The following is a 57,671-nucleotide window of genomic DNA, read 5'->3' as shown; positions in this document are numbered from 1 at the left end:
TATAAATGCGTAAAAGGTGTTTGATTATTAGTAATTTTTAAATTTTCGTTTCTACTAATAAATAAATGTGAGTCATTATGAAGTAATGCGCCTGGTAACAATCCAATCTCAGTTAAAATTTGAAACCCATTACATACTCCTAAAACAGGCTTACCTTCTTTCGCAAATCGCTTAACTTCTTTAATAATCGGAGCAACACTTGCCATAGCTCCTGATCTCAAATAATCACCAAATGAAAAACCACCAGGTATTAAAACACCATCAAAACCATCTAAAGTCGTTTCACGATAATCGACATATGCTGCATCAACACCTGATTTAATAGCTGCATTATACATGTCTCTATCGCAGTTTGAACCAGGGAACACAAGAACTGCAAATTTCATATTATGCTTGCTCCTTTTCATCAATAACTTTATAGCTATATTCTTCAATGACTGTATTGGCAAATAACTTTTCACTTAGTGTCGTAATAATATTATCAACAGCTTCGTCAGTTGGTTCATTAACTGTCATATACAAAACTTTACCTACTCGAATGTCATTCACTTGTTCATAACCAAGATCGTGAACTGCTCGGTTTAAAGCTTGTCCTTGTGTATCTAAAACCTGTGGTTGTAAAGTGATATGTAGTTCAATCGTTTTCATTATTTAAGATCCTCCAATTTATTTAAAAATGTTTGATAAGTTTCAATAAGCGAGCCAGTGTTGTTTCTATATACATCTTTATCAAAGTTAGTATCCGTATTTTTATCCCATATTCTGCAAGTGTCGGGAGAGATTTCATCTGCAAGTAAAATTTTTCCACTATTGGTTTTACCAAATTCAACCTTAAAATCTACAAGTCTCAAACTCATTTCATTCATCAATTGAATCAGTACTTGGTTAATGTCTTTAGCCATTTGTTTAAGTTGTGTTATTTCTTCATCGTTCGCTATGCCGAGTAATTTTACATGGTCATCAGTAATAAGCGGATCATTAAGTTCATCTTTTTTGTAGAAGAATTCTACTAAAGGTTCTTCAAATTTATGCCCTTTTTTAAAACCAAGACGCTTTGTTATCGAACCAGTGGCAATGTTTCTAACAACTACTTCTAAAGGTATAATATCAACTTGTTGGACGAGTTGTTCTGTTTGTGATAGTTGTTTAATAAAGTGATTGTCAATATGATTATGAGTTAAATAATCAAATATAATAGAAGTAATTTGATTATTTAACTTACCCTTGCCAATCATAGTATCTTTTTTTGCACCGTTTCCTGCTGTTACTTCATCTTTATATTCAACTCGTAATTGACCATCAATATTTGTCGTGAATACTCTTTTAGCTTTACCTTCATATAACAATGACACTTACTTGTCTCTCCCTTCAAATTTCATTAACATATATTGTTCTGTTTGATTGACATCATCCGTCAGTAAAGTCATATGTCCCATTTTTCTATCAGGTTTTCTTTCTTTCTTACCGTAAATGTGAATATGCCAATCTGGGTGTCTGCTAAATTCATTTTCAAGCAAATCCAAATCCCGACCTAATAAATTCATCATTACTGTTGGCTTTAATAATTCAATAGCTTGCGGAAGTTTTTGACCAGTTATGGCTAGAATATGTGTATCAAACTGTGAGTAATCACAAGCTTCTATAGAATAGTGTCCAGAATTATGTGGTCTAGGTGCAATTTCATTTACATATAAGTTATCTTCTTTATCAATAAAGAATTCTACTGTAAAGGTTCCAACAAAATGTATTGCGCGAGTGATTTTCTCAACTTCCTTACGTGCTTCATATTCTTTATCAGTTCTTGCCGGAACGACTGTTTTAAATAATATTTGATTTTGATGCTCATTTTCTTGAAGAGGAAAGTATGTTGTTTGTTGTTCATTTCCAATTGTTACTGTAAGAGATACTTCCTTTTTAATATCAAGATATTGTTCAGCAACACATTCTTGCTTCTCAACTAACTGATATGCTTCGTCTAATTCCGAATCATCTCTTACCAAAATTTGTCCTTTACCATCATATCCACCAAAACGTGTTTTCACTATGAACGGAAAGCCTAATTTGTCTATGGCTTTTAATAAGTCTTGATTAGTTTGAATTTGTATAAAGGGAACAATTTGAGTATTTGCTTCTAGTAATGTTTGCTTCTCGGTTAGCCTATCTTGTAATAGTTCAATAGCTTGGTAACCTTGAGGAATATGATATAACTGAGTGAGTTTTTTTAATTGTTCAGACGAAATATTTTCAAACTCGTAAGTAACAACATCAGAATTTTCACCTAACTGATTTAAGGCTTGCTCATCATCATAATTTGCATGAATAAACTGATGTGCGACATAGCGACATGGGCAACTTTCATTAGGATCTAAGACAATCACCTTATAACCCATTTTTTGAGCCGACTGAGCCATCATTTTTCCTAACTGCCCTCCGCCAATGATTCCTATTGTCGCGCCAAATTTAAGTTTACTGAAGTTCATTTTGCATTTCCTCCACTTTTGCGACTAAAGATTTTTCATAATTTTCCAAATTATTTTGAACTGATTCATTTGTTATTCCTAACATTCTTGCCGCTAATATCCCAGCATTTTTAGCACCTGATTTTCCAATTGCTGTGGTTGCAACTGGTATACCACCAGGCATTTGGACGATAGATAGTAATGAATCTAAACCTTTTAGACTTTTAGATTCGATTGGTACACCAATCACAGGCAATGTTGTCATGGAAGCTACCATTCCAGGTAAGTGTGCTGCTCCCCCTGCACCGGCAATGATGATATCAAAACCATTTTGACGTGCTTGACGAGCGAAATTGAACATCATTTGAGGCGTACGATGAGCTGAAACGACTTTCTTTTCGTACGGTATTTCAAATTCTTCAAGCATCGAACAACTTTCTTTCATAATTTTCCAATCTGAGGAACTGCCCATAATGACTGCTACTTTCACTTTGTACACCCTTTCGAAACTTTTGGATTGTTATTAGGAATAGTTGTATATTACACATATAGCATAACAATCCATTCGGTATTTTTCAATCAAAAATCGAACTTTAACACTTATTTAAATATTAATTTACGTATTTTGACTATCATTTTCTTTTTGATTAATGTTAAAGTTAAGATATTAATTAACAATTAGGAGGAATTTAAGGTGGTTGCTAAAATTTTAGATGGTAAGCAAATAGCAAAAGAATATAGACAGAGACTTAAAAATCAAGTCAATGAATTAAAAGAACATGGTTTTACTCCAAAATTATCAGTCATACTAGTTGGTAATGATGGTGCAAGCCAAAGTTATGTAAAATCAAAGAAAAAAGCAGCAGAAAAAATTGGAATGATATCTGAAATTGTTCACTTAGACGAATCCACGTCAGAAGAAGAAGTTTTAAGCGAACTTAATCGATTAAACAATGACGATACTGTTAGTGGTATTTTAGTTCAAGTGCCATTACCTAAACAGGTAAGCGAACAAAAAGTACTTGAAACTATCAATCCGAACAAAGATGTAGATGGTTTCCATCCAATAAATATTGGAAAATTGTATATTGATGAGCAAACCTTTGTACCATGTACACCCCTAGGTATTATGGAAATTTTAAAACACGCAGATATTAATTTAGAAGGGAAAAATGCAGTTGTTATTGGTCGTAGTCATATTGTTGGCCAACCTGTTTCAAAGTTATTGTTGCAAGCTAACGCAACTGTTACGATTTTACATTCACGTACAAAAAATATGAATGCACACTTAAAACAAGCAGATGTGATTGTTAGCGCAGTAGGACAACCTGGTTTAGTTACTAAAGAAAATGTTAAAGAAGGCGCAGTAATTATAGATGTTGGTAATACACCTGATGAAAATGGTAAATTAAAAGGAGATGTAGCATATGATGAAGTAAAAGAAATAGCTAGTGCAATTACTCCGGTACCAGGTGGTGTTGGTCCTTTAACTATTACAATGGTACTTAATAACACCCTTCTTGCAGAGAAATTAAGACGTGGCTTAACAAAATAATATCAGTGAAAAAGCCCGTGACATGAATACGTAGTCATGGACTTTTTCTGTATTACTTCCAAACCATAAATGAGTTGAACATAAGTTTATGAGTTGATTTTATTCTATTTTTTCTTTATCAATCATTTAAATATAACAACGAATTTTCGTCTAATTCACAATACTTATTAATTGAGCACTAAACTTCGAATTCAATTTCAGTAAATGTTTTCAAACAATTCACAATTTACATAATCTTTATCAAATTTTCATAAAAAGGATTTAATTTTTATGTTGATTAAGTTATATTAAGACCATAGTATGATGTCGGCAAAATAAAAATAGGGTATATTAAACTTAAATTATAGATGATTCAATAGACGGAGGTTAAGTTATGAACAAATTACTACAGTCATTATCAGCACTTGGAGTTTCAGCTACATTAGTGACACCCAATTTAAATGCAGAAGCCACTACTAATACTGAACCTCAATTAAAAGGTGTTAACGATATCGTTATTGAAAAAGGACAAGAATATAATTTACTTAAAGGCATAAGTGCTTACGATAAAGAAGACGGCGATCTTACTCATAAAATCAAAATTGATGGTCAAGTTGATACATCCAAAGCAGGTAAGTATAAAGTGAAATACCAAGTTACCGATTCTGATGGTGCTGAAAAAACTTCTATAAGAAATATTGAAGTAAAATGAACCTCTCCTCTTAATCACACATAATCTTTGTTTAATTTCTACCTATTATACATTTTAATGAAATATAAATTACGAGAACGTTTATACAAAAATGAATTGTATAAGCGTTTATTTTTGTAATTAGAAATTATTTCATATGGCTATGCATCAGTTAAGAGAACATTCAATCAATAAACTAAAACGATATATCCAACTATTAGCCTGCCTAAAATCAGACACATCTTATAGACATATTCTTCTACTTAATTCTTTCTATATAAGATTATATTTTTCTATAAGTAATATTCCTTTTTTGTATCTAATTGATAAGATTTATCAATAATGTGTTGTATTACATGTAATTTTGCTAAATTTGTCTATTTTCACAAAATGTACACATAATTTTAACAAATCTTACAAACCCCGTCATATCTAGGACTAACAGACCTCAATTATATTAATAAATAATTTTTTTTGAACATACTCTTGTAAATATTGTGTAATAAACTAAAATTATTGGTAAGCCCTACATTTGTAGTATTAGGAGGTCAAAAAAAGTGTCAAAATTTAAGTCTTTGCTTCTATTATTTGGCACACTAATTTTACTTAGTGGTTGTTCAAATATAGAAGTTTTTAATGCAAAAGGGCCAGTAGCAAGCAGTCAGAAATTCTTGATTATCTATTCAATAATCTTCATGCTTGTTATTGTTGCTGTAGTGCTTTCCATGTTCGCTATTTTTATTTTTAAATATAGCTACAAAAAGAATAGCGAATCTGGTAAGATGCACCACAATTCTTTAATTGAAACAATTTGGTTTGTGGTACCTATTTTAATCGTAATTGCTTTAGCTATTCCTACAGTTAAAACTTTATACGATTATGAAAAACCACCAGAAAAAGACAAAGATCCACTTGTCGTTTATGCAGTAAGTGCTGGCTATAAATGGTTCTTTGCCTACCCTGATCAACATATTGAAACTGTTAACACATTAACAATTCCTAAAGATCGACCAGTTGTATTCAAGCTTCAATCTATGGATACAATGACAAGCTTCTGGATTCCACAATTAGGTGGTCAGAAATATGCCATGACTGGTATGACTATGAATTGGACTTTAACAGCTGATCAATTAGGTACTTTCAGAGGTCGTAACTCAAACTTCAATGGTGAGGGATTCTCTCGTCAAACATTTAAAGTTCACTCTGTAAGTCAAAATGATTTTGATAAGTGGGTAAAAGAAGCTAAAGGTAAGAAAACTTTAAGTCAAGATACTTTTGATAAGCAACTCTTACCAAGCACTTCTAACAAAGAATTAACATTCAGTGGTACTCATATGGCGTTTGTTGACCCTGCGGCTGATCCAGAGTATATCTTCTACGCTTACAAACGTTACAACTTTGAACAAAAAGATCCTAACTTCACAGCTGAAGAGGATTTATACAAAGATGTAAAAGATAAACCAATCAAACCTGCTCGTAAGGTTCATATAACAAACCCTAACTATGAACGTCATGGTATGAAACCTATGATCCTCGGCAACAATGAAAAATACGATAATGAGTTCAAAAAAGAAGAGGATCATAACTCTAAAGAAATGGAAAAAATTTCTAAGGGAGCAAAAGACGAAAATGCGTCTAAACTTCACAAAAAAGAACACGATGATCATGGAGGTGGACATTAATGAATTTTCCATGGGATCAACTACTAGTTAAAGGAAATTGGATGATTATCTCAGCACAAATTGCTGCGCCATTCTTAGTCATCGGCCTTATAGCAGTTATATCTTATTTCAAATTATGGAAATATCTATATAAAGAATGGTTCACATCCGTAGACCATAAAAAAATCGGTATCATGTATTTAATTTCTGCCGTATTAATGTTCGTTCGTGGTGGTATCGATGCGTTAATGTTACGTACTCAATTAACAATTCCAGATAACAAATTCTTGGAAGCAAACCACTATAATGAAGTATTTACTACGCACGGCGTAATTATGATTATATTTATGGCTATGCCATTTATCTTTGGTTTATGGAATGTTGTTATTCCATTACAACTTGGTGCACGCGATGTTGCCTTCCCTGTAATGAATAACGTTAGTTTCTGGCTATTCTTCGCTGGTATGATTTTATTCAACCTATCATTTATTGTAGGTGGATCACCAGCTGCTGGTTGGACTAACTACGCACCACTTGCTGGTGAATTCAGTCCAGGTCCAGGTGTTAACTATTATTTAATTGCAATTCAAATATCTGGTATCGGATCGTTAATGACTGGTATCAACTTCTTTGTTACGATTCTAAGATGTAAAACGCCAACAATGAAGTTTATGCAAATGCCAATGTTCAGTGTAACAACATTCATTACAACATTAATCGTTATATTAGCATTCCCAGTGTTCACTGTAGCACTTGCTTTAATGACTGCTGATAGAATTTTTGGAACTCAGTTCTTCACTGTAGCAAATGGCGGTATGCCAATGCTTTGGGCAAACTTCTTCTGGGTATGGGGGCACCCTGAAGTTTATATCGTTATTTTGCCAGCATTCGGTATGTACTCAGAAATCATCCCTACTTTTGCCCGTAAACGTTTATTCGGTCATCAAAGTATGATTTGGGCAACTGCAGGTATCGCATTCTTAAGTTTCTTAGTTTGGGTTCACCATTTCTTCACTATGGGTAATGGTGCGTTAATTAACTCATTCTTCTCTATCTCAACAATGTTAATCGGTGTTCCAACCGGAGTTAAACTATTTAACTGGTTGCTCACATTATATAAAGGTAGAATTACATTTGAGTCACCAATGCTATTCTCATTAGCATTCATCCCTAACTTCTTATTAGGTGGGGTTACTGGTGTAATGCTTGCAATGGCATCAGCTGACTATCAATATCACAATACTTATTTCTTAGTAGCTCACTTCCACTATACATTGGTTACTGGTGTAGTATTTGCCTGCTTAGCTGGTTTAATCTTCTGGTATCCAAAAATGATGGGCTACAAGTTAAATGAAACATTAAACAAATGGTGCTTCTGGTTCTTCATGATCGGATTTAACGTTTGTTTCTTACCACAATTCATTCTAGGTTTAGATGGTATGCCACGTCGTCTATACACTTACATGCCTTCTGATGGTTGGTGGTTACTAAACTTCATCTCAACTATCGGTGCAGTATTGATGGCAATTGGATTCTTATTCCTAGTTGCAAGTATCGTTTATAGTCATATCAAAGCTCCACGTGAAGCTACTGGAGATAACTGGGATGGACTTGGTCGTACTTTAGAGTGGTCTACAGCATCAGCTATTCCACCTAAATACAACTTTGCTATCACTCCTGATTGGAATGACTACGATACATTCGTTGATATGAAGGAACATGGTCGTCATTATTTAGACAACCATAACTACAAAGATATTCATATGCCAAACAATACTCCAGTAGGATTCTGGATGGGTATATTTATGACTATTGGTGGTTTCTTCTTAATCTTCGAATCTATTGTTCCAGCACTTATCTGTTTAGCAGGTATCTTCATTACTATGATTTGGAGAAGTTTCCAAATTGATCATGGTTACCACATCCCTGCTTCAGAAGTTGCAGAAACTGAAGCTCGTTTAAGAGAAGCTCGAATTAAAGAAAGGGAGGCTGTAAGTCATGAGTCATGATGCAAATACTATTGATTCTCGTACACACGAAGGCGAATTAAATAAACTTGGCTTTTGGATTTTCCTTACAGCTGAATTTGCGTTATTCGGTACCCTATTTGCAACGTTATTAACGTTACAACATGGTGGCGGATATGGTGGTAAATTAACTACCGATTTATTCGAATTACATTTGATTTTAATAATGACTTTTGCATTATTAATTAGTTCTTATACTTGTGGTATTGCAATTTACTACATGCGACAAGAAAAGCAAAACTTAATGATGTTTTGGATGATTATCACAGTTATCCTAGGTCTTGTATTCGTAGGTTTTGAAATTTACGAATTCGCACACTATGCTTCTGAAGGTGTTAACCCAACTATTGGCTCCTTCTGGTCTAGTTTCTTTATATTACTAGGTACGCACGGTGCACACGTATCATTAGGTATTGTTTGGGTTATTTGTTTGTTAATTCAAATCGGAACTCGTGGTTTGGATTCATACAATGCTCCTAAATTATTTATAGTAAGTTTATACTGGCACTTCCTAGATGTTGTTTGGGTCTTCATCTTTACTGCCGTATATATGATAGGGATGGTGTATAGCGGATGAATACAATCGTAAAACATACAGTAGGTTTTATTGCTTCTATCGTACTAACGCTTTTAGCAGTTTTTGTAACTCTATACACTAATATGACATTCCATGCTAAGGTAACTATCATCTTTGGTTTTGCTTTCATTCAAGCTGCCCTTCAATTATTAATGTTCATGCATTTAACTGAAGGTAAAGATGGACGTTTACAATCGTTCAAAGTTATCTTTGCAATTATCATTACTTTAGTAACTGTTATCGGAACATACTGGGTAATGCAAGGTGGACACTCTTCTCACTTATAAAGATGAGTTTTCCAAGGTTGATTTCAATAAAGAATGAATTTGAATATATTTGTTCTTTATTGATTCATTTCCACCTTATATGTAAAGAGCCTGAGACTTAAAAGTCTCAGGCTCTTTTTATATCGTAACAATCCCATACCATGTTATGCTTTAATTATTACGATATACGGAGATGATGATATGTCTATTCCCATTATAATTGATACAGATCCTGGTATAGATGATGCTACAGCAATTAGTATCGCACTGTCACACCCTCAATTTGACGTTAAAATGATATCAACTGTGAATGGTAATGTAGGTATTGAGAAAACGACAGCAAATGCACTAAAGCTTAAAAAGTTTTTTAATAGTTCTGTTCCTGTACATAGAGGCGCATCCCAACCATTGATTAATGACATTTTTGGAGCTACATCAATTCATGGTGAGTCTGGTATGGATGGTTACAATTTTCCACAAATAAATCAAGATGATTTAACATCGATTCATGCAGTTGAAGCAATGAAAAATCTATTAGTAAATACTCAAGAACCTTTAACCTTGATTGCCATAGGTCCACTTACAAATATTGCTATTCTATTAACTAGTTATCCTGAAGTTCAACCATTTATTAAGGAAATTGTTTTAATGGGTGGTAGTACCGGTAGAGGCAATGTAACGCCTTTAGCTGAATTTAATATATATTGTGATCCAGAAGCTGCTCAAATTGTATTTAACTCTGGATTACCTTTGACTATGATTGGTCTTGATTTGGCTCGTGAAGCATTGTTTACTCACCATTTTGTAAAAGACTTCAAAGATACAAATGCAACTTCAAGCATGTTATATAATTTATTTCAGCACTATAAGAGTGAAGATTTTGATATAGGATTCAAATTATACGATGTATTCACTATATTATATTTGTTGGATCCAGAAGCCTTTAATGTCAAGGAGGCGTATACTCAAATAGAATTAAGTGGCAACTTTACAAGAGGAGCCACAGTGGTAGATTTTAATACGGAGTATCCCAATTGTACAGTTGTTTTAAGTCCTGTTGAAAGACAGTATGAGGATTTATTCTTAAACGCCTTTTCTTATTGTAAATAATTAAATTGCAATTTGAATGTTATTTTATTAATCATATAACAAATGCCCGGTTACACTTCACATTGAAGTCCCGGGCATTCGTTATATATAATTTATTGAAGACTAACCTTGTAAATAAAAAATAACGAGTCTAATCCATTATTAACAAAATTACAATTACTCAACTTTAACACCTGCTGTATTATAAGGCTTTTTCTGGTCAAGAATATTATAGAAAATATGTCTCATTTTGTTTTCATTACTTACTAATCCAGGTGTATTACTTACATTCGTCCCTAAAATGACAATATAACGATCATTAAAGTAAACAGTAAATATTTGACCAAAGAATACCCCGTTGACTCTATTTAAATACGGAGTTATGTAAAAACCATATCTATATTCTTCTGGATATTCTTGAGTCCCAAATTCATGTAAAATAGGTCGAGTTTGACGCGCATTAAAGATTTTATTTTGTTGCAATGTATAAATTAATTTGCCCATATCATGTGGCGTCATATATAAATTACCAGCTCCATAATATTGATCTAATATATTAGGTTTAAGGAATGAAAAAGTATTATTTTTAAACTTATAACCTTTTGCCATCTCACTTTGAAGAGGTTTTTCGTCATAAAAAGCAGTATGTTTGAGATTATATTTATTACCTAATCGTTCATAATAATTTTTAACATATGGTTTTCCAGTAACATTTTCAATAACTTTAGCTAAAACTAAATAATTAGCATCATTATACTGATGCTTATGATAAACTGTATCATCAATACCTCGAGCTTGAATTGCTCTAACAGCTTGTTCTAAATTTTTGATATTAGTTGAAGCTTCATATTTATATAGTCCACTTTTATGTAACATTAAATCTTTAATTGTAATTTCTTTATTTGTTTTAAACCAAGGAATATATTTAGTGACTGAATCTTGCAAATTCACTTTATTTTCGACTTCAAGTTGTTTTAGCATTAAACCTGTTGTAAATTTTTGCGCTGATCCTATTAAATACATTGTATTTGCAGTGTTCTTTTTACCTTTCTCTATATCTTGATAACCGTATCCTTTATTCATTTTCACTTTTCCATTATCAAATACAGCTACAGTTCCATTAAATTGAGTTTTTTCTAAATATTTGTTTATCGATTTAGAAATGGGATCTTTTTTATCATATTTAGTTTTTAGTTTTTTAGGCTTCTCAACAGTCTTATCTCTCTTTTCAATATAATTCGTATTTCCACTTTCTTGACTTAACGTTTGTTTTTTTAATTCTAGGTGTCTTGTCCATTCAACACCTAATATACCTATTGACACGACTAAAGTTAATAATACGATAATAAAAAATACGATTTTAAATTTATTTAATTTCATCTTTATTGTTTGCCTCACACTTTAATGTCTTAAAATTTTTTGACTATTCACATCATATGTCAATATATTATTCGTTATCATTTTTAAGGTTAAACCCCAAAATACTTGAATAAATAATTACCTGATGAGATATCTAAAATAAATGCTTATATATTTTGCTAGCTAAAATGGTAATGACTTTTTTATTTAATCACACGACTACACTTAACCGATTAGAAAGTTTTAAATATTTTAACTGTAAATTCATAATACTCTGGTTATCTTTGACATATCCAGTTACTTTTAATAATTTCAATGCAACTAATATTATGATATTCATAACGTCAATGAATACACATACTTGTTCAAGAACGTTATAATATATCTAACTACTATGTTAATTAATAAATACTTTTTTGATTATCAGATTTAAGATTCGTAATTAAAGAATATTACTTACATATATATTTTATGAACAACTAATCCGTCTGCGCTTTGTTATAACAATGTTTATAGCTATTAAGCTAAAGTTTATTATAACTTAAAGCCATAAACAAATCACTTTAATTAGATAATACACTTATTTAAAAATAAATCTATAGTACTTTGGTACTATATGAAAATTAAGTTAAGCAATAAGTTGTTTAACTCAATGTTATAATCATTCATCAATAATATTTTGTAATAATAAAATGTTGATGAGAGTTGTAATTTGATTAATAAAGTAATACAATTTAAGGCTATAGTGTACTTAATAAATCATAACTTTTTATGTATCAATCATTTGTGAAATATTTAAAATTTAACTAGGAGTACTAACAATGAACAAATTTTTAAAATATTTTTTAATATTATTATCTTTTGGTCTCCTCGTTGTTCCAATTATTTTTGCTACTCAATTATATCAAAGTTCAGAATCTGCATTTGAGTCATCTCAAAACACTAAAGATTCTCAACGAAAGTCTACTTTAAGAGATACAAAAGTTGATCCTGAAAAACAACCTATATCAATTTTATTCTTAGGTATAGACGATAATGAAGGTAGAGAAAAAAACGGGCAAAGTGTAGAACATTCTAGGTCAGATGCTATGATATTATCTACTTTTAATCAGAAAAATCATCAAATAAGAATGCTAAGCATACCTAGAGATACAATCAGTTATATACCTAAAGTTGGCTATTACGATAAAATAACACATGCGCATGCATATGGTGGACCTCTTGCTGCTATGGATTCAGTTGAAGCAACAATGAATGTACCGGTAGATTATTATGTGCGTATTAATATGAAAGCCTTTGTTGAAGCAGTTGATGAATTAGGTGGTATATATTATGACGTACCGTATAATCTAAATGAACCTAACAGTGATGATACTGGTAGAATTAAAATCAAAAAAGGATACCAAAAGCTAAACGGCGACCAAGCATTAGCTGTAGCTCGAACTCGACATCATGATTCAGACCTTAAACGTGGTCAAAGACAAATGGAACTTATTAAAATATTGTTCCAAAAAGCTCAAAATTTAAATTCTATAGATAAACTTGACAATGTTATTAGTATTGTAGGGAAAAATGCTAAACATAATTTAACTCAGAAAGAAATTAAGTCTCTAGCAAAAATGTATCTTGGTGGTAACACTGAAATTAAAACATCACAACTTAAAGGTAAGGATGACTACTTAAATGATATATACTATTACCACCCAAGCGTAAAAAGTATTATGGAATATTCAAATCTTTTACGTAATGATTTAGGTTTATCTAAAATAACAAACAAAAACGATTTCTTAGATCAAAGAGTCATTAAACGATATGGTTCACTCGTACCCCTAACAGAATTAGATGAAGACTTATTACGTAAGAACCAAAAGGAATCGACTGATAGTCAGAAAGAGTCTTCTTCATCATCACAAAATAATGATGAAGAAGATCAAACTAACGAACAAACAGACCAAAATACTTTAAACGGGAACGAGCAGTATCCAAATCAACAATACAACAATCAGAACAATGGTGAAAATGGTATGATAAATAATGACAATTATCCTTACGCACAATAAAAGCTATATAAACTTATGTGGTAAATATACTTAAAAGGAGCGCAAATATGAGTCGTAAAACATATGAAAAAATTGCTAGTATAAATGGTATGTTCAACGTACTTGAACAACAAATCATTCATAGTAAAGATATGGCATTATTTAGGAATGAATTTTTCTATGTAAACCATGAACACAGAGAAAATTATGAAGCGCTTTTGATCTACTACAAGGATAGTTTAGATAATCCCGTTGTAGATGGCGCATGCTACATTCTTGCTTTACCTGAAATATTTAATAAGGTTGATGTGTTTGAGTCTGATTTACCTTTTACCTGGGTTTATGATGAAAATGGGCTCACTGATACCATGAAGAGTATCAGTGTCCCCCTTCAATATCTTATTGCAGCCGCTTTGGAAGTGACTGATGTAAATATATTTAAGCCTTCAGGTTTTACTATGGGCATGAACAATTGGAATATTGCCCAATTACGTATTTTTTGGCAATACTGCGCTATCGTTAGAAAAGAGGCTTTATAATACTATCAATTAGTAATAAACTTATCGTTTTTTAATTCTTTGGTTTATAAATTATATATTTTTCTAATTATCAGAGTGAGGTTAGGACATAATTCCTAACAAAAGAGCCAGTAAATGAGTTTTTTTAAATTCATTTGCTGGCTCTTTATTTATAATACTTCGTATTGTTGGCTCTCTTTCTTAGGGGACAGCTTCAGTCTGTAGTCTTCAACTTGTCTTGTTCCCTTATGAGTCTCGCCAAAATATTTTGCCTTTACCATGTAATTTAACATTGAAATACTTAAAAAATAAGGCTCTTTCGTATAATTTGATAAATACCACTAAACAAAATTAACGAGATACCTAATGTATAAAGACTATAATATGACTCAACTTAATTTACAAAGGAAACTTCAGTACTTATTCCCGCAAATGATATTTCACGACATGACCGGACTCATTCTTTTTTTGTGATGAACTAATTATGAATTTATAATGAACCTGCTTTATTTCATTTTCAATATGGTTAAAATAATTTTTAAAGGGAAAACCAGTGAAAATGGAGGTGATACTGTGTTTCAAATAGCAAAAAACGAAAGGATGCTAGAGGATTGCTTTGAAATAAGAAAATGTGTTTTCGTCAAAGAACAAGGCGTACCACTCGAAAATGAATTTGATCAATATGAAGATTACTCATTCCATATAGTGGGATATATAAATGGAGTTCCTATGGCAACTGCTAGAATTAGATCTTTGAATACTCATGTTTGCAAAATTGAACGCGTAGCAATCATCAAGTGGTATCGCGGTCTTGGCTACGGTAAAAAATTAATACATGCTATTGAAACAATTGCAAAAAAACACCAATATAATAAACTCACTATGAATGCTCAATTACAAGCTCGAGACTTTTACTTAAAACTAGGTTACTCACCTTTTGGCAAAGTATTCTTAGAAGAAAATATAAAACATATTAGTATGAATAAGTTTTTATAAATCGATTTACATTCTATATACAAACTTAGCAATTTTAAAAATTGTAATAATCTTTATGTAGCTTACAAGCTTATAATAAACGTAAATAGTGATTTGACAATGTTCACAGCATAAAAAACAATATTTCTGTTTGAGGCACAGGTTAAAATTACATTACAAATATGTTAAAAGCCATACAGTGTTAAGCCTTAAAGATTATAATTGAAACAAATCATATTAATGCGAGGAGTAAGAAATAAATGGCGAAGAAATTCAATTACAAATTACCGTCTATGGTTGCTTTAACGTTATTTGGCACAGCTTTTACTGCACATCAAGCAAATGCTGCTGAACAACCACAGGATCAGTCTAATCATAAAAATGTATTAGATGATCAAACTGCCCTCAAACAAGCAGAAAAAGCTAAAAGCGAAGTTACACAATCAACTACAAATGTATCTGGTACACAAACATATCAAGACCCTACCCAAGTTCAACCTGAACAAGATACACAAAGTACTACATATGATGCATCATTAGATGAAATGAGCACTTATAATGAAGTTTCATCAAATCAAAAGCAACAATCTTCATCAATAAATGATGAGAATCAAAATCAAACGAATTCTTCTACAAAAAATCAACAAGAAGAAACAAATCATTTGATAAAAGAAGATAAAACATCCACTGATACAAATCAATTACAGGAGACACAATCTGTAGCAGATGAAAATGAGAAAGATTTAGGAGCTAACGCGGGTACTGAACAACAAGACAAGAAGATGACAGCAAGTCAACCTTCCGAAAATCAAGCAATTGAAACTCAAACTTCTTCTTATGATAATGAAAGCCAACAAAAAAGTCAGCAAGTAACTTCTGAACAAAATGAAACTGTTACACCTAAAGTATCAAATACAAACGCATCTGGTTATAATTTTGATTACGATGATGAAGACGATGATAGCTCAACAGACAATTTAGAGCCTATCTCATTAAACAATGTGAATGCTACATCTAAACAAACTACTTCATATAAATATAAAGAGCCAGCTCAACGTGTAACAACTAATACTGCAACAAAAGAAACGGCATCTAATCAAGCGACTGTAGATACAAAGCAATTCACCCCATTTAGTGCAACTGCTCAACCGAGAACAGTTTATTCTGTATCTAGTCAAAAAACATCATCATTACCGAAATACACACCAAAGGTTAATTCTTCAATAAATAACTATATTCGTAAAAAGAATATGAAAGCACCAAGAATTGAAGAAGATTATACGTCATATTTCCCTAAATATGGCTATAGAAACGGCGTAGGACGTCCTGAAGGTATCGTTGTTCATGATACTGCAAATGATAACTCAACAATCGATGGCGAGATTGCCTTCATGAAACGTAATTACAACAGTGCATTCGTACACGCATTTGTTGATGGCAATAGAATTATAGAAACAGCTCCGACAGACTATTTATCTTGGGGTGCAGGTCCTTACGGAAATCAACGTTTTATCAATGTTGAAATCGTCCATACACATGATTATGATTCATTTGCACGTTCAATGAACAACTACGCTGATTATGCTGCAACACAATTGCAATATTATAATTTAAAACCTGATAGCGCTGAAAACGATGGAAGAGGAACAGTTTGGACACATGCTGCTATCTCAAACTTCTTAGGAGGTACTGACCACGCTGACCCTCACCAATATTTAAGAAGCCACAATTATAGCTATGCAGAATTATATGACTTAATTTATGAAAAATATTTAATTAAAACGGGTCAAGTAGCACCTTGGGGAACAACATCTACAAAACCGTCACAACCTTCTAAACCATCAGGAGGAACTAATAATAAGTTAACTGTATCTGCTAATCGTGGTGTTGCTCAAATTAAACCAACAAATAATGGCTTATATACAACTGTTTATGACAGTAAAGGTCATAAGACTGATCAAGTACAAAAAACTCTATCCGTTACTAAAACTGCAACATTAGGAAATAACAAATTCTATTTAGTTGAAGACTACAATAGCGGTAAAAAATACGGTTGGGTTAAACAAGGTGATGTTGTTTATAACACTGCTAAGGCACCAGTAAAAGTGAATCAAACATATAATGTTAAAGCAGGGTCAACACTTTACACAGTTCCTTGGGGTACACCAAAACAAGTTGCTAGCAAAGTATCTGGTACTGGAAATCAAACTTTTAAAGCAACTAAACAGCAACAAATTGATAAAGCGACGTATCTTTATGGTACAGTGAATGGTAAATCTGGTTGGATTAGTAAATACTACTTAACTTCAGCATCTAAACCTAGCAATCCAACTAAACCTTCAACAAATAACCAATTAACAGTGACTAACAATAGTGGTGTTGCTCAAATCAATGCAAAAAATAGTGGCTTATACACTACAGTTTATGACACTAAAGGAAAGACAACAGATCAAATCCAACGTACATTGTCAGTGACAAAAGCTGCCACACTTGGTGATAAAAAATTCTATCTAGTTGGTGATTATAATACTGGTACAAATTATGGTTGGGTAAAACAAGATGAGGTCATTTACAATACAGCTAAATCACCTGTAAAAATCAATCAAACATACAACGTCAAACCTGGTGTTAAATTCCACACAGTACCTTGGGGCACATATAATCAAGTGGCTGGAACAGTTTCAGGTAAGGGCGATCAAACTTTTAAAGCAACTAAACAACAACAAATTGATAAAGCAACATATCTTTATGGTACAGTGAACGGTAAATCTGGTTGGATTAGTAAATACTATTTAACTACACCATCAAAAGTTCAAACTTTGTCTACTCAATCAACACCAGCACCTAAACAAGTACAATCATCTACACAAACTGTAAATCAAATTGCTCAAGTGAAAGCTAATAATTCTGGAATAAGAGCATCCGTATATGATAAAACAGCCAAAAGTGGTACGAAATACGCAAACCGTACATTCCTTATCAATAAACAACGTACTGAAGGTAATAACACGTATGTACTACTGCAAGATGGAACAAGTAATACGCCATTAGGATGGGTAAACATTAATGATGTGACAACTCAAAATATTGGAAAACAAACTCAGTCTATAGGTAAATATTCAGTAAAACCTACAAATAATGGTCTATATTCTATTGCTTGGGGTACTAAAAACCAACAATTACTAGCACCTAATACGCTAGCCAATCAAGCATTTAATGCTTCCAAAGCTGTTTACGTTGGCAAAGATTTATATCTTTACGGAACAGTCAATAACAGAACAGGATGGATTGCTGCTAAGGATTTAATCCAAAACAGTACTGACGCTCAGGCAACACCATATAACTATACTTTTGTTATCAATAATAGTAAAAGTTATTTCTATATGGATCCAACAAAAGCAAACCGATATTCTTTAAAACCATATTATGAACAAACTTTCACAGTCATTAAGCAAAAAAATATTAATGGCGTAAAATGGTACTATGGACAACTTTTAGACGGTAAATATGTTTGGATAAAATCAACTGACTTAGTTAAAGAAAAAATTAAATATGCATATACTGGAATGACTTTAAATAACGCGATAAATATCCAATCTCGTCTTAAATATAAACCACAAGTACAAAATGAGGCTTGGAAATGGTCAAATGCCAATTATAGTCAAATTAAAAATGCTATGGATACAAAGCGTTTAGCTAATGATTCATCCTTAAAATATCAATTCTTACGTTTAGATCAACCACAATACTTGTCAGCACAAGCTCTCAATAAATTATTAAAAGGCAAAGGTGTACTTGAAAACCAAGGTGCTGCATTTAGCCAAGCAGCACGTAAGTATGGTCTAAATGAAATTTATCTTATCTCACATGCTTTAGTAGAAACAGGTAATGGAACTTCACAACTTGCTAAAGGCGGAGATGTTTCAAAAGGTAAATTCACAACTAAAACAGATCACAAATACCATAATGTCTTTGGAATTGGTGCATTCGACAATAATGCACTTGTAGATGGTATTAAATACGCTAAAAATGCTGGATGGACTTCTGTCTCTAAAGCAATCATTGGTGGCGCTAAATTCATTGGAAATTCATACGTGAAAGCAGGACAAAATACGCTATATAAAATGCGTTGGAATCCTGCAAGCCCCGGTACGCATCAATATGCAACTGATATTAATTGGGCAAATGTCAACGCACAAGTATTAAAACAATTTTATGATAAAATTGGTGAAGTCGGTAAGTACTTCGAAATTCCAACATACAAATAAATATGAAGTAAGGCAGCTCTCATAGTTAATGAAAGTAGAGTTGCCTATTTTTTTGATGATTATTTATCATGTCACTACTTCGAATATGACAGATGCTAAATATTAAACTTTTTCAAATAAAAAAAGCTAAGCACACTTATATGTAATTTAATATTACAATTCAGTTGCTTAGCTTTATATGTTTATATATAATTGAATGTATTTTACACTTAACATCATAATTAAAAACTGGTATATATCAGATGAAAATATGTCTACTATTAAGTTTGTTTAATAATTGATTTAAACTTGCAATTTCGTCTGAAGATAAACATTGACATCTCGCTTCAATTAACTCGCATCTCGCCGTGTTAATTTGCTGAATTAAAGCCCTTGCTTCTTCAGTTAATATTAGTTCTTTACATCGTAAATCTTCATGAGATTGTTGACTCATGATATAACCTTTTTGGACTAACTTTTTAATCCATCTTGATACAATTGATTGTTCCCTACTAATCTTCATAGTTAAATCGTATTGAGATAAACGATCATAATTATATAAAATACGTAGTAACTCTAATTGTTCAGAAGTAATGTCAGTTCGTTGACCAAAGCGTCTATTAACTAAATTCAAATCATTATTTGTCAGTGTGATAAGTTTTTCAAGTTGTTTATACATGTTGTTCTACTCCACTATATTAAGTTAATAATATTATATGCCTTATTTATAAATTATACAATACAAATATACACATTGTACAAATTCGTTGCATCATTACCTATTTTTATACTACATTAGAGTATGTCTAAATTGTAAAAAAGGAGAGCGTTTATGACAGCCATCAAAGATAGGGATTATTTTTTCGATAATGCTCGAGCAATATTGATATTTCTAGTCGTATTAGGACATTTATTACAGCCTTATACATCTGAAGATAAATTTTTACAAGCTTTATATTTATTAATATATAGCTTTCATATGCCTACTTTTCTATTTATCTCAGGCTACTTTGCTAAGAATTTAGATAAACCTAACTATTTAGAAAAAATTGCAAAAAAATTACTTCTTCCTTATGTAATATTTTTTGCGTTTTTCTCACTTTATTACTATTTCACTGGTAAAGAAGATGCAATTCAATTAGATCCATTTAATCCAGTTTTTGCATTATGGTTTTTACTCACTCTTTTTTTCTTTCACGTTGTTTTAGTTATAGTGAGAAGGTATAATCCGTATATTGTACTATTCATATCCGTACTTGTTTCTGTATTAGCTGGTTTCTCTGGCAATATCGACAGTTATATGAGTATATCAAGAACCATTGTGTTCTTCCCTATCTTCTTTATAGGACATTTGGTTACACAATCACATACCGAAAAACTAAGAAATAAAAAATGGATTCCCATTTCTATTATCATTTTGATTACCTTCTTTATAGGATATACAATCCATCCTATTAATGGAGATTGGTTATTAGGAAGTACACCTTATACTTCTTTAGAAAGTAACGGAGAGGATGTTTATAGTCCTCTTAAACGCTTATTACTCTATGTCATTATACTTTTAACTATGTGTGCATTTCTAAATCTAATGCCACAAACTAAGCGTATTTATACCTATATAGGACAGCGCACAATGTTTGTTTATTTATTACACGGTATCGTTATAGGAGTCATTCGCGGGTTTGGTCTATATCCATTTAAGGATCAGATTTCTATCTTTACCTATCTTTATTTATTTATCAGTGCGAGTGTGATTGTATTAATATTATCTTCAAAATGGGTTTGCAAATGGACGAATCCGTTCATTAATTTAAAAAGGCCTTCTCAATTTAAAAATTAAAATTTCATAAAACCTCTCTATATAAAAATACCAAAATGTAGAGATTAAAATATGTTATGATAGTAATAATTTGAAAGAATTATTAGACTATTTAAACAATTTAAATACTACATTTTGGTATTTTTATATAGAGAGGTTTTAGCAAATGAAATTATCATTAAATTCAAGTTCAAAATTTTTAAGAGCCCCTAGTATTCGTCAATTTTCTAATAGAATTAAAGCGATTGACGATTGTGTTAATTTAACAATTGGACAACCCGATTTTCCTATGCCAGATGTGGTCAAAAATGCTTATATCAAAGCAATCAAAAACGATAAAACAAGTTATTCTCATAACAAAGGTTTATTTGAAACACGACAAGCTATTAGCCAATATTTTAAACGAAAATACGATTTCTTTTATAGTGAGGAAGAAATCATCGTTACTAATGGTGCGAGTGAAGCATTAGATACATCGTTAAGAAGCATTATTGAGCCTGGCGATGATATCCTTATTCCAGGACCGATATACGCTGGTTATATCCCATTAGTTGAAACTCTAGGTGGAAATCCAGTATATATAGATACTACACAATCAGATTTTAAAGTAACACCTGAACTGATTGAGTCGCATCTAACGCATAAAACTAAAGCGATACTTCTAAATTACCCTACCAACCCAACAGGCGTAATACTCGAACGCTCTGAGGTCAAAAATATAGTAGACACACTTGTAAACAAACACATTTTTATTATCAGTGATGAGATTTATGCTGAAAATACGTTTAAAGGACAACATACATCTTTTGCTGAATTTCCAGAAATTCGAGATCAATTATTACTGATAGGTGGTTTGAGTAAGTCCCATTCTGCAACAGGTATTCGAATCGGCTTTTTACTTGGTCCTGAATATTTAATTGAAAAATTAACCTTTATGCACGCTTACAATTGTATTTGTGCAAATGTACCAGCTCAAATTGCTTGTACTACCGCTTTAAATGAAGGGATAAATGCCCCTCTATACATGAATCGTGATTATATTGAACGTCGTAATTACCTGAAAAAAAAATTAGAATCATTAGGCTTCGAATTAACTGCTCAACCTGAAGGTGCATTTTACATCTTCCCTAGCATTAAAAAATTCACGGAAAATGATTTTGCATTTTGTGTTGATGTATTGGAGAAAGCACACTTAGCTATGGTTCCTGGTTCCTCATTCACTGATATTGGCAAAGGGTATATTCGAATTTCATATGCTTATGATATGGAAACATTAAAAAAAGGAATGCATCGATTAGAAAATTATTTACACCAACATTATCCAGATCAAATGACCACTCAAACTATATAAATAGTCTGGAAAACATTTATTCCTGAAGTGAAATTTATGAGAGTAACAATCCCACATAACAATACAATAGGTTTAAATGTATCAAGTGTGTGCGCTAATCTGAGATTTACACTTGCAAATCGAGAGCATTCACTTTAAATAGTACATTTTCATTTTTAACATTGGTGATTACTTATATCTACCAATGTTGCTAATTGTTACTTATACTTATTAATTCCAATGAAATAATAAAATCGCCTAAGACACAATTCGTATCTTAGGCGATTTTAAATAATTGCTATTCATTAACTAGATTGGAATTGTAATTATAATATGCATTTTCAAAACCAGTCTATTATTCAACTATTGCTTATGGGAATTTAGGGAATTGGTCAAAATCAGGATTACGTTTTTCTTTAAACGCATCACGTCCTTCTTTCGCTTCATCAGTAGTATAGTAAAGTAAAGTCGCATCTCCAGCCATTTGTTGTAAACCAGCTAAACCATCAGTATCAGCATTCATTGCTGCTTTTAAGAAACGTAAAGCAGTTGGTGAGTGTTGCATGATGTCTTTACACCATTTAACTGTTTCGTCTTCAACTTGTTCTAATGGAACTACAGTATTCACTAAGCCCATATCCAAAGCTTCCTGTGCATTGTATTGACGGCATAAATACCAGATTTCTCTTGCTTTTTTATGGCCAACTATACGAGCTAGGTAGCCAGAACCGTACCCAGCATCAAATGATCCTACTTTTGGTCCAGTTTGCCCAAAAATAGCATTGTCTGCTGCGATTGTTAAATCACAAACAACATTAAGTACATTCCCTCCACCAATTGCATAGCCTCTAACCATTGCAATTACTGGTTTAGGAATCACACGAATTAAACGTTGTAAATCTAATACATTTAAACGAGGGATATCATCTTCACCTACGTAACCACCGTGTCCACGTTTTTTTTGATCTCCACCTGAACAAAATGCTTTGTCCCCTTCACCAGTTAATACAATTACTGATACATTTTGGTCATCACGCGCACGTGAAAATGCATCAATCATTTCAGCAACTGTTTTAGGAGTAAATGCATTTCTTACTTCTGGACGATTAATCGTTACTTTGGCAATCCCTTCGAAAAATTCATATTTAATTTCATCATATTCTCTAAGTGTTTCCCACTGTCTAGTCATTTTGCTCCTCCTTTAAAAAACCTAATATTATTGTATCAAATTCCGTGCTATCTTCCACATGAATTGTATGTCCGACATTAGAAATTTGAACTTTATGACTATCTTGTAAGTGATTCTCTAATTGTTGTCCTATTTGAACAAACTTTTTATCTTTTTCTCCTACTAAAATTAAAGTAGGAATGCGTATCGATGATAGATGTGGCCATAAATTAGGCATATGGCCTGTACCATAATCACGAAGTGCTTTAGCCAATCTATGAGCATCTTGACTCATGCGATTATTGCGAATACTTTGGCGTATCTCAGGAGCTAGATTATACTGCGAACGAAAAAGTGGCAACTTTTCCCAATCATTCACAAAAATATCTAAACCAGCAATTTCAAGTACTTTCGCACGTGCAGCATCCACTTGGTCACGTTCCTCTTTATCCGTCTCATCTTGAATACCTGCTGAAGTACTCTCTAAGAGCAACCCTGATAGCGTTTCATTACCATGTATGGCATAATAAAGCGCTACCCGGCCACCCATAGAGTAACCTAGAAGAAACACATCATATGTTTGATATTGTATTAAAACCTCATCAAGTTGACGTGTAATGAACGGGAAATCCCACACATCATCCATACTTGAGGTATCTAAGCCATGGCCAGGTAAGTCAATTGTTAGCACGTTCGTATGTTCTATGAGGCGTTCTATATGTGAATGATAAGTAGTAGCATCACTTATGAAACCATGCAACATCACCAATAGTTGCTTACTTTGGTTCTTAGATTCATAAAAATTATAATGTAACATTAACAATCTCACTCAATTTCTGATATAAATATTGATGTTGATGTAAATTTTCGTCTCTATTGGTCATAACTTCATACATGTGAGAACCCATTTTGGATAATTCAGCATATTTAAAGTCAGTCAAATTATCAAAACGCTTAAATGTAAAATCATATAACAGTGCAGTATATTCAAAGTTTAAGCCTGTTGGTGTTCCAAATAATCGCTCAAAATATTTTGTAGCCGATCGTTTTTGAGGTAAATATGAAAAGATACCTCCTCCATCGTTATTAACTAATACAATGTTAATATGAAGTTCATTTAATTTGGCCATTAATAAACCGTTCATGTCATGATAAAAAGATAAATCACCAATAAGCAACGTCACATTCTTATGTGCCGCCATACCTAGCGCAGTTGAAACTACTCCGTCAATTCCATTGGCACCCCGATTAGCGTATACAGATGCCTCACTATCAAACAGTAAATTATCAACATCTCTAATTGGCATACTATTTCCGACAAATAATGTATCTTCTTTTGTAAGTTTTTGAATTAAACTCCCCACATAAGCCGCTTCATCTGTCGCATGCTTTAAGTAATCACTTATCTCAATGCGTGCTTGTTGTTCAAGTGATTGCCATTGTTGTAACCATTTTTTTCGTTCAACAAGTGGTTCTTCCATTAATGAACGGAAAAAATCATTTGCTGAAATCTCATAAGATATATGAGGAGGTGTTGGAAATACATCAATTTGATCATTATTCTGCACAATAATTTGATACGCATCGGTTTTCTTCAACCATTGATTTAATTTTTTAGAAATAACTGGCTTACCTACACGTATGACATAATCTACTTCTAAATTTAAACCAGCTCGATACAATAAATCATAAGTGGTTATAACATTAGGATGTTTCTCCTTACGAAGCTGACTCAGGGGATCTGCTAAGATTGGCAGATCATATATAGTTGAATACGTTAATATTTGATCAACAGCTTGGTGTTGCATATCTCCGACAATGATAAGACCATTTTTTTCTTGTAATATGTCTTTTATATCATCTACCGAAATCGATTTCTGATAATGAGGTAACGTTTTAGTTACAGATGTTAATAAATCGACACGATCTAAATCTGGTGTTAGTGGTTCTCTAAATGGTAAATTAAAATGAATCGGTCCTCGGTGTGGTCCATATAAATATTGACTTGCAATTTGCATTTGATAATTAATTGTATCAATTGTATGTTCACTTCCATCAGCAATCGGCAAATCAAATTGAAAGTTCACATAATTACTAAACATATTTACCTGATTAATTGCTTGAGGTGCACCCACACTGCGCAGTTCATGCGGTCTGTCGCTCGTTAAAACAACGAGTGGCAAACGACTAATTTGACTTTCAGCTATAGCGGGCGTGTAGTTCGCAGCAGCTGTTCCAGATGTACAAAGAATTGCTACAGGTTTTTCGCTACCTTTAATAAGACCTAAAGCAAAAAATGCAGCACTTCGCTCATCAGGGTGAATCCACGTTTTAATACTTGGATGTGCTTCGAAAGCAAGTGCTAATGGTGTTGAACGTGAACCTGGACTAATTACTACTTCTCTTACACCATAAGCATAAAGCTCTGAAGCAAATGAAAATACTTGTTCAGTTAAAGCTTCACTATGATTCATCATTATTATCTACTCCTAAGGCGTTCATCATTGGTGAGAATTTAACTGCAGTTTCAGCAACTTCACTATCAGGATCCGAATTTTTAACAATGCCGCATCCAGCGTATAAAGTCGCTTGTTGCTCTTTAATTAGCATAGAACGTATAGCAACAATGAATTCACAATCATCATAAACATCAATATAGCCCACCGGCGCGCCATATAAACCTCGAGTACCAAACTCTTTATTCTCAATAAAATCAAGCGCTTCTTCTTTAGGGTAGCCACCTAACGCAGGTGTAGGATGTAAACGATCGATTAAACCAATGTATGATTTGTCATTTAAATTAGCTTTGATTTCCGTATATAAATGATACATATGATCATTTTTTAAAATATTAGGCGTCTCATTGTACTCTACATCCTGTACAAAAGGCTCAATATCATTTAAGATGCTCTCAACAACAAAACGATGTTCTCCTAAATTTTTCTTATCTTTAAGAAATGCCTCTATATTCTTATTATCTATTTGCTCATTATGTGTACGTTTAATGGTACCTGCTACTGCTTTTGTAGATAAAACACCATCTTCAACTTTGATTAATTGCTCAGGCGTTTGAGAAAAGAATATTGACTGATTAGCTTCTAATAAAAATATATAACTGTTTTTTTCATTTTCAAGAGCCCGATTTAAAACATATGGAATATTGATTTTTTTATCAAATTTAACTAAACGACGACGCGCGAGAACGATTTTTTTATTGTCGTCAATCGTATCAATCGCTTCTTTTACAAGCTCACGCCAATCATCCTTATAAATATCTTCCATACGCGTCACATCTCCAAGTGTTTCCACTGGATTATCCATGGTTGTTTGTTCAAAATGTGCCACTAAAGTTTTAAATGCTTGTAAATCGAAATCTTGTCGCTCTGTTGTATAAGTTAGATAAGTACGCGTACCTTCATTAGAAATTAATACTTTAGGTAAAACAAAATGGTTTAAACCATATTCTCTCCATTCATCATCTGATTTGTGACTCGAAAATTGAAAACCGCCACACAATCTAAGATGATGATATCTATTATGTGGATGAATGAGTTCAATATTATTTTTTAATTTTTCCCAGTCCCTAAAAATGGATTGCTTATTCTCAAAGTCGTTTTTAAACCTATGAATAGCATGATATCCAAAATACGAAGAATAATTATCATTTAAGCGCATGTAAAAACGGTCCCCAGCATCTTTTTCAGTTAAATGAAACAACACACTAGGTTTCATAGTTTTATTTAATTCAACTTCAACTGAAACCCAATCTTTTGTACTTTCATATAACTTATCGAGGATTGCCTGTTCGTCTACATTCACATCCATTTTTTTCACTTCTTTCTCCTCCGAATTTTACTCATTATTACATTGTATCATTTTTAATCTTTTATGTTGTTATTAATGCTTAAACAAAACATGCAATTTTTCACGTTGATTGACCTTTACTGGTGTTTCATTTAAAATGTTGATGATAAAACTATATAAATAAGAGGTTGTGCATATCATGTCAGATCAATATCAACAATATTCCACTGTTAAGAAGTACTGGCAATTGATGAGACCTCATACTTTAACAGCCGCTGTTGTCCCTGTACTCGTTGGTACTGCAGCAGCTAAAATATATTTACTCGGTAGCGAAGACCATCTAAAATTTAGTCTTTTCTTAGCTATGTTAGTTGCATGTTTGTTAATTCAAGCTGCAACAAACATGTTTAATGAATACTATGACTTTAAAAAAGGTCTTGATGATCATACCTCTGTGGGTATTGGTGGTGCTATTGTACGTAATGGTATGAGTCCAAAACAAGTAATGAATTTAGCAATTGCTTTTTACATCATTGCAGCACTTTTAGGTATCTTTTTAGCAATACAAAGCTCATTCTGGATTATTCCAGTAGGCATTGTTTGTATGGCAATTGGCTATCTATATACCGGTGGCCCTATTCCAATTTCATGGACACCTTTTGGTGAACTATTTTCAGGATTATTTATGGGTATGATTATCATACTACTTTCATTTTTCATACAAACCGGTAATGTTCAAGGATATGCCGTTTGGTTAAGTATTCCAATAGTCATCACAATTGGTTTAATCAATATGGGCAACAATATTCGTGACCGTATTAAAGACAAGGCTAGCGGTAGAAAAACTTTGCCTATACTTTTAGGTAAACGTGCTTCTGTTATTTTTATGGCAATAATGTATGCCGTCGCATATATCATTGTCATCATTACAGCCTTTTTTAAACCTGCGGGATCATTATTTTACTTGTTAGTCTTATTATCATTCCCAATGCCTATTAAAGCGGTGAGACGTTTTAATAAAAATGATACGCCTGAAACAATGATGCCTGCGATGGCTGCGACAGGTAAAACGAATACATTCTTTGGTTTATTGTATGCATTAGGAATCTATATTAGTGCACTTTTAGGTGCAATCTAAACTTTCACACGAATGAGTCTGGGACATTAATCAATGCCCCAGGCTTTTTTATTGCAAACATAGATAACAATTTAATTTAAAAACATACTTAATATCAAGTTATTTCAACATTTGTCTAAACCCAAAATTTCAAACAGAAATTCTACAGACAAGACAAGTTGGGGTTCGGGGCCCCAACATAGAGAATTTCAAACAGAAATTCTACAGACAAGGCAAGTTGGGGTTCGGAGTATGTTTAGACAATGCGCTTATAACTTATAACCCACTGAAACCATTTATAAAAATTCAATCTGTAAACAAAATTGATGGGTATTCATTTATATACACCACACCTTTCATTATGATGTGATGTTACTTATTATTCAATGTCATGTGAAAATATTGATGGCCATATAAATGAATTGTCTCATCCTCTTTAAACCCTAATTTGTGATATAGATGGCGTGCTTTATTATTATCATAATCACAATTCAATCCCCATTTTTCATGTGCATGAGTGGAAATGACATACTTTAAAAGTTGTGTTGCAATACCTTGTCCTCGATATTTTGGAGACGTTACTACTGTTTCTATATATATTTCATCATCATATGATTCTTTTTCAGGTAATGGTGTACCTAACTGAAGAATATCTTCTTCAAGTGGTAACTTAAGCCATTGTTGTTCATAATCCATTTCCTCTTTCCCAGGATATGCAATTACACATCCAGCAACAACCCCGTCTTTCTCATATACCCAAATATGCTCATAAAACGACCGATATCTTACATTCACAATACTTAATTCTATCGCTTCAATAATACGATCTTTAGTTATTTCCTTGGTAATATCTAATTCCATATCTCTCCAAATAAGATAACATAACTCTGCAATCTGTCGATTATCACTCGTTTTCGCTTTTCTAATCACATTTGACTCCCCTTTTAGATATTGATAACTAAAGTTTATACTCAATTTCTAAATAAAAATAAATACGACATGATGTTGACATCTTAAAATTAAACAATCACTATAAATTTAAACCTTCACTTTATATCATAACATCTTCTTTAATACTTTTACTTTGATAAACTAAATAATTATCTGTAAAAATAAAGATAAGACTAAAAACTAAATTAACCATATGGAGGCAGACATAATGAAAGTTAACAAAACAATTTATATTATAGTAGCATTGATTTTAGGTGGTCTGGGCGTGCATAAATTTTATGCCGACCAAGTTGGACAAGGTATTCTACATCTCGTCTTTTTCTGGACTGGCATTCCAAGTGTTGTCGCAATCATTCACGCTATCATTGTTATTTTTACTAAAAAAGCAGATGAATACGGCTACATAACTTTTGATAAAAAATAAGATCTAAAAATATTTCTTCATATTTTCCAAAAAACAAATTTTACTTTTAGCTCCTACAAAAACTGGGTATAAGATATCAAACAAAATATAAGGGGAGTTAACATGCAGAATATTGTTAAAAGAGTGATTAGAATTTTAGTTTCCGGTTATATTGTCAAAATGATACGAAACCTTATTTCCAAAAATTCTAACGATAGAAATAAAAACAATCACAAATAGAAATATTAAAAAACGGAATTGATTAGCAATTCCGTTTTTTAATAATGTTCGTTGCCACAAACATTCTTTTTTTCTTGTGATATACATGCGAATTACTCAACTTATCGAACTACATCTTTGGTACGTTTCTCTTATTTTCTTCATTCTTAATTTACTAAAATATTAAATATTGATTTAAACTTTTATTATTAACTTTAGTATTCAATATTAGTTTAGGATTATCAAAATTACTTTTTTGGGTCTAAACGACCGTCTATTTCCAAAAGAGATTTATAGTTATATAATTTTGTGATTTTCTCAGTGTTTTCGACAGTACTAGATAGTTTTTAAAAAACTTACTCTCCCCATTTTTTCTAGTTTATTTATTAAAACAGATTTTCTTTTACTCATAATACTTTCATCAAGATTTAAATCTTGATGAAAATATTGCAGTGTGGAGAAACTTTCAGTATTATCGTTAATACTTTTACGTGGTGATGATAATAAACATAGACATTTGCTTGTAGAATTTGAGGAGTTCGACAGAGCAAATGAAGAAAAACACGCAAAAGTTGAATATCATAGTTTTAAAAATAAAACAGATACATTATAACACGTAAAGCACTGCCCTATTTTGAACAGTGCTTTACGTGTTATGTACATCCATCAGTTTGCCTTAGCTCTAACTTAAAATTCCAATAATATTTTTTAATATAATTAATCCTACAATAATAACAATAACGCTTGAAACTTTATTTAAAATAACGATATACTTACCACTTTTATCAATTTTTCCTGTAATTCTTCCTAAAATAGCTAAAAAGACAAACCAAATCCAAGATACAGAAATTGTAGCCAATGAAAAAACGACTTTGTCATAACCATCATAAACTGAAGCACTCGTTCCAATGACACCAACAGTATCCATTATTGCATGAGGATTTAATAAAGAAACAGATAAAGCAAATAAAATCTGCTTTTTAGCTGGCATAGGTTCTATTTCTTCGATATTTGAAGGCTTTTCTGTCCATAAAGACCATGCCATATACATCAAAAACAAAAACCCGATGATGTAAATAAAAAGTTGTAAAGTTGGCATAGATATAAGTATTAAAGATACTCCTAAAATAGCTATTACAATTAAAAAAGTATCACACAGTCCGGCTGTTATAATTACAGGTAATGCTTTACTAATTTTTTTTTGGTTAGCTCCTTGATTAAATACAAATACATTTTGAGCCCCTAAAGGTAAAATTAAACCTAAAGCTAATAATAGTCCATGTATCAAAGGTTGCAACATATTCTAACTCTCTTTCCTTTCATAGTTCGGTGTACAAATATCTTTAACTACACTATAAAAGCCAGGCAATGTAGTTTTAAAAAAGCCAGTACAATGATGAGCATTTCGATATGCTGTATCTTTCATCAAAATTTCATGTGCCTTTTTAAATTATAGTGAGGTATAGCCGGGAATAAATGATGAACTAAATGATAATTATCATGATGTGGGTGAAAAATAAAAATAGTCCATGGCATACCAAAAGTATTCCTACTAGCAGTTAACTCACTTTTATTATTTAAACCTGAATGTTCTGCCATTTCTGCCCAATATCTTATAATCTGAAACGTTGTTAAAATTGGAATTAGCCAATACAATATAAGATACAGCCAAAAATTAAAAATAACTGATGAAGTAATAATAGCAATCCAGAAAATATTTTTAACCCAAATTTCAGATTTTGGAACCTCTTTAGTATATAGGTTAGCTGATACAGTACCGACTATGTATTTAGGTACATGAAATAACAAGAGAACTTTTACTATGTGATTCTTTACAAACATTTTTGTACTCTTCTGTGGCTTATCTAAACCAACCAATCTATATCTTTTAGTGTCAGGATCATTCTCTTCATCCCATAAATTTCTATGATGTTGAAAATGTGAATTACAATATGCTGTATAACTAGTAAATACTGAAAATGCAACGAATAAACAAGCTATCCATTTATTCCAAAACTTATTTGTAAATAAAGATCGATGACAAGCTTCATGCATTAAATTATCAAATGCTCTCATTCTACTACCAATTAATATAATAGCTACAAGATAGATCAAAATGTTATTAAAAGTTACAGAAATTAAAATACTACTAAAAATAACAAACCAATCAAATAATAACGCAATCACGTTATTATAATTGTTCTTTTTTATTAAAGGTTTTAACTCTTTCCTTATCTCTTTTGAAAACACTGCTTTTTATTTATCGTAATATTAACAAAATTCAGAATTTTAATCAACTATATGTGCATGTTATAAATGCATACCTCTATCCGTTTTTGATTCTTTTGTTCTTGTATTTGTTCTAGCTCTGAATAGAATTCTGGGTTCATTTGTTTATCTAAGTGTCCTGCTAACCCATTTAGTTTTGGTTCATCTTCTGTTAACTTATTAACTCTTTCCTCAAATGTGTTTCTTCATAAAACTCTTTCTAGCTCTTTTAGTAAGATTTTTAAAAGCTTTAACACTATTTCTACATTCTCTTTAAATGGCTTTGCCATTTCGTAAAGTCGGTTGAAATTATCGTCTATATTTTCAATACACTCAACTGCTTTATTTAATAAATCATCTTTCTCTCGTATTTCCTTCTCTTTATCTTCTAAGGCGCTTACAGATTTTATACATTCGTAATCCTCCATAATTCTTTGTGCTATTTTTATTACTCTTGAAACTGATTAAATTCATCTTTGTTTATAACAACATTCGCAGTCTCTTGTAATTCTTTATCAAACAAACCGCCTACTTTTTCTGTTTCAACCTCATATGGATCGTTCAAAGACTTTCTAAGCGTTTCTAGTGATTTTAAGTAGTCTTATTGTATCAATTCTTCGTTATTTTGTTTTATACGGGCTAAATTTTATCCCTCACGTTCATATTCTTTCTTATGATATTCTGTTTTTTGTTTATAACTATTAACTTGATTGTGTTGTCTATTTGTTAATTCTATTGAAGTTCCTCTTTCTAATTCATAACCACGTTCATTTACATACTCATTAAATTTATCTTGAAAGCTTGCTAATGCTTTTTTATTACCTACAACATCTTTAGCACTTAATCGTCCATCTTCTGTAATTGGTACAATTTCAAAGTGCACGTGAGGCGTTTGTCCATATGAAGCTTTGCGTATAACAAATTATCTTTCCCGTATTCTTGTTCTAAAAATTCTTTAACCTGTTCAAAAAATTTTTTTATTTGCTAGTGTCTGATTACTAAAAAATTTATTATCTGATGTAATCATACCGTCTATATGTTTTACTGCGTCTTTTCTAATTTTTCTTTTGCCTGTATAGTTCCGCTCAATTTTTTCATCAATCAAATCATTAAAATTTTGTTTTTAGTCATTTATCAAATCATAATTTAGATGTTTTTTTGAATGGTCTATATCTTCATTTTCATAATTAAATTTTTCTACTTTGATAATCGAATAAGACATATTAAAATCGCTCCTATACATAAAGGTTTTGCGTGTATTTTATAATTAAAAGTCTAACAGACAAGACTTATTTTCAATAAGTCATTAATACATGTGCTCTGCCGAGAGCAAAAAATATCGCTTATAATGGATTTAAACCATTATAAGCGTCATTACAGAAAAGACTAGGTCATGCAAATATTGAAATTACTTGGCGTGTTTATAGTCATTTATTAGAAGTATTAAAAGGTGAAGAAGTTGCAATGCCCGATAGTATAATATATTTTTAAGTGCTCAACGAACCAGACAACTTGTCTTTAATTTAATCAATATTGACTACGCATTAATCAAAATATTTAAAATAGACTTTTACAGATTTTCAACAAAATAAAAAAGAACGCTGATATATCAACGTTCTAGCGTAATTTAGTTAATCAGAATTAAACTGATTTTTATTAATGAACGGAAACGTAATTTAATATTGCGGGGGCGTTTTTATCAATTTAACAATATAGAGGAACGTTTAGTTTAACTTACAAGGTTTAACGATAGATAACAAGATATAACAAAACCCCGTCAAATCAACGTTTTGTTTTACGGGATTTAACGAGGTATAAACAAATAACGGAAACGGAGGGATTCGAACCCTCGCGCCGCTCTCGCGACCTACACCCTTAGCAGGGGCGCCTCTTCAGCCAACTTGAGTACGTTTCCACATGGCTCCGCAGGTAGGATTCGAACCTACGACCGATCGGTTAACAGCCGATAGCTCTACCACTGAGCTACTGCGGATAAATAATAAGTAAACTATCTCTATCAAGCACAAGTATTATTATATCAATCTTGTTGAATTTTTCAAGAGTTATATTAAAAAAATATACGGAACATTTACACTTATTTAATATTAACGTCCCGCATATTTTAAATTGAAACACTGTCATCAATTTTTAAAATCAATAGTTTGGGAAAAAAGCTAATTTTCTTCAAAAAGAGAGTAGCGTGAAAGCGCCTCGAAAATATTTAAGGAGGACTGATTATAGTCAATAGGTTGTTCAGGATTGTTAGATTTCATTCGTGATTGCTTATCTACCATGTAATAATAGATGATTGCATTCGTATATTGATGCCACAAACTATGAAATGATACATTGAGTGTTAAAGAATCACCATTCGCAAAAATTATTTTACTCTTACGATTTTTAAGTTCTTTAACATTTTCAATATAATGCATATTAATCCATATATTTTCTTCTTGACGGTCCGAGTGAGTTGGAAAAAAGTAAGTAGGAAAAAGAGGTGTAAGTAAAATAGGTGGTTTACTAGAAATTCCAGTAATACGATTCGTTTCTGCTTTTTTACTAATATAATTATTGCCATAAAACTTACATGATCTTTCGATAATTCTCTGTACTTTAAATGGACTTTCTTTGCGGGTTTGATCAAATCTGATAATCTCAGTACCATTTGTCTGCTGATATTCATCATATTTAGGTCGTATTACCATATCACCTTTTCGTATAACATAAATCGTTTCGGGTAAATGTGTCATTAAAAAACCTCACTTTATTCAATTACTTAGATGGTTATTAAAACTAAAAAATAATAACCTAATAATATTTTATCCGAGCTCAAAATAAAGTCAAGTTCTACTTTTATTTTCTTTTTACACATATTTCTTTTAAAATGTCAGAATATTCATTGATTTCAAAATTTAAAATCAGTATAATACTTATATATTAAATAATTGAAAGGTCGTGGTCTTTATGAATCACAATACTGAGGTCAAGTACACTACATTAGAAGATTTTGTAATGACAGTGAACGATTTAGGCGTTGAACTCGTCATTGAAGAAGCACTCAGAAATGCAAGAAAAGCTAAACTTAAACTGTTAATTGATGAAGCGCTCATCAATAAAAACGAGAACGATTTTATTCAATATACTAACGAATTTAAACAATTGGAGGCATTTTTAAGTGAATAAATTAGACTCGAGTCACTCTTCATAAAAGGTCTATTCCCTACTTTAAAACAAGTTGAGAATAGACCTTTTTATCATACTTAGGACATCAATCTTATAATTTCATACTTATCTATATCCCCAAAGTAGTGATAGAAATCATAATTTTGAAGTGCCTCTTCTATATGTTCAAAATCATGTAAACAACCTACTAACGCATGTTCAAGTTCGGTTACATCACCTTCGCCGAAGAAATCTCCAAATAGTTTTGCCCGTTCAATTCTTCCTTTTTTTACATCTAATTTTATTTGAATAAAACCTTTCTCAAATTTCTCTTCACGCTCAATATTATATTTTGGGTTGCTGCCATAATTCCATTCCCACGTACGATACTTTTCATTACTTAATTGCTTAATATTCTTCCAATCTTCTTCTGTTAGTACATATTCTTCAACTTCATTTTCACCAAAAATAGTTTTAAGAATAATTTGTTTGAATTCTTCTATATCTATTGGCTGTTCTAGAAATTCTTCAATATTGGCAACTCTTTTTCTAACAGATTTAACGCCTTTAGATTTAATTTTAGCTGGATTCACTTTTAATGCATTTTGAACTTCATTTAAATCACAATTTAGCATTAATGTACCGTGACTAAACATTCTATTTTTTACTTTAACCATAGCATTTCCAGATATTTTAGCTTGCCCTACTTGTATATCATTCCGTCCAGTCATTTCAGCATTAACTCCCATTGATTGTAAGGCCTGTACAATGGGCATCGTAAACTTTTTAAAATTATGAAAGCTATGACCATCATCATCTGTGATAAAGCTAAAATTTAAATTTCCAGTATCATGATAGACAGCCCCACCTCCAGAAATACGTCTTACTACATCAATTTGATGTTTATCAATATACGATTGGTTAACTTCTTCAATTGTATTCTGATTCTTTCCAACAATAATTGAAGGTCTGTTAATATAAAATAAAAAATAACTTTCTTCAGAAGGTAAATTTTTAAGAACATACTCTTCCATTGCTAAATTGAGGGAAGGATCATTAATATTATTGTTGCTAATAAATTTCATAACATTCTCTCCTTAAATAAGTCTCTCTATATGCCCTTACCCTAGTTATGAATGATTTATAAGAAAAATTCCACTCTTTTACTCATTTATGAATGATATTTTATAATTTTCTTTTAGTTCACTTCTTTTTCATAGAAATTAGTTTATTTGTCAAGTAAATTTTAGTACAATATAATCTAGCTATGATTTAAGGGAGGACTCGTAATGACTGTTGCAGAAGTAGGTAATATAGTAGAATTTTATGACGGTTTAAGAGGCCGTGTCGAGAAGATTAATGATAACTCTGTTATTGTAGATTTAACTATTATGGATAATTTTAATGAATTAGATTTACCGGAAAAGACAGTTATCAATCATAAGCGATACAAAATCGTTGATCAAGAAGGTTAATTAAAATGAAAAATGTTTCTAAAGCTTTGATTTGGTTTGTTATAAGCTTCATCATCTTTCACGCAATATTATTTGTGATGTGGGGAGAACATCAGGAATACTGGTATTTATATACTGGCATTATGTTAATAGCTGGAATAAGTTATGTTTTTTACCAAAGAGACATTGCATCCAAACGATTATTAACTTCCATAGGCATGGGTATAATAACGAGTGTCGCACTCATTATTATACAATTGATTTTTTCACTTATTTCATCAGAATTATCATACGCATCTTTAATCAAAGAATTATCACGAACGGGTGTCTACTTTAAATGGCAAATGCTCGTTACTTTATTATTTGTGATACCTTGTCATGAACTATATATGAGAACTGTTTTACAAAAGGAATTAATAAAATATAACTTACCGAAATGGGCTAGCATTTTAATTGTTGCAATATGTTCAAGTTCATTATTTATATACTTAGATAATTGGTGGATTGTATTCTTTATTTTTGTAGCTCAATTCATTTTATCTCTTAGCTATGAATATACGAGACGTATTGCTACGACTACAATTGGTCAAATTGTGGCTATCATTTTATTATTGATATTCCACGGATAAAAAAAGCATTTCTTAGACTCATGAATTTGAGCTAAGAAATGCTTTTTTAAATTAATTAAAGAAAAAGTGACACATACACCGTTATAAATAGTACGAGGAAGATTAATAAACTTTAAAATTATGGTTTAATTTCACAGAATACGTGTCACATTTTAAATTTTTTCTAATCAATCCACCCATCGTTTCCGAATATGTGTCGTGAACGATAGCTTCTTGTAAATACATTTTGTAGTTTCTATAACAATAATCAGTCATTGTTATTCTATACGAATCTTCTTCATTTAGACCATTTAATTTCACTCTATTAAACGGTGATTGTGACATGTCTATACAATAATCAAACCCTTGCCAAACTGTAAATAACGTTTCATCTATCATTGTCATACTTAATTGTCGCTTATTAAAATCAATATGCGCATAACTGTATTCAAGTATATCTTTGATATTTTTACCTTTGACAGTGATATCTATAGGTTTATCTGGATGAGGATATGCATCGTATATATCTCTATTTCTTATAGTTCCTTTTAACCCTTCTTCACCATTCTTAGGTATATGCACACAAGAAATATCGTAATTATAGGCTAATCGAATTGCATCATGTAATAACTGAGTAAAAGGATGCGGCTTACAAATAATATCTTCAATACATTGAACTGTTAAGCCATTGTTTTTGTTTGAAACAACTGAATTTGCCCAGTGTTTAACTGCCTTACGGTCATAATATGTTTCTTTCAATAATTGTTCATCTTCATGGTAATCATTTAAGTCTATAACTTTTGAATCGATGTGCTCAATTTCATAAGAAGTTGTCCGTTTCTTAAATTTAATTGAAAGATGTACTAATTCCTCAGCATTTTGACCTGCTTGAACATATATAGTTTCATGATCTTTTCCAACAACTGTTTGATGTTGATGAGCGGTAATAATTACATCAATAACACCAAGTTCTTCCATAATTTTTTCAGCTTCATTTACATTTTTTTCATTTCTTTTATTGGTACTACTTATTTTATTTAACCCACCATGATAAATAACAATAAGGAAGTCTGGCTCTTCAACTTCATGTATGTATCTAATCCAACGTTTAGCTGAAATCAAAGTCTTCTCAATACAGACATCTTCTTCCATTTCTGCGTACTCGTTCTTCATTAATCCATCTGAGGTTAAACCTACGATAGCAATTTTCAAATCTGAATACATTTTGATTGTATAAGGCGTAGAAAAATATGGCTCTCTAGTAACAGTATACTCTATATTTGCTGATAGCCAGGGAAACCTTGAGAGTGCAACTGAACGTGTCAAAAAAGATAATCCAAATTTAAATTCATTAGGGCTAATTCCACTAGCATCATAGTGCATTGCATTCATCAACTTAATCATAGGATGACGTTTATATGGTGCTACAACGGCGTAATAGAATGCTGCAAGTGATCCCGCCAAACTTCCCCCACTATCTAGTAATATGACATTTTCATTATTTTTTCGAGCTTCATTAACATAAGTACCAGCTCGATAAATATTTGAGCCATAGTCACCATTTAAGAAGTGACTATGCATATCAGAAGTTGCAATCACATCAACTATTTTATTTTCATTTTTTTCCATAGAGCCACTCCTCTCCTTAAATTTAGTGTAACATGTACCATTCATTAAATGTTATAAAACTATTATCGCATTGATATCATTCCAAATAAAAAAACTATTAGCAAAGGTGTATGTATGCCTTTGCTAATAGTGTAATGATTATCCAATTTGTATACGTTCTTTAGGATAGCTATATTTTTCGGGTTCTTTACGTCCAGCTAACATAATGATGAATGAAATGAGGCCTACACGACCTATAAACATTAATATCATTAATACAACCTTGGTAATATCGTTGATATCGCTTGTCACACCTAAGCTTAAACCACATGTACCAAACGCAGACATTACTTCAAAGAAAATTTGTAGAAAGGACAACTTGCCTTGTTCAGTGGCAGATATAATAATCATGCTAATAAATGTAATTAATGACGCCATAGTAAATACGGCAAATGATCTTTGTACATCCATAATATGTACTTCTCTGTTGAAAATTTTAATACCTGTTTTGTCACCAGTATTATTAAAGTTAATAACAAACAAAATTAAAATAGCAAATGTTGTTGTTCTAATTCCGCCTCCTACAGAACTAGGAGATGATCCTATAAACATCAATAATCCCATTACAATATTTGTTGCGTCGCTGAAATGTGACACATCTATCGTTTGCAAACCTGCACTTCTGGTCGTTGATGATTGGAACAATGCATAAAATAGTGATTGATGCCAACTCAATCCTTTAAATGCATTGCTATGTTCTAATATTAATACAACAATAACGCCGAATAAAAATAAGAATAAGTACGTTGTTGTCGTTATTTTTGTGAATAATGAGAATCTAAAATTAGTTACTCGATTCTTAATATATGCTTTTAACTCCAACAAAACTGGAAAGCCTATAGATCCTAACACAATTAAGAACATTACTATTGTTTGTACAAAATAGTCTTTTGCATAGGGAACTAAAGATTCACCAGTAATATCAAGGCCACCGTTAGTCGTAGCAGATACTGAGACAAAGACGCCTTGCATTAATGCGTTTTTTAAATCAGGATTATCCCGATAAAAGTAAAACGCGAGTAAGAGTGCACCTATAAACTCAATAATAAAAATTGTTCTTACAATTTCTAAAATTATTTTAACCGTTCCACTCATAGTATCTCTATTATTATCTAACATAATGAGTTGTCGCTCTCTAATTCCAATATGTTTGCCTAAAACAACCCAAAGCATGGTTCCAATAGCCATAACACCTATACCACCGATGTTCAAAATAATAAGTATGATAATTTGACCAAAGGTTGAATATGTGTCGACTATAGTAATTGGTGATAATCCCGTAACACTAATACCTGATACAGCTACAAAAAGTGTATCAATTGGATTAACCTCAACCCCTTGCTTATGGACATATGGCAAATTTAATAATAAAAATGCAACGACTATGGCAAATAGATAATAGAGTATAATCCCTTGTTGAGGGCTAGATTTTTTAAGCAGCTGACTTAAAACTGACATGATTTTCACCTCAACATTTATTTCAATTTGATTTTAATATTTTTCTCCGCACCATTTCGATAAATTTTAGCAGTGATTGTTTTCTGATCATCATAATGACTGTATATGACTTGTCTATATCGTAAGTTATCTTCAATCTTCTTACCATCTAATTCTACTATTACATCACCTTTTTTTAAACCTGACTTGTCTCCTAAACCATTTTCTTTCACTTCACCGATTAATACACCATGATTCACTTTAGTTGGTAAGTTGATTGCATTACGTTCAGAATCGTCAAGATCACCAACATTTTTGATTTTGATTTCAGTATTTGGATAGTTCACTTTACCTTTATGCTCTAATTCTTTCGCAATCTTACGTACATCATTAATAGGTATCGCAAAAGCCATTCCTTCTACATTATGCATATCAATTTTTAAAGAAACTATACCTATGAGTCTACCATCTCTATCGACTACAGCACCACCTGAATTTCCCGGGTTCACAGGCGCATCAATTTGAAAAGCTTTCATCAGAGCATCATAGTTATCATTTTTATCAATGTCAACAGGTACATGACGATTGAGTCCAGACACAATACCTTGAGAAACACTTCCTTTAAAGTCTGTGCCTAGAGGATTTCCTATAACTAAAATAGGTTCAGCCAATTTAATATTATTAGAATCCCCCATAGTCATTGGTTTAATATTTTCGTCAGCAACTTTAGCTTTTACAACTGCTAAATCAGACCATTTATCTTTACCAATCACCTTACCTGTCACAGATTTATCATTACCATATGTTACTTTTTGTTTTTCTTGATTACCAACGACGTGTGCATTAGTAAAAATATAAATAGAGTCGCCCACTTTTTTGTAGACGACACCTGAACCTATCTCATTATCAGATTCATTTTTGTTATCAGACACAGTCGTGTCATTAGACAAATCATTCTCGACTGTTACAACTGACTTAACAGAGTTTTTAGCAATTTTCATCGCTGTTGTTTCATCTTTAGTTGTACCGTTAAATGCACTATCATTTGTATGATCATTTTTATTAACTGTAGTGAATATGGCATTTAATATTAAAAGTAATACTATAATACCTATAATAATTAACATTTTAGGCCAGTGTTCTTTAAAGAAAGCTATTACTAATTGTTTAAATTCATTAATTTTTTTAATATTTTCGGCTCTGCTACCTTGTTCGCCTTCTTTTTTAAGAAATTGCGCTTGGTGAGTATTATCGTTGTCTTTATCTTCTGGTTGTGAATAGCTATGTTTTGAAGAATATGGTTGTGTACCTCTTGAATCTTGCTCAGTATGATTAGAATTTACACCTAACATGGAGTCCTTTGAAGTCAATTTAGTATGTTGTTTACTTTCGTTTCCAGAAGTATTATCATGCTCTTTTATTGACTTATTTTCTGAGGATTCAATTACTTTATTATGATATTGATTTTCCTTTGATTGATTATCATTCAACCGTTTTGACTTACTTTGATGCGGTAATGTGGAGGTGTCACTTAAAACTCGAACATCATGTAAACTTTCTTCTCCAATTTTATTATCGTCGTCTTTTGATTTACTCATTTGATTATTTTGTTTATAACTTTTATCATCACGTTGTTGATGTATTTCCTCTTGAGTCAGTTTTTCTATTCTTGCTTTTCTCAAATTATCTTTAACACGTTCCTCATTAACTTTAGTTTGATGCTGTTCTCTTTTAGCTTGATTCTCCTTCTCTATTTTCTCGCGTCTAATGCGCTCTTCTCGCTCTTCGTTATGAAAGTACTCACGTCTTTTACGGCGATATTGACTGCGTGGTATGACTTGTTTTTTATCGTTATCCACTAGAAGACCACTCCTATAGTTTCTTTAACTCATTCTTTATCTGTTAAATTTAAGTTATTTTAATACTATATATCATCATTTTAAATTCGTTTATAAACTAAAGTTTAATATTTTAACTATAAAACTGCAATGTTCTAATAAAAATTAAAATAAAAAGAACCTCCACTTAATTTATTATTAAGCAAAGGTTCTAGCGTATCAATCAAATTATTTTTGGTTACCTTTTTTCTTGTTGCCAATTGCTGAAGTTAACCATCCTATTAATACTAAGCCAACTAATACTACCCAGAAGATTGTTTGCCATAAAGCACTATGTGGAAATGCTTCTGGTAAAACGCCAATATCAGGATGTGCAAGTACCATTACAACAAGTTTAATACCTACCCAACCTACAATTGCAAACGCAGCACCTTCTAGTCCTGGATATTTATTCAACAATTCTACAAACCAAGTTGCTGCAAATCTCATCAGGATGACACCTATCATTCCACCGAGGAACATAACAATAAATTGACCTAAATCCATACCACCAAAATGTATGCCAACTTTTGGTAATGTAACGGCTATGGCTAATGCGGCAAGCATCGAATCAATTGCAAACGCGATATCGGCGAATTCAACTTTAAATACTGTTCCCCAAAAAGATTTAGGGCCTACTTCTTTTTCGTTGCCTGTTTCATCGAAGTGATGTTCGTCTCCTGTTTCTTTATGATGTTTTTCATTTGACTGATGGAAAAATTGCCATAAATTTTTAATAGACATATAGATTAAGTAAACAGCACCAGCTGCTTGAATCCACCAGAAGTTTGCAATAATACTTATTAAGAATAAAGCAATAAATCTAAAAATAAATGCACCTAATAGGCCATAAAAAAGTGCTTTTTTTCGTTGTTTAGGTGGTAGGTGTTTAACCATTACCGCCATTACAATTGCATTATCAGCTGCTAATAATCCTTCTAAAAATACAAGTACTAAAAGTACCCATAAATAAGGTAAAATCAAACTCGGATCCATTGTGGACAACTCCTTTTAGTTTAAATACAAATAAAGAGACCTATGCTAATTAAATAGCAAAGGTCTCACTTAGCAATAGTTTTGCCCACTTTACCGGAAGACTTATCTTCGTAATGACGATAAAGTGTTGAATAGTTATTAGCAGTTTAAATGCATTGAATAACTATTCTCAAGTTACTCCCCTCTGACAGTTTTGTCATAGGTATTTATTTGTTATTTTCAGTATACATACTATGACACTGCATAGCAATATAAACATTTTTCATATACTACGGTGTGCCCGAAAAGTGATAAGTTTAAACATTTAATTATAATAAGCTATACAGTTTAATATCAGAGAATTTTTCTTCAAACCAACGCGTTGCAAATTCATTTTCAAATAGGAATACATAATTGTCGTATCTATCTTTTACTAAAATTGATCTAGAGGTATTCATATTATCTTTAATATCTTCTTCATTTTCAATCCAACGCGCAATTTTACGTCCGACTGGTTCCATAACCACATCTACATTATATTCATTATTCATACGGTGTTCAAAAACCTCAAATTGTAATTGACCCACAGCACCTAAGATAATTTGATTAGTGTGCAACGTTTTATAATATTGAATTGCACCTTCTTGAACAAGCTGTTCAATTCCTTTATGAAAATGCTTTTGTTTCATTACATTTTTGGCAGAAACCTTCATAAATATTTCTGGAGTAAATTGTGGTAACTCTTGGAAGCTATATTTCTGCTTACCGCCAACTAAGGTATCACCTATTTGATAGTTACCTGTATCATACAAACCAATAATATCGCCTGCTACAGCACGATTAACAGTTTCTTTATCATCAGCCATAAATGATGTGGAACGAGTTATTTTTTGTTTTTTATTTGTTCTTTGTAAGGTTACATCCATTCCTCTTTCAAACGCACCACTTACCACGCGCATAAATGCAATTCTGTCACGATGCTTCGGATCCATATTGGCTTGGATTTTAAAGATAAACCCAGAAAAATCTGTGTCGAATGGACTAACATCAACCTCTTCTTTAGTTTGTCTCGCATTAGGCATTGGTGCATGATCAACGTATGCATTTAAGAAATTTTGTACGCCGAAGTTTGCTAATGCCGACCCAAAGAAAACAGGTGTTAATTCACCGTTCAGTAACGCTTCATTATCAAATGCTTCACCCGCTTCATCGACAAGCATCATTTCTTCAATTGCTTGTTCAAATGCACTATCATTTTTTATCGCGTGTTCTTCTTTAAGTTCGTAATCTTCGTTTAAATGTAATAAATTTTCTTCATCTCTAAATGGTTCAATCGTTTTAGAGTGTCTATCAATAATACCAAAGAAATTTTGTCCCATACCAACAGGCCAATTCATTGGATAAGTGTCAATATTAAGTGTTTCTTCTATTTCATCAAGTAATTCAAATGGCTCTTTCCCTACTCTATCCAATTTATTGATGAATGTAAAAATAGGGATACCTCGCATTTTACAAACTTTAAATAATTTTAATGTTTGTGGTTCTATACCTTTAGCACAGTCAATAACCATAACCGCACTATCTACTGCCATTAATGTACGATACGTATCCTCTGAAAAATCTTCATGTCCCGGCGTATCTAAAATATTTATCTTATAATCATCATAATCAAATTGCATTACAGAGCTTGTAACTGAGATACCACGTTCTTGTTCTACCTTCATCCAATCACTTGTTGCAAATTTACCCGTCTTTTTCCCTTTAACTGTCCCAGCTTCACGAATCGCTCCACTGAAATACAACAATTTTTCAGTTAAAGTGGTTTTACCAGCATCAGGGTGTGAAATGATGGCAAATGTCTTTCTTGACTCTATTTCTTCTTTTAAATTCATTTATCATTCTCCTTTGGATTCATTTCTAATCAAATCAGTTATATTACGTGCCAATGTATCTGCTTCAACTTCAGTCAACAAATTGAATAATTGCATCACTAATTCTTCATATAGTTGATCTGTATCTAACTCTTTGGATAATTCAATGGACCAAAAAAGTTCTGGAATAGCTAACATGATTGAATCATTAGACTGATGGTGATATACGTTCATCATCATTCCATGAAACTGAAGTGATTTAATCTTCAACAGGTCCACCACCAAATTTTTGATATGCTGCTTTTAAACCAATTAAGTCATCGCGATGTGGGACTTTAACATGACCAGGCATAATTTGATAAGGCTCTCGACCTTTTGAGGCCAAAACAACTGTATCTCCTGGTTCAGCAATATCAATCGCGTGTCTAATACCTTCTGCACGGTCATCAAACTCTATATAATTCTCATGCGTTGCGCCTTTAGCTAATTCAGCTGTCAACATTTTAGGGTCATCGTTAGCAGGATTATCTGGAGTAAAAATAACATAATCTGCTCGACATGCTACTCTCCCCATCTCAGGTGTTTTCGTTAAATCTCTTTCCCCAGCCATACCTACTAAAAAGATCAGCTTTTGTTTAACAAATGGTTTTACAGCATCAATCAGTTTATTCATACCATCTGCAGTATGTGCATAATCTATAATCAAATCTATAGGAAGTGATGGGTCGAGTACTTCTAAGCGACCCTCTACAGGTTCAAGTTCAGTAACAGCATTAATAATTTCATTTAAATTTGTTCCCTTACTCCAAACCGCAATCATAGCAGCCATAATATTTGAAATGTTAAATCTACCTACATAAGGAGATCTAACTGGAAAACTTCCAAAAGGAGTACAAAATTCAAATTCTACACCTTGCAAAGATTCTTTAATGTTTTTAGCCATAAATTGCGCTTCGTGTGTAATACCATATGTAAATACTTCATAGGGGGTCACACTTGCTAAATAATCGGAAAAGTCATCATCATTATTTAATACAACATATTTTTCTTTAGACAAATCTTCACCAAGCTGGCTAAATAATAACGATTTAGCATGTCCATAAGCTTCCATAGTTCCATGAAAGTCTAAATGATCTTGAGTCAAATTTGAAAAGATAGCAACGTCAAATTCTACGCCTCTAAGTCGACCTAAGGCCAATCCATGACTAGAAACTTCCATCGTCATTGCTTCTGCATTGGCATCAACTGCTTCTTTAATCTTTTTTGTTAATGCTACTGTTTCTGGTGTTGTATTCGCACCTTTTGTTTTTGTTTCATTAACTTGAAATCCATTCGTACCTAGATATGCACTATTTTTATTCAATTTTCTATAAATTAAATGAATCATAGTTGCAATCGATGTTTTCCCGTTCGTCCCCGTAACACCATATGTCGTCAGTTGATGACTTGGAAACTCATATAATTCATGTGCCAATAGACTTGCAACACGTAAAGTGTCTGGAACAACAACTTGCGTCACATTACCTTTAAGCTTGAGTTCTCTATTGACAACAACAATACTACAACCTTGATCTACTACATTTTGACAAAACTTATGACTATCTACCGTATATCCTTTAGATGCTACAAATAGACTTCCCTCTTTAGCTGTACGTGAGTCAGTGGTAATATCATCCACCTGTATATCTAATGTACCAATTACATTTTTTACTCTAATTTTTTTGAACAACGCACTTGCATTCAAAATGTATCGCTCCTTTTTTTACAATAAGTCTATTATACACGTTTTATTATCGTTGATAAATTTATAATTATAAGTCTTATTAATTTATTTTTAATCATAATTGACGTAATATATCCGAATCACGTTCTATTAGATAGTGATAAAATCATTCATTAAAGACTGTTAAGGTAGTGTTAAAATATACTTAAAATTTTGTTGCGCTCACCTTTAAATAATTCATTCCATATTTAAATAATGCTAAGATATACATGTATTAACATAATATATAGCAAATACTAAGATTTTTTGAAGATAATACTAAAATCATGTAGAATGTGTTCAAATTTAGTTTCGTTATCTTGCAACCATACTTAATAAATAATGAACACTTTATAAAGTAATTTATGACAAAGCATTGTATTGCACGCCGTATTTATAGTATTTAAATACAATAAATGGTACACTTCTTTTACTTTTACAATGTATGAAAATACGTTACAATTATTATAAATTTTAGAAATTAACGGAGGGTGGCTATAAATGGTTACTCAAAATAAAAAGATATTGATTATTACTGGATCATTTGGTAACGGTCATATGCAAGTCACGCAAAGTATTGTCAACCAATTGAATGAGATGAATCTCAATCATTTATCAGTCATTCAACATGATTTGTTTATGGAAGCTCATCCAATTATGACTTCTATATGTAAGAAATGGTATATCAATAGCTTTAAATATTTTAGAAATACATATAAACGATTTTATTATAGTCGCCCTAATGAGCTCGATAAATGTTTTTATAAATATTATGGATTAAATAAACTCATCAACTTACTTATTAAAGAAAAGCCTGATCTCATATTATTAACATTTCCAACACCTGTGATGTCAGTGTTGACCGAACAATTTAATATAAATATCCCTATTGCGACAGTTATGACAGATTATCGCATGCATAAAAATTGGATTACACCCTATTCACAAAGATATTATGTAGCAACAAAAGATACTAAAGATGATTTCATTGAAGCTGGTGTTCCTGCTTCATATATTAAAGTGACAGGCATTCCTATTGCTGATAAATTTGAAGAATCTATTGATAAAGAAGAATGGTTATCGCAACAACATTTAGATCCTTCCAAACCTACTATATTAATGTCAGCAGGTGCATTTGGCGTTTCAAAAGGCTTTGACTATATGATTAATAATATTTTAGAAAAAAGTCCAAATTCGCAAGTGGTCATGATTTGTGGACGTAGTAAAGAACTTAAACGTTCATTAAAATCTAAGTTCAAAGATAATCCAAGTGTAAAAATATTAGGATATACAAATCACATGAATGAGTGGATGGCATCAAGCCAACTAATGATTACCAAACCTGGTGGTATCACAATTTCCGAAGGACTTAGTCGTTGTATTCCTATGATTTTTTTAAACCCTGCACCTGGTCAAGAACTTGAAAATGCATATTACTTTGAAAGTAAAGGATTTGGAAAAATAGCAGATACTCCAAATGAAGCAATTGATATTGTTTCTGACTTAACAAATAACGAAGAGACTTTAAAGGTTATGTCATCTAAAATGCTAGAATCAAAGGTAGGGTATTCTACTAGAAAGATTTGTAAAGATTTATTAGATTTAATAGGTCACTCATCTCAACCTGATGAAATCTATGGAAAGGTTCCTTTGTATGCAAGATTCTTCGTCAAGTAATTACTCAAGTAACAGAAACTTTGTTATGATGTTGGTAATTCTGTTTCTGATGGAATTTGCAAGAGGTATGTACATATTAAGTTATATAAACTTTTTACCTACAGTGACCTCTATCGCAATAGCAATCACATCATTTGCTTTTTCCATTCACTTTATCGCAGATGCTGCAACAAATTTTGTCATCGGCTTTTTACTTAAAAAGTTTGGTTCAAAATTAGTACTTACATCTGGATTCTTACTTGCTTTTATAAGCTTGTTTTTAGTGATATGGTTCCCGGCATCACCATTCATAATTATTTTCAGTGCTATTATGTTAGGAATTGCTGTGAGTCCGATTTGGGTTATTATGCTATCTAGTGTAGACGAAAGAAACCGCGGCAAACAAATGGGTTATGTATACTTTTCATGGTTGCTAGGTTTATTGGTAGGTATGGTTATCATGAACTTACTTATTAAATTCCATCCTACTCGTTTTGCATTTTTGATGGCCTTGGTTGTGCTTATTGCCTGGATTCTATACTATTTTGTTAATATCAACTTAACAAATTACAATACTAAACCTGTGAAAGCACAATTAAAACAAATTGTAGATGTTACACAACGTCATCTTATTCTATTTCCAGGTATCTTGTTACAAGGAGCAGCTATAGCAGCACTTGTACCTATTCTCCCAAAATATGCAACGCAAGTTGTAAAAGTATCAACCGTTGAATATACTATAGCAATCATTATTGGTGGCATAGGGTGTGCTTTCTCTATGTTATTTTTATCAAAAATCATCGATAATAATAGCAAAGGTTTTATGTATGGAGTTATTTTTAGTGGCTTTATACTATATACTATTCTTATATTCGGGCTATCTACAATTACAAATATATATATAGTTTGGGCCATAGGGCTGTTTATTGGGCTAATGTATGGTATCCTCTTACCGGCTTGGAATACCTTTATGGCTGGTCATATTAATCCTAACGAACAGGAAGAGACGTGGGGCGTGTTCAACAGTGTTCAAGGCTTCGGTTCAATGATAGGTCCACTAGTCGGAGGTCTAATTACTCAATTTACTAATAATTTAAATAATACTTTTTACTTTTCAGCGATGATTTTTCTTGCACTTGCAGTATTTTACGGATATTACTTTATTAAAACAAACAGAAGGGTTAAACCTTAAAATCTATAAATCGTTTATATAAAGATGAGTTGTATATATTAATGAAACGTCATTGATATGCATTTGAAATATGAATATTCAGTATAAAGCGTACATTAATCTTTTTGAATGATTAACTATACAATATAATTATGTTTCATATAAAAACGCCAAATCCCACTGAAACACAATAGGATTTGGCGTTTTTAGTTGATTTAAGCGCTCTTCTTGTATTTAACAATATGATTTTGTAAATTCAATTTCACTTTACAATTTTGAATTTCTTATCCCAATGTAAAAGTTTCAATAATAGTCCATTTGTCTTCTTCTTCACTATATTGAAGTAACGATAGTTCTTCGATTATTTCTCTATGGTCTACCCCTGCTAATTTTACTTGTCCATATATATCTTCAAACTCTTGACTTGTTAGACCTTGTGCAATTGTAAAATGAGGTACAAAAGGATGTTCAGCAGTACCGTAAAAATCTTCTGTATTAAATTGATTAAATAATTGCTCTAATGACTCTGTTTTAGCAACTTTGAAGTATATAACATTACTGATTGGAGCAAAATTAGATGCCTTTGTAGCATGTACTTCTACTGGTTTTATACTAGAAATTCGATTTTTCACTTCATCTTTAATTAAATTAAAATCATGATCATCGATTTCAAATTGAGGTTTAATCGTGATATGAGGCATTATTTGAGCATAATGATTGTCATATCGCTTACGGTAAGCATTCACCTCATCTTGAAATGACTTTGACGGAACCAATGCTAATCCTAAAATCATTTAAATTCCTCCTTTGTTTAACTTATTCTTATTATATCAAAACTTTTTGAAAACCGTTACTTTTATCATGAAAACAATTACATTTCTGAAATTAATAGATTTACCGTATTCAACAACCATTCGCTAACATACTATTTTATTTATATTACGTTATTAAACATATTTTCCATTTATTTGATTACTTAGAAATTGCAAGAGAATATCTCCTAGCAGTGGTTTCCATGATTTCCAATGATGTCCACCCTTAAATTCTTTATAGAAATATTCAATATTACCTTCTTTAATCAGTTGGTTCAATTCGCGGTTAGGTGTTAAAAAGTTAGCTCTTTTACCATTAGTTGGTAAAATAAAATCTTCTTCTTCTAAACCAATGGCATGCCATATCGTCAATTGATCTTTATTCATACATGTATCAAATTTTTGCTTAATATTTTCATTATACATTGGACTCAATAACGCAACTTGACTAAATATAGTTGGATAAGTCATTGCAGTCATCAAAGCGATACTTCCTGCTAAACTATCTCCAATAAGTATCCTTGTATTACCTACTTTATAAGTTGGAAATGTCGCATCGATATAAGGAAGAATCTCTTTTCCCATTGCTTTAATGGTTAAATTAGAACGACTTCCTGAAGGATGAAATTCTTCCCTACGTTTTTCAATATCTTCGTAATGGAATCCTACTATAATTGCACGTTGTATTGATTGCTCTTCACGTAACTGTTCATATATACGTTGTATTCTACCAAATCTAAAAAAATCTAAACCATCAAAGCAAAAAATCAACTGATATTTAAATAAATTTGTATAATCCTCAGGTAAATAAATCGATAATGTTATATCCCTATTTAAAATATCACTATGTATTATTTTTTTATTAATCTTACCTACTTTAAACTCCGACATAAACCGATGCTCCCTTGTAATGTTAATACTATTGTATCAATACTTATAATACTTTTAAATTTATAGCAAGCTCGTATACAAATTAATTTCATACTAGTTTTTTCATTTTATTAAAAATACAGTGCATTCAGTTATATTGTAAAAGTATTTACTCTTTTTAATGACTGAGTTTTGATATATACTTATTGAGTATGAAAAAGAATAAAATAGGAGGATCACAATCTATGTTCAATAAGGTTTGGTTTAGAACAGGAATATTTTTTATTATGCTGTTCATACTCATCAAACTATTTATGGAAGTACATGAAGTATTTGCTCCAATAGCTACTATCATTGGTTCAGTCTTCCTTCCATTTTTAATTAGTGGATTTCTCTTTTACATATGTTTACCTTTTCAAAACATATTAGAAAAGTGGGGCTTTCCACGTTGGGCTAGTATAACAACAATATTCATAGGATTAATAGCTATCATCGCTATTGTGGTATCATTTATAGCACCTATCATTATTTCTAATATTAATAACTTAATTAAACAAACACCATCATTACAAAGAGAAGCCGAACAATTAATTAATTTCTCGTTAAGACAAATGGATAAATTACCAGATGATGTCACACATCGTATTAATAAAGCAGTTAAATCCATGGGAGATGGCGCAACGTCTATTTTATCTAATTCAGTGTCATATATTACGTCTTTCATCTCAACTGTATTTTTATTAATAATGGTGCCTTTCTTCCTGATATATATGCTAAAAGATCATGAAAAATTTATCCCAGCAATCGGTAAATTTTTCAAAGGAGAACGTAAAGTTTTTGTTGTAGATTTATTAAAAGACTTAAACTTCACTTTAAAATCATATATTCAAGGTCAAGTGACAGTTAGTATCATCTTAGGTATTATTTTATATATAGGTTATACGATTATAGGATTACCATATACGCCTTTATTAGTATTATTCGCCGGCGTAGCTAACTTAATACCATTTTTAGGTCCATGGTTATCTTTTGCACCGGCAGCGATACTAGGTATCATTGATGGTCCTTCAACTTTTATTTGGGTATGTGTCGTAACATTAATCGCACAACAACTTGAAGGTAACGTGATTACTCCTAATGTAATGGGTAAATCATTAAGCATTCACCCATTAACTATTATTGTAGTTATACTTGCAGCTGGAGATTTAGGTGGATTCACACTCATTCTTGTTGCAGTTCCATTATACGCTGTAATCAAAACATTAGTGAGCAACATTTTTAAATATCGTCAACGTATTGTCGATAAAGCAAATAGTAATGTTAAAGATTAATAATAGCTATAATCATAAGATTGAAAATTATACCACCAATTCAAGCCAAGGACATAATTAGATGTCTTTGGTTTTTTTATACACGTAAGCAATGAAACATATCATCTTATAGAGCTCCGTCATTTCTACTGTTTATATGGAATTATGCATTTAATAAAATTTTTAACCCCCGATACATTTCTAACAACAAAATAAATAGTGCATCTAAAATTAATAATTATACATTAAATATATTATAAATATCAAAGTAGAATTGCGATTGTCAATTTATTTTTTGAATAATTAAATGTCAAAACGCATTCTTATACACAAAAACAGGGATGATTTTTAATTTCAAATCATCCCTGTGCACCAATTGTGAGATTATGCTATCTGACTTTTTAATTTATCAATAATTATTTAATGGCGTGGAATCCACCATCCACGTGGATGTTCTCTCCAGTTACGCCACTTGAAAGATCACTTAACAAATATGCAGCTGTCTTACCTACTTCTTCTTGGTCAACGTTGCGTTTTAACGGTGCTCTTGCTTCAATTTCTTTAAGAATTGTATTAAATCCACCTACACCTTTAGCGCTTAAAGTACGAATTGGCCCTGCAGAAATTGCGTTGACACGAATATTATCTTCACCTAAGTCTAAAGCTAAATATTTAACATTCGCCTCTAAACTTGCTTTAGCTACACCCATAACATTATAGTTTTGAACTGCTGCCTCACCACCAATATAAGTCGTCGCAACAATACTTCCACCTTCAGGCATAAGTTTTTTGGCTTCATGTGCTACGAGTGTAAGTGAATATGAACTAATTTCTTGTGCAAGTAAGAAACCTTCGCGAGATGTTTCTGAAAATCGACCTCGTAAATCTTCCATGTTGGCAAATGCGATTGAATGATAAACACCATCAATCTGGCCTACATCTTTTCCGATTTGAGCAAAACCATTAATGATATCCTCATCATTTTGGACATCAATTTCATAGAGATAATGTTCAGATTGATTTAATTGTTCTAATAATTTTTCTAATTCTTTACGACTACGCTCTTTACGATATGTAAATACTAGTTTAGCACCTAATCGATCTAATACTTTAGCGACGCCAAATGCGATACTACGTTTATTCGCAATACCCATAATGACGTAGGTTTTATTTTCTAGATTTAACATGATAGAGTCTCCTTAATTTAAATTGATTATTACTACAGGCTGGTTAACTTTATGTTTACTAACCCTTTATACCCTTAATAGTTTAACATTTTTAGTACCTGATAATAAAGCAAAATAAAATGACCACAATAATCATATTCATTGTATATTTTTAACGATTTACGAACAAAATTTATTTTATTATAGGTAACTTATGATAATTATGACTTATGTTAAATCAATCCGTAACTATCTTTTTGTTGAACAGTACCACGTTGAACATCTTCATCCAAATTATCCATCATCTCTTTAAATAATTCTTGAAATCTTGATTCATCTTGATCAGAATAGCCTTCAAATATAACGTTATCAATATTCTCTTCATTGAAATAATAAATTTGATCTTCTACAACACCAACTGGGTATTTACATGCTGAATAATCGAACAAATACTTTTGACCCTCAATTTCTACAATTGGTCCACGATTAATAATCATTAATTTTTGAGAACCTTCTTTTAAATATATAATGCTTCCTATTGTTTCCATTTTATTTCACCTTCTTTGTCTGAGAACATTTTAAATTGATTTAAGGTTTACTTTTAACCTTACCAATTTTACCTGAAATTTCTGTTTGAGCGTATAATAACACATTTTGAAATAAGATTGTTGCTAATAATAATGATATAGCTATCAAATAAATAAAATTAGATTCTTTTTGAAATATAAACCCACAAATCATAGCAACAAATAAAAAAGTAACAATAAAGTTTAAAAGTATGTTTTTCACAACTTCGTTAATGTTTGGTAACACATGTGCTCTAAATGTATCATTTTTTAAATATAATTGTAATTTGAACTTCTTATTTTTATTAACAACGCCTTTAATGAGCAATATAGGCACAATCGCAATTAAAATTAATATAATGTTTAATGTATATGTTGTTGAAAAATCCAAATAATTACCTAAAGGTTTTACTAAATAACCTATAAGAACAGATGCACCAATGCTCAAACTAGTAAGCGCATTTTTGGTCTTATTTTTTTTCATACTTTCAGTCTTAATTTTACTAATTTCATTTTTATCAATCTCAATCAATACTTGTTTCGTCAAATAATTCAACAATGGGAATATATATGTTAATTTATTTCGATTTAAATCAATAATAAAGTATCTATTTTCATAATGTATCAGTTTAAATTTACTATTTTTTTCGATAGTTTCTATTGTTATTTTATCGATGATGAATCACATTCTTTCTAATTTAAAATATTTTTAAAAAGCTTTCATTGGATTCAAAGAATTAGTAACTGCAGTAATTGATTGACCTACTTTTTTCTAACATATTTTTATTATTGTCACTTTATCTCTTCTATCATTATGTAAGAATATTTTGAATTGATTTAAGTTCGATATATTTATTTACTCTGATTGACTTAGCTTACTTATAATTACCTCTTCGTTGTCAAATGCAATTATATTCATTATAGAAAAAAAGAAGAAAAAAGTTAGACTGCATAGACACATTAATATATTGATTTTTTCTAAAAATATCAATGGAAACATAAATATAGACAACACTAAAAACAATAAGTATACTCCGATAGCAACAATCATGTACTTGAAAGTTGGTCTCATTTTACAATTCATTCTAGGATTATTTTCTTTTAGTTTTAAATCCCATTTTTTTCTTAAATAAATTCTAATTGAGATTACAGAAAACACAAGGATTATAAAAATAATTATATTGATATATATATTAGAAGGTACATCTAGTAAATCCATAAAAGGTCTCATTAGTAAAGCTATTAAAACCCCTGCACCACCAGATATCCATCTTATATTTTGGGATCGTTCTTTATTAGTTTTGTTGTCATATTCAATTTCATTTAATTTATCATTTGTAATTTCTATTAAATCTTTTTTTAATATCCAGTTCAACATAGGAAACAAATAGAAGAAATAATTCGCTTCCAAATCTATAAGGTATTTCTTTTGGTTTAATTCAATCAATTTATATCTTGGATTTTTATGTATTTGATACATGTTCACGCTGAATTTGTTGTTATCCTTTAAATGATTCATATACAATGTCATCCCTCATTTTTACTTTTTTACATTTAAAATTTCTCCATTTCAACTTCTTATCTCGAACAATCTACCAACCTTTCATAGGATTCAAACTTTTACTCACATTATTAATAGATTGTCCCACGTGTTCCTTAAAATGATGAGATGTACCTTTCACTGTATCAGAAACTTGATTTATCGTTTTTTTAGTCTTTTTAATGGTTTGGTTTGTTTTAACCTGATAATCTTTTATGGTTGATTCTGTATTACCTTTAATCTCATTAACTTTAGACATATTAGCATTCATTCCGTTCATAACTGATGGGACTATATCGTCTTTCATTATTTTTTACCAAGATTTTTCACTTTATTGTATCCTTCACTGATTAAAATATTCCCAATTTCTAGTTTTCCCTTTTCAATAGAGTAAATATGTTTCACTCTATCAAATGCTGGGTCTAATACATTTTCACCCCCCCAGTCTGTTCCATTCTTTAATCCAAATATATTATTTTTGTACAAATAATCAGTACCATATGAAGCCCATACTCCTGAGTTCAATCCTAGAGCTTCTATTGTTAAACCAACTATTGCAGTAGCAACTGTACCTAGTGTTAATCCATTATGCGTCACAACTTCTCCGGCTGTTTTATGACCCTGTGTAATGTATGAATAAACCCCTGTACCAAAACCAATGCCTCCCATTACATTACTACCATACTTACCAGTTCTTGCAATACCGACACCTTAGTCTTTAAGCATTTTACCATTAATCGTTAGTCCAGGATTATTTTCTAGATATTTACCATATTCCTCTAAGAGTGTAGTTGTACCATCAACTGTTAAATCTTTTGAAATATCATTTGTATTTTCATCCATATACTTTTTGATATTTTCTATTGTTCTAAACTACTAATCATTTGGTTATTCCCAAATAATAAAATACTAATTTTTAGCGAATTGGTGTTTAAGTTACGTATTCATCGTTTCTAACTGAATAAGATGCTTTTTTAATTTACCAATTTCGTCTATTAATTCAGATACTTTTGAGTTATTGCTATCGACTTCTGATTGATGTTTACCCACAAAGTTATTACAAGCTTGTTCAGTCAATTTATCAACATTTTGTATGCTTTTACTAACTTTTTCAATAACTTCAGCTACGATTTATTCATTTTGATTAAATCATAATTAACATTAGAACATTTTATCTAGTAATTAAAATATTGATACGTACAATCAAAACTACCAGTGTGAACGGGTGGTTTGTTCTGCGGCTAA

The 57,671-nt window shown here is 31.5% G+C and carries 57 protein-coding genes, 2 tRNA genes, 2 pseudogenes and 1 riboswitch (1 of these 62 running past the window's edge); of the genes and pseudogenes, 23 read left to right on the top strand and 38 right to left on the bottom strand.

Annotation, left to right across the window (positions count from 1 at the left end; translation table 11 throughout):
• The 5 genes in view from purQ to purE are tightly spaced (at most 1 nt apart) and all read right to left on the bottom strand, a layout consistent with a single transcriptional unit that may run on beyond the window.
• On the bottom strand, window positions 1-386 hold the 5' portion of the coding sequence (gene purQ / locus ACVBFA_RS08715) for a phosphoribosylformylglycinamidine synthase I (protein ID WP_002475236.1). 286 nt of this gene lie to the left of the window's left edge; only the first 386 of its 672 coding nucleotides appear in the window; its start codon is at window positions 384-386; its stop codon lies off the left edge, out of view.
• 1 nt (window position 387) lies between these two features.
• The gene (gene purS / locus ACVBFA_RS08710; RefSeq protein ID WP_002446149.1) at window positions 388-648 is read right to left on the bottom strand and encodes a phosphoribosylformylglycinamidine synthase subunit PurS; all 261 of its coding nucleotides are present in this window, start codon (window positions 646-648) and stop codon (window positions 388-390) included.
• Window positions 648-1,352 (bottom strand): phosphoribosylaminoimidazolesuccinocarboxamide synthase, encoded by a 705-nt coding sequence (purC, locus tag ACVBFA_RS08705; RefSeq protein WP_002486585.1) that lies wholly within the window; start codon window positions 1,350-1,352, stop codon window positions 648-650. The genes purS and purC overlap by 1 nt, the downstream gene beginning before the upstream one ends.
• Window positions 1,353-2,480, bottom strand: coding sequence for a 5-(carboxyamino)imidazole ribonucleotide synthase (gene purK / locus ACVBFA_RS08700; protein WP_002486595.1), 1,128 nt, complete (start codon window positions 2,478-2,480; stop codon window positions 1,353-1,355).
• Entirely contained in the window at window positions 2,467-2,949 is a 483-nt protein-coding gene (gene purE, locus ACVBFA_RS08695) for a 5-(carboxyamino)imidazole ribonucleotide mutase (RefSeq protein ID WP_002457464.1), read from the bottom strand. The genes purK and purE overlap by 14 nt, the downstream gene beginning before the upstream one ends.
• A 204-nt stretch (window positions 2,950-3,153) precedes the next feature.
• On the opposite strand from purE, the gene folD reads away from it, so the two are divergent.
• The 7 genes from folD (at window position 3,154) to rihC (ending at window position 10,325) form a co-directional block, all read left to right on the top strand.
• Window positions 3,154-4,014, top strand: a complete 861-nt coding sequence (gene folD, locus ACVBFA_RS08690; RefSeq protein ID WP_002486581.1) for a bifunctional methylenetetrahydrofolate dehydrogenase/methenyltetrahydrofolate cyclohydrolase FolD — start codon at window positions 3,154-3,156, stop codon at window positions 4,012-4,014.
• A gap of 373 nt (window positions 4,015-4,387) precedes the next feature.
• Window positions 4,388-4,705: a DUF5011 domain-containing protein gene (locus ACVBFA_RS08685; protein WP_001831741.1), complete on the top strand. Its 318-nt coding sequence runs from the start codon at window positions 4,388-4,390 to the stop codon at window positions 4,703-4,705.
• Between the two features lie 536 nt (window positions 4,706-5,241).
• Window positions 5,242-6,366, top strand: coding sequence for a cytochrome aa3 quinol oxidase subunit II (gene qoxA, locus ACVBFA_RS08680; RefSeq protein ID WP_001831736.1), 1,125 nt, complete (start codon window positions 5,242-5,244; stop codon window positions 6,364-6,366).
• Window positions 6,366-8,354, top strand: a complete 1,989-nt coding sequence (gene qoxB / locus ACVBFA_RS08675; protein ID WP_001831713.1) for a cytochrome aa3 quinol oxidase subunit I — start codon at window positions 6,366-6,368, stop codon at window positions 8,352-8,354. The genes qoxA and qoxB overlap by 1 nt, the downstream gene beginning before the upstream one ends.
• On the top strand, window positions 8,344-8,949 hold the full coding sequence (gene qoxC / locus ACVBFA_RS08670) for a cytochrome aa3 quinol oxidase subunit III (RefSeq protein WP_001831738.1): 606 nt from the start codon (window positions 8,344-8,346) through the stop codon (window positions 8,947-8,949). The genes qoxB and qoxC overlap by 11 nt, the downstream gene beginning before the upstream one ends.
• Window positions 8,946-9,236 (top strand): cytochrome aa3 quinol oxidase subunit IV, encoded by a 291-nt coding sequence (gene qoxD / locus ACVBFA_RS08665; RefSeq protein WP_001831700.1) that lies wholly within the window; start codon window positions 8,946-8,948, stop codon window positions 9,234-9,236. The genes qoxC and qoxD overlap by 4 nt, the downstream gene beginning before the upstream one ends.
• 180 nt (window positions 9,237-9,416) lie before the next feature.
• A complete protein-coding gene (rihC, locus tag ACVBFA_RS08660; RefSeq protein ID WP_447158811.1) occupies window positions 9,417-10,325 on the top strand; it encodes a ribonucleoside hydrolase RihC in 909 nt (302 codons plus the stop codon).
• Window positions 10,326-10,481: 156 nt separating this feature from the next.
• On the opposite strand, the gene ACVBFA_RS08655 is transcribed toward rihC, so the two are convergent.
• Window positions 10,482-11,684 carry a serine hydrolase domain-containing protein gene (locus tag ACVBFA_RS08655; RefSeq protein WP_002486583.1) on the bottom strand — a complete coding sequence of 401 codons (1,203 nt, stop codon included), beginning with the start codon at window positions 11,682-11,684 and terminating at the stop codon, window positions 10,482-10,484.
• An 800-nt stretch (window positions 11,685-12,484) separates the two neighbouring features.
• On the opposite strand from ACVBFA_RS08655, the gene ACVBFA_RS08650 reads away from it, so the two are divergent.
• From ACVBFA_RS08650 to ACVBFA_RS08635, 4 genes are all read left to right on the top strand, one after another.
• On the top strand, window positions 12,485-13,723 hold the full coding sequence (locus ACVBFA_RS08650; protein WP_002499354.1) for an LCP family protein: 1,239 nt from the start codon (window positions 12,485-12,487) through the stop codon (window positions 13,721-13,723).
• Between the two features lie 47 nt (window positions 13,724-13,770).
• A complete protein-coding gene (locus tag ACVBFA_RS08645; RefSeq protein ID WP_002458054.1) occupies window positions 13,771-14,241 on the top strand; it encodes a DUF2538 family protein in 471 nt (156 codons plus the stop codon).
• Between the two features lie 552 nt (window positions 14,242-14,793).
• Complete coding sequence (locus tag ACVBFA_RS08640; RefSeq protein WP_002486578.1) at window positions 14,794-15,216, top strand: GNAT family N-acetyltransferase; 423 nt, start codon at window positions 14,794-14,796, stop codon at window positions 15,214-15,216.
• A 239-nt stretch (window positions 15,217-15,455) separates the two neighbouring features.
• Entirely contained in the window at window positions 15,456-19,463 is a 4,008-nt protein-coding gene (locus ACVBFA_RS08635; protein WP_126122677.1) for an N-acetylmuramoyl-L-alanine amidase, read from the top strand.
• A 238-nt stretch (window positions 19,464-19,701) separates the two neighbouring features.
• Here the strand turns inward: ACVBFA_RS08635 and ACVBFA_RS08630 are convergent, their stop codons facing one another.
• The gene (locus ACVBFA_RS08630; protein ID WP_001831691.1) at window positions 19,702-20,121 is read right to left on the bottom strand and encodes a MarR family transcriptional regulator; all 420 of its coding nucleotides are present in this window, start codon (window positions 20,119-20,121) and stop codon (window positions 19,702-19,704) included.
• Between the two features lie 153 nt (window positions 20,122-20,274).
• Here ACVBFA_RS08630 and ACVBFA_RS08625 point away from each other — a divergent pair, with 153 nt between their 5' ends.
• On the top strand, window positions 20,275-21,282 hold the full coding sequence (locus tag ACVBFA_RS08625) for an acyltransferase family protein (RefSeq protein ID WP_002446136.1): 1,008 nt from the start codon (window positions 20,275-20,277) through the stop codon (window positions 21,280-21,282).
• A 145-nt stretch (window positions 21,283-21,427) separates the two neighbouring features.
• On the top strand, window positions 21,428-22,612 hold the full coding sequence (locus ACVBFA_RS08620; RefSeq protein ID WP_203422303.1) for an aminotransferase class I/II-fold pyridoxal phosphate-dependent enzyme: 1,185 nt from the start codon (window positions 21,428-21,430) through the stop codon (window positions 22,610-22,612).
• Between the two features lie 349 nt (window positions 22,613-22,961).
• Here ACVBFA_RS08620 and menB read toward each other — a convergent pair whose 3' ends face one another.
• Genes menB through ACVBFA_RS08600 form a run of 4 tightly spaced genes read right to left on the bottom strand, consistent with a single transcriptional unit; the run spans window position 22,962 to window position 27,584 of the window.
• Entirely contained in the window at window positions 22,962-23,780 is an 819-nt protein-coding gene (gene menB / locus ACVBFA_RS08615) for a 1,4-dihydroxy-2-naphthoyl-CoA synthase (protein ID WP_001831706.1), read from the bottom strand.
• On the bottom strand, window positions 23,773-24,576 hold the full coding sequence (gene menH, locus ACVBFA_RS08610; RefSeq protein ID WP_126122422.1) for a 2-succinyl-6-hydroxy-2,4-cyclohexadiene-1-carboxylate synthase: 804 nt from the start codon (window positions 24,574-24,576) through the stop codon (window positions 23,773-23,775). Before menH ends, menB begins: the two co-directional genes overlap by 8 nt.
• Window positions 24,563-26,236 (bottom strand): 2-succinyl-5-enolpyruvyl-6-hydroxy-3-cyclohexene-1-carboxylic-acid synthase, encoded by a 1,674-nt coding sequence (menD, locus tag ACVBFA_RS08605; protein WP_126122421.1) that lies wholly within the window; start codon window positions 26,234-26,236, stop codon window positions 24,563-24,565. The genes menH and menD overlap by 14 nt, the downstream gene beginning before the upstream one ends.
• Entirely contained in the window at window positions 26,223-27,584 is a 1,362-nt protein-coding gene (locus ACVBFA_RS08600; RefSeq protein WP_237638953.1) for an isochorismate synthase, read from the bottom strand. Before ACVBFA_RS08600 ends, menD begins: the two co-directional genes overlap by 14 nt.
• A gap of 178 nt (window positions 27,585-27,762) precedes the next feature.
• On the opposite strand from ACVBFA_RS08600, the gene ACVBFA_RS08595 reads away from it, so the two are divergent.
• Window positions 27,763-28,701: a 1,4-dihydroxy-2-naphthoate polyprenyltransferase gene (locus ACVBFA_RS08595; RefSeq protein WP_002486594.1), complete on the top strand. Its 939-nt coding sequence runs from the start codon at window positions 27,763-27,765 to the stop codon at window positions 28,699-28,701.
• Window positions 28,702-29,052: 351 nt separating this feature from the next.
• Here the strand turns inward: ACVBFA_RS08595 and ACVBFA_RS08590 are convergent, their stop codons facing one another.
• Entirely contained in the window at window positions 29,053-29,610 is a 558-nt protein-coding gene (locus tag ACVBFA_RS08590) for a GNAT family N-acetyltransferase (protein ID WP_002486584.1), read from the bottom strand.
• Window positions 29,611-29,839: 229 nt separating this feature from the next.
• Between ACVBFA_RS08590 and ACVBFA_RS08585 the strand changes: the two genes are divergently transcribed.
• From ACVBFA_RS08585 to ACVBFA_RS08575, 3 genes are all read left to right on the top strand, one after another.
• On the top strand, window positions 29,840-30,055 hold the full coding sequence (locus ACVBFA_RS08585; RefSeq protein ID WP_001831694.1) for a TM2 domain-containing protein: 216 nt from the start codon (window positions 29,840-29,842) through the stop codon (window positions 30,053-30,055).
• A 102-nt stretch (window positions 30,056-30,157) separates the two neighbouring features.
• Window positions 30,158-30,274 carry an SAR1012 family small protein gene (locus ACVBFA_RS08580; RefSeq protein ID WP_002486587.1) on the top strand — a complete coding sequence of 39 codons (117 nt, stop codon included), beginning with the start codon at window positions 30,158-30,160 and terminating at the stop codon, window positions 30,272-30,274.
• A gap of 433 nt (window positions 30,275-30,707) precedes the next feature.
• Window positions 30,708-30,866, top strand: coding sequence for a replication/maintenance protein RepL (locus ACVBFA_RS08575; protein ID WP_002446129.1), 159 nt, complete (start codon window positions 30,708-30,710; stop codon window positions 30,864-30,866).
• Between the two features lie 69 nt (window positions 30,867-30,935).
• Here the strand turns inward: ACVBFA_RS08575 and ACVBFA_RS08570 are convergent, their stop codons facing one another.
• From ACVBFA_RS08570 to ACVBFA_RS08535, 8 genes and pseudogenes are all read right to left on the bottom strand, one after another.
• The gene (locus ACVBFA_RS08570; RefSeq protein WP_099606836.1) at window positions 30,936-31,553 is read right to left on the bottom strand and encodes a LysE/ArgO family amino acid transporter; all 618 of its coding nucleotides are present in this window, start codon (window positions 31,551-31,553) and stop codon (window positions 30,936-30,938) included.
• 3 nt (window positions 31,554-31,556) lie between these two features.
• A pseudogene (locus tag ACVBFA_RS08565) lies at window positions 31,557-32,503 on the bottom strand (fatty acid desaturase).
• 224 nt (window positions 32,504-32,727) lie between these two features.
• Window positions 32,728-32,949 carry a hypothetical protein gene (locus ACVBFA_RS08560; protein ID WP_002446125.1) on the bottom strand — a complete coding sequence of 74 codons (222 nt, stop codon included), beginning with the start codon at window positions 32,947-32,949 and terminating at the stop codon, window positions 32,728-32,730.
• Window positions 32,950-32,969: 20 nt separating this feature from the next.
• Window positions 32,970-33,086: a hypothetical protein gene (locus ACVBFA_RS08555; protein ID WP_002458042.1), complete on the bottom strand. Its 117-nt coding sequence runs from the start codon at window positions 33,084-33,086 to the stop codon at window positions 32,970-32,972.
• A gap of 81 nt (window positions 33,087-33,167) precedes the next feature.
• Window positions 33,168-33,626: pseudogene (gene mobV, locus ACVBFA_RS08550) on the bottom strand (MobV family relaxase).
• 721 nt (window positions 33,627-34,347) lie between these two features.
• A tRNA-Ser gene (locus ACVBFA_RS08545) sits at window positions 34,348-34,436 on the bottom strand.
• Window positions 34,437-34,439: 3 nt separating this feature from the next.
• Window positions 34,440-34,514 (bottom strand) — tRNA-Asn (locus ACVBFA_RS08540).
• A 181-nt stretch (window positions 34,515-34,695) separates the two neighbouring features.
• Window positions 34,696-35,271, bottom strand: a complete 576-nt coding sequence (locus ACVBFA_RS08535; RefSeq protein WP_001829272.1) for a competence protein ComK — start codon at window positions 35,269-35,271, stop codon at window positions 34,696-34,698.
• A 214-nt stretch (window positions 35,272-35,485) separates the two neighbouring features.
• Here ACVBFA_RS08535 and ACVBFA_RS08530 point away from each other — a divergent pair, with 214 nt between their 5' ends.
• Window positions 35,486-35,704, top strand: a complete 219-nt coding sequence (locus tag ACVBFA_RS08530; RefSeq protein WP_001829292.1) for an IDEAL domain-containing protein — start codon at window positions 35,486-35,488, stop codon at window positions 35,702-35,704.
• 77 nt (window positions 35,705-35,781) lie between these two features.
• On the opposite strand, the gene ACVBFA_RS08525 is transcribed toward ACVBFA_RS08530, so the two are convergent.
• Complete coding sequence (locus tag ACVBFA_RS08525) at window positions 35,782-36,768, bottom strand: lipoate--protein ligase (protein WP_002487182.1); 987 nt, start codon at window positions 36,766-36,768, stop codon at window positions 35,782-35,784.
• A 204-nt stretch (window positions 36,769-36,972) separates the two neighbouring features.
• Here ACVBFA_RS08525 and ACVBFA_RS08520 point away from each other — a divergent pair, with 204 nt between their 5' ends.
• On the top strand, window positions 36,973-37,158 hold the full coding sequence (locus ACVBFA_RS08520) for a YkvS family protein (protein ID WP_001829339.1): 186 nt from the start codon (window positions 36,973-36,975) through the stop codon (window positions 37,156-37,158).
• A gap of 5 nt (window positions 37,159-37,163) precedes the next feature.
• Window positions 37,164-37,766, top strand: a complete 603-nt coding sequence (locus ACVBFA_RS08515; protein WP_001829312.1) for a CPBP family glutamic-type intramembrane protease — start codon at window positions 37,164-37,166, stop codon at window positions 37,764-37,766.
• 102 nt (window positions 37,767-37,868) lie between these two features.
• On the opposite strand, the gene ACVBFA_RS08510 is transcribed toward ACVBFA_RS08515, so the two are convergent.
• The 7 genes from ACVBFA_RS08510 to ACVBFA_RS08480 all read right to left on the bottom strand — a co-directional run bounded on the left by ACVBFA_RS08510 (window position 37,869) and on the right by ACVBFA_RS08480 (window position 47,317).
• A complete protein-coding gene (locus ACVBFA_RS08510) occupies window positions 37,869-39,374 on the bottom strand; it encodes a bifunctional metallophosphatase/5'-nucleotidase (RefSeq protein ID WP_164539705.1) in 1,506 nt (501 codons plus the stop codon).
• A gap of 138 nt (window positions 39,375-39,512) precedes the next feature.
• Window positions 39,513-40,871 carry a TrkH family potassium uptake protein gene (locus ACVBFA_RS08505; RefSeq protein WP_002487201.1) on the bottom strand — a complete coding sequence of 453 codons (1,359 nt, stop codon included), beginning with the start codon at window positions 40,869-40,871 and terminating at the stop codon, window positions 39,513-39,515.
• Window positions 40,872-40,888: 17 nt separating this feature from the next.
• Entirely contained in the window at window positions 40,889-42,709 is a 1,821-nt protein-coding gene (locus tag ACVBFA_RS08500) for a S1C family serine protease (protein WP_002487202.1), read from the bottom strand.
• 207 nt (window positions 42,710-42,916) lie between these two features.
• Entirely contained in the window at window positions 42,917-43,723 is an 807-nt protein-coding gene (locus tag ACVBFA_RS08495) for a TerC family protein (protein WP_002446118.1), read from the bottom strand.
• A gap of 71 nt (window positions 43,724-43,794) precedes the next feature.
• A riboswitch (yybP-ykoY riboswitch) is annotated at window positions 43,795-43,918 on the bottom strand.
• A gap of 113 nt (window positions 43,919-44,031) precedes the next feature.
• The gene (locus tag ACVBFA_RS08490; protein WP_002487197.1) at window positions 44,032-45,594 is read right to left on the bottom strand and encodes a peptide chain release factor 3; all 1,563 of its coding nucleotides are present in this window, start codon (window positions 45,592-45,594) and stop codon (window positions 44,032-44,034) included.
• 3 nt (window positions 45,595-45,597) lie between these two features.
• Complete coding sequence (locus ACVBFA_RS08485; RefSeq protein WP_002499277.1) at window positions 45,598-45,843, bottom strand: YueH family protein; 246 nt, start codon at window positions 45,841-45,843, stop codon at window positions 45,598-45,600.
• The gene (locus ACVBFA_RS08480) at window positions 45,833-47,317 is read right to left on the bottom strand and encodes a UDP-N-acetylmuramoyl-L-alanyl-D-glutamate--L-lysine ligase (RefSeq protein WP_126122490.1); all 1,485 of its coding nucleotides are present in this window, start codon (window positions 47,315-47,317) and stop codon (window positions 45,833-45,835) included. The genes ACVBFA_RS08485 and ACVBFA_RS08480 overlap by 11 nt, the downstream gene beginning before the upstream one ends.
• 519 nt (window positions 47,318-47,836) lie before the next feature.
• Here ACVBFA_RS08480 and ACVBFA_RS08475 point away from each other — a divergent pair.
• Both ACVBFA_RS08475 and ltaA read left to right on the top strand, forming a co-directional pair.
• The gene (locus ACVBFA_RS08475) at window positions 47,837-49,012 is read left to right on the top strand and encodes a diglucosyl diacylglycerol synthase (protein ID WP_002458034.1); all 1,176 of its coding nucleotides are present in this window, start codon (window positions 47,837-47,839) and stop codon (window positions 49,010-49,012) included.
• Window positions 48,990-50,183 (top strand): lipoteichoic acid biosynthesis MFS flippase LtaA, encoded by a 1,194-nt coding sequence (gene ltaA, locus ACVBFA_RS08470; protein ID WP_020363656.1) that lies wholly within the window; start codon window positions 48,990-48,992, stop codon window positions 50,181-50,183. Before ACVBFA_RS08475 ends, ltaA begins: the two co-directional genes overlap by 23 nt.
• A gap of 263 nt (window positions 50,184-50,446) precedes the next feature.
• Here ltaA and ACVBFA_RS08465 read toward each other — a convergent pair whose 3' ends face one another.
• Complete coding sequence (locus tag ACVBFA_RS08465) at window positions 50,447-50,956, bottom strand: YjcG family protein (protein WP_002446112.1); 510 nt, start codon at window positions 50,954-50,956, stop codon at window positions 50,447-50,449.
• 153 nt (window positions 50,957-51,109) lie between these two features.
• Window positions 51,110-51,865 carry an esterase family protein gene (locus tag ACVBFA_RS08460; protein ID WP_126122489.1) on the bottom strand — a complete coding sequence of 252 codons (756 nt, stop codon included), beginning with the start codon at window positions 51,863-51,865 and terminating at the stop codon, window positions 51,110-51,112.
• 224 nt (window positions 51,866-52,089) lie between these two features.
• Between ACVBFA_RS08460 and cozEa the strand changes: the two genes are divergently transcribed.
• Window positions 52,090-53,175, top strand: a complete 1,086-nt coding sequence (gene cozEa, locus ACVBFA_RS08455) for a lipoteichoic acid biosynthesis protein CozEa (protein ID WP_002457139.1) — start codon at window positions 52,090-52,092, stop codon at window positions 53,173-53,175.
• A 395-nt stretch (window positions 53,176-53,570) separates the two neighbouring features.
• On the opposite strand, the gene fabI is transcribed toward cozEa, so the two are convergent.
• From fabI to ACVBFA_RS08415, 8 genes are all read right to left on the bottom strand, one after another.
• Entirely contained in the window at window positions 53,571-54,341 is a 771-nt protein-coding gene (gene fabI, locus ACVBFA_RS08450; protein ID WP_002439142.1) for an enoyl-ACP reductase FabI, read from the bottom strand.
• 212 nt (window positions 54,342-54,553) lie between these two features.
• Window positions 54,554-54,868, bottom strand: a complete 315-nt coding sequence (locus ACVBFA_RS08445; protein ID WP_126122488.1) for a DUF4176 domain-containing protein — start codon at window positions 54,866-54,868, stop codon at window positions 54,554-54,556.
• Window positions 54,869-54,908: 40 nt separating this feature from the next.
• Entirely contained in the window at window positions 54,909-55,487 is a 579-nt protein-coding gene (locus tag ACVBFA_RS08440; RefSeq protein ID WP_237638952.1) for a DUF443 family protein, read from the bottom strand.
• Window positions 55,488-55,742: 255 nt separating this feature from the next.
• Window positions 55,743-56,405: a DUF443 domain-containing protein gene (locus tag ACVBFA_RS08435; protein ID WP_032604522.1), complete on the bottom strand. Its 663-nt coding sequence runs from the start codon at window positions 56,403-56,405 to the stop codon at window positions 55,743-55,745.
• Between the two features lie 73 nt (window positions 56,406-56,478).
• Window positions 56,479-56,733 carry a hypothetical protein gene (locus ACVBFA_RS08430; RefSeq protein WP_002486567.1) on the bottom strand — a complete coding sequence of 85 codons (255 nt, stop codon included), beginning with the start codon at window positions 56,731-56,733 and terminating at the stop codon, window positions 56,479-56,481.
• Entirely contained in the window at window positions 56,733-57,095 is a 363-nt protein-coding gene (locus ACVBFA_RS08425; protein ID WP_126122746.1) for a hypothetical protein, read from the bottom strand. Before ACVBFA_RS08425 ends, ACVBFA_RS08430 begins: the two co-directional genes overlap by 1 nt.
• 42 nt (window positions 57,096-57,137) lie before the next feature.
• On the bottom strand, window positions 57,138-57,269 hold the full coding sequence (locus tag ACVBFA_RS08420; RefSeq protein ID WP_002476165.1) for a hypothetical protein: 132 nt from the start codon (window positions 57,267-57,269) through the stop codon (window positions 57,138-57,140).
• Window positions 57,270-57,362: 93 nt separating this feature from the next.
• Window positions 57,363-57,503 carry a hypothetical protein gene (locus tag ACVBFA_RS08415; RefSeq protein WP_002486564.1) on the bottom strand — a complete coding sequence of 47 codons (141 nt, stop codon included), beginning with the start codon at window positions 57,501-57,503 and terminating at the stop codon, window positions 57,363-57,365.
• Window positions 57,504-57,671 lie beyond the last annotated feature (168 nt).

It is taken from the genome of Staphylococcus sp. MSU001 (assembly GCF_052976705.1).
This window is presented reverse-complemented; position numbering and strand designations above follow the sequence as displayed.

Excerpts from the sequence above, each read along its gene's own strand:
- qoxC (WP_001831738.1), top strand. The coding sequence starts at position 8,344 with ATGAGTCATGATGCAAATACTATTGATTCTCGTACACACGAAGGCGAA.
- ACVBFA_RS08505 (WP_002487201.1), bottom strand. The coding sequence starts at position 40,871 with ATGTCAGTTTTAAGTCAGCTGCTTAAAAAATCTAGCCCTCAACAAGGG.
- ACVBFA_RS08655 (WP_002486583.1), bottom strand. The coding sequence starts at position 11,684 with ATGAAATTAAATAAATTTAAAATCGTATTTTTTATTATCGTATTATTA.
- menB (WP_001831706.1), bottom strand. The coding sequence starts at position 23,780 with ATGACTAGACAGTGGGAAACACTTAGAGAATATGATGAAATTAAATAT.
- ACVBFA_RS08530 (WP_001829292.1), top strand. The coding sequence starts at position 35,486 with ATGAATCACAATACTGAGGTCAAGTACACTACATTAGAAGATTTTGTA.
- fabI (WP_002439142.1), bottom strand. The coding sequence starts at position 54,341 with ATGTTAAATCTAGAAAATAAAACCTACGTCATTATGGGTATTGCGAAT.
- ACVBFA_RS08625 (WP_002446136.1), top strand. The coding sequence starts at position 20,275 with ATGACAGCCATCAAAGATAGGGATTATTTTTTCGATAATGCTCGAGCA.
- purS (WP_002446149.1), bottom strand. The coding sequence starts at position 648 with ATGAAAACGATTGAACTACATATCACTTTACAACCACAGGTTTTAGAT.
- ACVBFA_RS08520 (WP_001829339.1), top strand. The coding sequence starts at position 36,973 with ATGACTGTTGCAGAAGTAGGTAATATAGTAGAATTTTATGACGGTTTA.
- ACVBFA_RS08580 (WP_002486587.1), top strand. The coding sequence starts at position 30,158 with ATGCAGAATATTGTTAAAAGAGTGATTAGAATTTTAGTTTCCGGTTAT.
- ACVBFA_RS08460 (WP_126122489.1), bottom strand. The coding sequence starts at position 51,865 with ATGTCGGAGTTTAAAGTAGGTAAGATTAATAAAAAAATAATACATAGT.
- ACVBFA_RS08685 (WP_001831741.1), top strand. The coding sequence starts at position 4,388 with ATGAACAAATTACTACAGTCATTATCAGCACTTGGAGTTTCAGCTACA.
- ACVBFA_RS08525 (WP_002487182.1), bottom strand. The coding sequence starts at position 36,768 with ATGAAATTTATTAGCAACAATAATATTAATGATCCTTCCCTCAATTTA.
- ACVBFA_RS08430 (WP_002486567.1), bottom strand. The coding sequence starts at position 56,733 with ATGAAAGACGATATAGTCCCATCAGTTATGAACGGAATGAATGCTAAT.
- ACVBFA_RS08620 (WP_203422303.1), top strand. The coding sequence starts at position 21,428 with ATGAAATTATCATTAAATTCAAGTTCAAAATTTTTAAGAGCCCCTAGT.
- ACVBFA_RS08490 (WP_002487197.1), bottom strand. The coding sequence starts at position 45,594 with ATGAATTTAAAAGAAGAAATAGAGTCAAGAAAGACATTTGCCATCATT.
- ACVBFA_RS08535 (WP_001829272.1), bottom strand. The coding sequence starts at position 35,271 with ATGACACATTTACCCGAAACGATTTATGTTATACGAAAAGGTGATATG.
- ACVBFA_RS08560 (WP_002446125.1), bottom strand. The coding sequence starts at position 32,949 with ATGGAGGATTACGAATGTATAAAATCTGTAAGCGCCTTAGAAGATAAA.
- ltaA (WP_020363656.1), top strand. The coding sequence starts at position 48,990 with ATGCAAGATTCTTCGTCAAGTAATTACTCAAGTAACAGAAACTTTGTT.
- rihC (WP_447158811.1), top strand. The coding sequence starts at position 9,417 with ATGTCTATTCCCATTATAATTGATACAGATCCTGGTATAGATGATGCT.
- ACVBFA_RS08435 (WP_032604522.1), bottom strand. The coding sequence starts at position 56,405 with ATGAATCATTTAAAGGATAACAACAAATTCAGCGTGAACATGTATCAA.
- qoxD (WP_001831700.1), top strand. The coding sequence starts at position 8,946 with ATGAATACAATCGTAAAACATACAGTAGGTTTTATTGCTTCTATCGTA.
- ACVBFA_RS08635 (WP_126122677.1), top strand. The coding sequence starts at position 15,456 with ATGGCGAAGAAATTCAATTACAAATTACCGTCTATGGTTGCTTTAACG.
- purK (WP_002486595.1), bottom strand. The coding sequence starts at position 2,480 with ATGAACTTCAGTAAACTTAAATTTGGCGCGACAATAGGAATCATTGGC.
- ACVBFA_RS08420 (WP_002476165.1), bottom strand. The coding sequence starts at position 57,269 with ATGGATGAAAATACAAATGATATTTCAAAAGATTTAACAGTTGATGGT.
- ACVBFA_RS08645 (WP_002458054.1), top strand. The coding sequence starts at position 13,771 with ATGAGTCGTAAAACATATGAAAAAATTGCTAGTATAAATGGTATGTTC.
- ACVBFA_RS08650 (WP_002499354.1), top strand. The coding sequence starts at position 12,485 with ATGAACAAATTTTTAAAATATTTTTTAATATTATTATCTTTTGGTCTC.
- ACVBFA_RS08475 (WP_002458034.1), top strand. The coding sequence starts at position 47,837 with ATGGTTACTCAAAATAAAAAGATATTGATTATTACTGGATCATTTGGT.
- cozEa (WP_002457139.1), top strand. The coding sequence starts at position 52,090 with ATGTTCAATAAGGTTTGGTTTAGAACAGGAATATTTTTTATTATGCTG.
- ACVBFA_RS08495 (WP_002446118.1), bottom strand. The coding sequence starts at position 43,723 with ATGGATCCGAGTTTGATTTTACCTTATTTATGGGTACTTTTAGTACTT.
- qoxB (WP_001831713.1), top strand. The coding sequence starts at position 6,366 with ATGAATTTTCCATGGGATCAACTACTAGTTAAAGGAAATTGGATGATT.
- ACVBFA_RS08595 (WP_002486594.1), top strand. The coding sequence starts at position 27,763 with ATGTCAGATCAATATCAACAATATTCCACTGTTAAGAAGTACTGGCAA.
- ACVBFA_RS08465 (WP_002446112.1), bottom strand. The coding sequence starts at position 50,956 with ATGATTTTAGGATTAGCATTGGTTCCGTCAAAGTCATTTCAAGATGAG.
- ACVBFA_RS08630 (WP_001831691.1), bottom strand. The coding sequence starts at position 20,121 with ATGTATAAACAACTTGAAAAACTTATCACACTGACAAATAATGATTTG.
- ACVBFA_RS08585 (WP_001831694.1), top strand. The coding sequence starts at position 29,840 with ATGAAAGTTAACAAAACAATTTATATTATAGTAGCATTGATTTTAGGT.
- ACVBFA_RS08510 (WP_164539705.1), bottom strand. The coding sequence starts at position 39,374 with ATGGAAAAAAATGAAAATAAAATAGTTGATGTGATTGCAACTTCTGAT.
- ACVBFA_RS08445 (WP_126122488.1), bottom strand. The coding sequence starts at position 54,868 with ATGGAAACAATAGGAAGCATTATATATTTAAAAGAAGGTTCTCAAAAA.
- menD (WP_126122421.1), bottom strand. The coding sequence starts at position 26,236 with ATGATGAATCATAGTGAAGCTTTAACTGAACAAGTATTTTCATTTGCT.
- menH (WP_126122422.1), bottom strand. The coding sequence starts at position 24,576 with ATGTTACATTATAATTTTTATGAATCTAAGAACCAAAGTAAGCAACTA.
- ACVBFA_RS08570 (WP_099606836.1), bottom strand. The coding sequence starts at position 31,553 with ATGTTGCAACCTTTGATACATGGACTATTATTAGCTTTAGGTTTAATT.
- ACVBFA_RS08515 (WP_001829312.1), top strand. The coding sequence starts at position 37,164 with ATGAAAAATGTTTCTAAAGCTTTGATTTGGTTTGTTATAAGCTTCATC.
- ACVBFA_RS08600 (WP_237638953.1), bottom strand. The coding sequence starts at position 27,584 with ATGGATGTGAATGTAGACGAACAGGCAATCCTCGATAAGTTATATGAA.
- ACVBFA_RS08425 (WP_126122746.1), bottom strand. The coding sequence starts at position 57,095 with ATGGGAGGCATTGGTTTTGGTACAGGGGTTTATTCATACATTACACAG.